This is a genomic window from Acutalibacter sp. JLR.KK004, assembly GCF_036941085.1.
Taxonomy (GTDB): Bacteria; Bacillota; Clostridia; order Oscillospirales; family Acutalibacteraceae; genus Acutalibacter.
The window spans coordinates 279,546-336,491 of record NZ_JAYMNQ010000001.1 but is presented as its reverse complement, the minus strand read 5'-3'; the positions used below and the strand labels follow the sequence as shown (position 1 = coordinate 336,491).

Here is a 56,946-nt window from a genome sequence, read left to right as displayed (position 1 = left end):
GCGCTTACTAATTTTTGCTCATCCTCGGACAATTCGAGTAAGCGCGGAGCGAAGCTTGTCCAACGTCTAAAAGTACATGCCCTTTCAGGCTTTCGATTTCACAAATTATCCATCTGCCGAAAGAAGGCGTTGCCCCAGGTGTAGCTTTGCAAAAAAACCGAGAAAGATTTTCAGATAATTTGAGAAAAAAAGAAGGGCGTTTAAGCGCCCTTGCTTTTTGGAAAATCAGCTTGACTTTTTCTTGCGGTTTCCATGCTCCTCCAGGATCAGGTTTTCCCCTGTTTTCGGCTGCGGGTTTGGTATGTATTCCAGCAGCTCCGGCAGGGTGCAGTCTAAAGCCTCTCAGATTCTGTCCAGCTGGTCAAAACTGATACGCTCGGCCATCTCGTTGTATAGATCGCTTATAGTGGATTTGCGTATCCCTGTCATGGCGGCCAGAGCCGAAACTCAGCTTTACCACATAGAAAAACCGGGCGGCCCGCTGGATATCTGTAAGGCCCCGCATATTGGCCTGGGCCACATAGTCAAAGAACTGCTCCCGCGAGGAAAGCAGCCAGTCAAATTCCCGCTGCAGCTCCCCACAGTGGTACTTTACACAACGGAACAGGTTCACCAAATCGCCGTTGATATCGTTATAGACCTCCAGCTGGCCCGCCTGTTTTTCCTTGGCGAAAAGCACCCAGGCCGCGCCACCGAATACCTCAATATACCGCTCCACTTTGTCCGTGGGGAAGCGCTCTAAAATGGCCTTGCGCAGGGTACGCTTGCCGCCAATCCAGCCCATAAAGCTGTCCATATCATAGTCCATCCCTTCATAAAAATTAAGGGGCAGAATCCTCGGACGGACTACCAAAGGGCAGCAGGTTATTTCAGCTTTTCCGCGATCCGCTTGGCAAGCACAGCGGCCTTGCAGTCGCTGTGAGTCAGGCCCAGCTTGCCGCCACCCACGCCGGAGATAATACCTTTCTCCACCAGCTCCCGGATATCGTCCCGCCAATAGCTGGGCACCTCATCAATGGTGTTGTAGGTGGGGTTGATCTCATCGTACATCTTCTTAAATTCCTTGCCGACCTGGACGAACAGGCAAAGGAACGCTGTCGGGTACTCATTCAGCAGATGGCTATCGCCGAAGGTATGACCGAGGAATTGAAGCACCAGTCACAGTGGGAATGGGTCAGGGCCATGAACAGCATTGTAAACCGCGCAGAGGAAAATATCAAGCGAGAACTGATTTATGCATGACTTTCATCCGGCATTTGTACCAGCGCAAAAGCGTACAGGCTTCCGCAAGGCTCCCCCTATGGGCGGGACCTTGCGGGAGTTTTTCCTTTGCGTTTGTACCATCGCTGACCGCCTGTCCGCCGCCCTCAAAAATTTTCTTCGGCATGGCTTGACAAGAACGGATGTTTGAATTATAATAATTTCATATTTGAACTGAACATCTAATGTCTATATAATACACATATTTCATTTGGCAGATACATAACCGACTGCGGAGAGCGTTCGCGGGCGGTTTTTTGTATCTGCTTTTCTTTTCTCATACATAACCAAAAATCCAGAAGCAGAAAGGTGGTGTGATTGACAACTGAACGACCGTCCAAGCAGCTATCACGCCGGTGAAGTATGCCATGACCGAAAGCGAGCGTACCGAGGGTGAGACACAACGGCACAGCACCAACAAAGGGATTTGCCTGTCAGGAACTGCTTCGGGAAAACGGCTTCCCATATCAGAAATTTCTGTTTTTGAGTTTCAATGATATGAGAAAGGACACCATGACGAAAAGCAACGACAATCAGAACTGCCGGTATATGACCCGGCGTATCGGCTCCACCACCTACAAGGTGAAGGTGGTCTTTTCCGACAACGGCGGCGAGACAATGGAAGAAAAAATTTTGCGGATGATCCGCAATGAGGGGCTGCAAAACGGTGAAGAACGTGGTATGATGGATGCACCACAAATGAGCCGTCAGTCTGAAAGGAGCGCGTCATGAGCGCAAGACAGGCTGAAGAAAAGATAACGGCTTTATACGAGAGGCTCTCTCGTGATGATGAGAAGTCAAAAGGACGTAAAGCCAAGTTATTTTTTTCGGCATCCATATGCTGGGAGAGGAAATAATCTGTATTTTGTCCCTCTGGGCTGTGTTTTCCAATGCGTTCCGGAGAGGGTCCCGTATCCCGACGGTCAGGATATGGCGGCGCATATTCTCACCCCATTCTGTAAGAAGTCCCTTTGCAAAATGCGATTATATAGCATCCTATAATGGGAGAGTCAAGAGGTTTTTTGTTTATGTTATATCACCATTTACGGTTCCATTGCTCAGAGCGAGTCCGAGAATATCAGTGCCAGCGTCATATGGGGCAAAAACCAGAGTGCAAAAGAAGGGAAGGCTCCCTTCCAGTACAAGCGGTTCCTTGGCTACCGGCGGGGGCCGGACGGTAAGCCTGAAATTGACCCGGAACAGGCCGAGATTGTGAAGCGAATTTATAGCAGCTTCCTCGCCGGGGACAGCATGACCACCATCGCAAACTCCCTGACCGCTGACGGCATACCAACACCTACCGGCTCTGGCAGATGGGTGCCGGGAACGATACAGTCGATTATTTCAAATACACCTCTTGCGAAAATAAAAATAGTGCGATAAAAATAGAAGCATGAAATACGAAAAGCTAGCGGAATATTCAAACACAAAATTTCGGAGAATTACCGGGGTAAAGCGGGCAGCATTTGACAAGATGGTAGAAATTCTGCAAAAAGGATATGCGGAAAAGCACCGGCGCCGTGGGAGGACGCCAAAGCTGAGCATAGAGGATCTGCTGTTGGCCACCCTGGAATATCTGCGGGAATACCGTACCTATGCCCATATAGCGGAAAGCGCCGCTGAAAAGTGATGCCGAGTATGAGGTGATTCTGGTTGACGCAACGGAATCGCCCATTGAACGACCTAAAAAAAGCAAAAGCGATACTATTCCGGAAAGAAAAAGCGGCACACACTGAAAACACAGATGCTTGTCAGCCTTCAAACCGGAGAAATCATTGCACTGGCATTTTCTAACGGAAAGAGGCATGATTTTCAACTATTCAAGGATTCTCGTGCCCATGTCAAGACAGAAACGGTGTTGGAGGCGGATACCGGATACCAGGGGCTTGCCCATATACACGCCAATTCTCTCCTGCCGAAAAAGCGTTCCAAGAATCATCCGTTGTCCAAACAAGAACGCAAAGATAACCGCAAGATTTCAAGGGAACGTATCCTGGTTGAACACGCTATCCGCTTTGTCAAAAGGTTTCGTATTCTCTCTGAACGCTATCGCAACCACAGGCATCGTTTCGCGCTTCGCTTTTCTTTGATTGCTGGTATCTGCAATTTTGACCGCTTTGCCTAATTTCGCAAGATATCTATTGTAGGAATCGATGTGGCAAAACGCAGCCACGAAGCCACAGTTATCACTTCCGAGGGCCAGGTCGTGCAGAAGGCCTTTTCCATCCGCAATAACTGCATGGGATATAACCTGATGATGGAAAAACTCAGAAAGCCCACCAACGTCAAAAGTCAGATCGTGTTTGCCATGGAATCCACCGCCCATTACTGGCTGGCGCTGTATACCCGGCTGAGAAAGGATGGCTATAAGGCCATCGTCCTCAATCCCATACAGACCAGCGCCATGCGGGAGATGTCCATCCGCAAAACCAAGACCGATTCCAAGGACTCCTTCCTCATTGCCGAGCTGAAAAAATATCCCACCCCGAAAAAGCTTGCCCGTGACAGTTTTGGCGTGGAAGATTGTGAGGGCATTTACTCCATGCTTCTGCTGACGATGCTGGATGAGATTCAGTCCCTGACAGAAAAGGCGGACGAGTTGGAAAAGAGGATTTCAAGCTTGCTCAAGGAATTTGACAGCACGATCACGTCTGTTCCGGGTATTGGTCCCATTCTTGGCGCTTGTGTCCTCAGTGAGATCGGGGATGTGACTCGTTTTCGTCCAGCAGATAAATTGGCCGCCTACATTGGCGTAGACCCTTCTGTAAACCAGTCCGGGGAATACATCAGCGGCCACGCACATATGTCCAAACGCGGCTCCCCTTACCTGCGAAGAGCCGTTTGGATGGCCTCCATTGTTGCTGTGCAGCGCGACCCCATGTTCCGCGCTTATTACGACAAGAAGGCAGCCCTGTACTCCTTCGGTGAGTACCCCATCTCTGCCTTAAAGCATTTTGTGAAGTAGCTGGGGCTGGAAAACCCGCAGTCCAGGGCGATGGCGGTGATGGGGTCGTCGGTAAAGCTGAGCCGCTGGGCTGCGGCGGAGATACGGCGGCGCTGGAGGTATTCAGTGGGGCTGCAATGCAGGTACCGCTGGAAAGCTTTCTGGCAGGTACGGGCACAGATATTTCCATAGCGGGCTATGTCGTACACGGTAATGGGTTCGCTTATGTGTTCTTCCATCCAGCGGAGCATGGCCTTTATCCGGGCTTCCTGCTCATCGGTAACTTTACGGGGCGGCAGCACGCCGCCCTTTTGCTTTGCCAGGAAAAGGATCCGGGACAAGGCCCAGCGCACCGCCAGCTCATAGCCCGGCGATTCCTCATGGCACAGGCGAAAAGTCTCCCGGAATGCATCAAAAAAGGCAGAGTCTCCAGCAGGAGTAAATGGGAGGAACGCAGGCCCCTCCTCTACAAAGGGGCGTACATAGTCCGTGTCGAACACGCTGCCGGGGGCCCCGGCCACGATACCTGGGTCGAAAAGAAAGGAGCGGTACTGGGTAGGCCCCTCCAGATAGGTAAAGGAGTGCAGTGCGCCAGAATTGATGAGGCACCCTTCGCCCGCCTTCAGTTGCCAGGTCTTATCTCCTACCCCCACTTGGACGATCCCCTTCGGCAGAAAGAACACCTCCAGCTGCCGGTGCCAGTGGGGCGCAATGACTGGGCTGCGGATCATGCCGCTTTCCCTGGTGGAATCCAGCATGGTCAAATCAAAATGCCGGGAGCTGTTTTCGAGCACTTCGCGCCTCTGGCCGTCAAGCTGCATATGCGGTCTGTAATTTATCATACGGTTTCCCCTCCTCCGTTCGCTACAGTACAAGTATATGCCGTCAAGGCGTATGCGTCAAGGGGTTCTTTCCTGTATACTGAAAGCGGCTTCGAAAACGCGTATACGAGGTAATGCACTTCTTTACCCTGGGCCGCGGTTCGCTGCGGCCCAACTTTTTCTACAGGAGGGATAGTTTCATGAGCAAAGAAAAAAGGCGCGGCTTCATCGGCAGCTACACAAGCTACGCCATGCTGTACTTCTTTTCCTATTTCACCCTTGCGTCCTTTAACGCCGTGCTGCCGGTGTACCTGACCGGCATCGGGAAGCAGACCAGCGAGATGTCCTTTATTTTATCAGCCTCCAGCTTTTTCTCCCTGGCCATAGGGCCCTTGGCGGGGTATCTGTGCGACCGCACCCGGCGGCCCCGGCTTATCAGCGGCCTGCTGATGGCGGGCATGGCGGGTATGTCCCTGCTCTTTGGGCTAAGCCGTGAGACCTTGTCCCTGTTTTTACTTAATGGCGTGCTGATGTCCTTCCTGGTGGCCACACAGCCTGTCTCTGAGCAGTTGGCCAGTACCGGCCCGTACCGGTACGGCGTACTGCGGGTATGGGGTACGGTAGGTTATTCCGCGGGTGCTCAAGCTGCCGGTATCGCGGTGCAGAGCTTCCCACCCATGGCGCTGTTTTCCATGGTAGCTACCTCGGCCCTGCTGACGGCTTTAGGGTTTGGGTGCATTGGCAAGGGGACGGCGCCCCAGCCGGTCAGGGAAGAAAAAGAGGGGAAGCCCCGCCCTTCTCTCTCCATCTTCCTGCGCCAGCCGCAGTTCCTTTTGTACATCGCCATCACCTTCCTGGTGATGGGCTGCTCCAATATCAATAACGCTTTCCTGCCCCTGCTGCTGAAGGATTTCGGCGTGCCCACAGGGGTGGTGGGGACAGCGCTGTCTATCGGCACATTGGTCGAGATACCCGTGATCTTGTTCTCCAACAAATTTATGGACCGTTTTTCCAGCAAAGCCCTGCTGATGGCCACCACCCTTATCTTTGCTGTCCAATACCTTTGCTATGGCCTGGCGGCGTCCGTGTGGGCCGTGGCGATCCCTCTCGTGCTGCTGAAGGCCGTGGCTACCACGCTGGTGATGATGCTCAATCTGAAGGTCGTACGCAACCTGATCCCCTCGGAGCTGGTGACCGTGGGCCTCTCCACCGTAAGCGCCTGCAACGCCCTGGGTTCCATCCTCATGCAAAACGCCGGGGGCGTCTTTGCCGACCATTTCCCCATTCAGACGCTTTATCTTGTGCTGGCTGGTATGGCAGGTATCACGTTGCTGATGTCTATGCTGCTGCGGGTCAAGGATAGGGAAAAAGTGTTTAGTTGAGAAATCTGTGGCGCCGATTGCTTGATAAAGAAAGAGAAAGTTTATGTTACCAATCACCGCTATGCTTGCCGTGGCCATTGTGGTGGTATTCTTGGCGGATGGGTTCAGACGCGGAAAGAAACAAGGGAACGCGTGGGGCTGCTCTTTGTTTAGCGGCGCAGATTTTGAGGAGCAGCAAGCGCTTGACATATCTCAAATGCTATGCTAAGGTTTCCATGCTGGCTACCAAGGCTGGGGAAGCAGAGTTTAATCCAGCTGCCGCCCTGAAACGGTTCTTCCTGTACAACCCGTTTTCTGCCGCGTAAATAAAAAATTGATTTATAAAACTCTCTCAAAGTGTCTAAATCCATTATGACATCCGCCGCCGCAAACACAGCGCAAAAAACCTCTTGCATTTTTCCCCTTTCCGTGGTATGATAATTGCTGTGCAAACGGGAAAGTAAGGAGGTGTGACTGATGCCAAATATTAAGTCGGCAAAGAAGCGTGTGAAAGTTATCAGCACAAAAACCATGCAGAACCGCGCTGTCAATTCCCAACTGAAGACTGAAATCAAGAAGGCCAACGCTGCCATTGAGGGCAATGCGGAGAACAAGGCCGATGCGGTGCGTGTTGCCGTGAAGAAGATCGACCAGGCTGTGGCCAAGGGGATCCTGCACAAAAACACGGCTGCCAGAAAGAAGTCAGCCCTCGACAAGAAGCTGCACGCCAGCGCCTAGGGCTTGTTTGAAAATAGAGGAAGTGCCGGAATTTTTGTTCCAAAGGGAGCGGTTTCAAGGCGGAAACCGCAAGAAATACTTTCGTATTTCGAGGGTTTCCAACACAGAGAAACGCCCGTTTGGGGCAAAAAGACGGTGTTTGCGATTTTTCGAACAAGCCCTAAAGGGCGGCTTTCCAAAACTATAAGGCTATAAGGCTTGGTACCTGTAACGGGTACAGGCCTTTTTGCTTTTTATGGGCCATTTTCCCCTTCCCGCTTTTGGGGGAACACCTCCTGCCACCCTACAAACAGCAGCAGCACCCCAAAGCAGCGGCGCAGCAGGGTGGTGTCCAGCCTTGCTGCCAGCAGGGCCGCGCAGATGCAGGCGGGTATGCCGAAAAGGGCGCACCAAAGGGCCGCTTTCTTTTCCACCAGCCGGTTTTTCACGTGGCCCAGCAGGGCGGGCAGGGCGCAGCAGGGGAAATAGGCCAGGTTCACGCCTCCGGCCCGAAGCTGGCTGAAGCCCTCCGCCAGGGTCAGCCACAGCACCAGCAGCGTGCCGCCTCCTATGCCAAAGCCGGAGAGGAGGCCTGTAAGGGTGCCTGTCAACAGCGGGAAAAACCAGTTCACAGCGCCAGCACCGCCCTTACGCCCCCATAGAGGATAAGAACCCCAAAGGCCCTGCGCAGAAAGGCCAGGGGCACCCTCTGGAAAATTTTCCCGGACAGCAGGCCCCCTAAAAATCCCCCTGCAAGATAGGGCCAGCAGCCCGCCAAATCCAGCGCGCCTTTACAATAATACACCCCGGCGGAAACCAGGGACAGGGGCAGGATAACCGCCACAGAGGTGGCAAAGGCCCTGCGCCTTTCCAGGCCAGCCCATTTTGTGAGCAGGGGCACCAGGAACAGCCCGCCCCCGGACCCGAAAAAGCCGTTGGCAAGGCCCGCCAGCCCCCCGATGGTTCCATATTTCCAGTTTTCTTTCATGCGCGTCCACCCTTTCCGGCTTTTTGCCGCCTGTACCAGCATTCCCCAGGAAAAGCCTGTTTATCCTATGCCCTTCCAGGGCGGCTGGGATGCGGCTTCAGAAATGAACAAACTGTGAATCATGGTAATTTGGTGCAAAAAACCGCTGTTTTGTAACCTTTTTGTCATTTTCGCTGTGTCTCCTGTCTTTTGCCGGGGAAAATATTTTCCAGTTTTTAAGACTGTATCCCTCAAAAAGGGGCAGGCTATAGCCATAGCAAAAAACGGAAATTCCCGGCACAGGGAATGGGCAGGAGGGGACTATGGCAAAACGAAGGGCATACGTGGTTTTCCTGCTGCTGCTGGCACTGCTGGCGGCGGCAGGCTATTCTATCACACAGGTTTCCGGCGGGGCGGAGTATGTGGACGCCGCGGGCCGCCAGAGCGTTTACAAGCTGGAGGTGGCAAAGGCCCGGGGCGCTATATACGACTGCAACCTTGCGCCCCTTACCGGCTCTTTCCAGCGGCAGGTGGCGGCTGTGGCCCCGGGCATCGAGGCCATTGGCGCCCTGGAAAAGGCCACTGGCGGGCGGTACCGGGAGCGGCTGGCCCTGGCCCTGGAGGACGGCAAGCCCTTTTCCATGGTGCTGCCCTACACCGTACAGCACGAGTGCGTGGATTTGTTTTCCGTCCCGGTGCGCTATGGGAAAAACCAATTGGCCCCCCATGTGGTGGGGTATTTGGACAGCATGGGCTTTGGGGCGGCCGGGGTGGAGCTGGCAATGGACGACGTGCTCTCCTCCTATGCCGGGGAAATCTCTGTCTATTACCATGTGGACGCTTTGGGCCGGGTAATAGCCGGGGCGGACAGGCTGGTGATAGACACCATGGAGGAGGCCCAGGGCGGCGTGGCCCTGACACTGGACAGCGCCCTCCAGGAGAGGGTGCAGGCGGCGGCCCAAGAGCTGGAGCAGGGGGCGGTGGTGGTAACCGAGGTGCCGGACTGTGAAATCCGGGCCTTGGCAAGCGTGCCTGACTATTCCCCTGAAAACATGGCCCAGGCCACAGAGGCGGAAGGCTCCCCCCTTCTCAACCGGGCCTTCTGCGCCTATGCCCCAGGCTCGGTGTTCAAGGTGGCGGCAGCGGCGGCCCTGCTGGAGGCGGGCGGCGCGCCCCAGGCCTTTACCTGTACCGGATCCATCAACGCCGGGGGGCTTTTGTTCCACTGCATTGACGGCACAGCCCATGGGCAGGTGGGCCTGCAGGGGGCCATTGAAAAATCCTGCAACTGCTATTTTATCAGCGCGGCCCGGGCGCTGGGAGGCCAGCAGGTGCTAAGCATGGCCTATAACCTGGGTTTTGGCTCGGAACAGGAATTTGGACGGGGCCTGCACACCCAGCCGGGAAGCCTGCCGGAGGGCAAGGCCCTGGAAAACGTGCGGGCGCTGGGGAATTTTGCTTTTGGGCAAGGGGAGCTGACCGCCACGCCCCTGCAGGTGTGCGCCATGATGAACTGCGTGGCAAGCGGCGGGGTTTACAGCACCCCCAAGCTGATAACCGGGCTGGTGGACGGGGAAAGAAACCTCACGCCCTTTTCCCCGGTGACAGACCGCCAGGTGGAGGTCATGCGGCCCTCCACAGCCCGCACCTTGCAGGCATACCTGAAAAGCGCCGCCCAAAACGGCACAGGGCGTCCCGGCGCGGCGGAGGGGCTGACAGTGGGCATTAAAACCGGCACGGCCCAGACAGGGGTGTACCGGGACGGCGAAGAGCTGCTCCACTTCTGGTACAGCGGCTTTATCTGCGACAGCACCGGGCCGCGCTACTGCGTCACTGTGTTCCGGGAATCCACCCCGGACGACGGAGGCGCTGCCGCCAGGGTGTTTAAGCAGGTGACAGAGGACATTGCGGCGCTGTATTGGGGGGAGAAGGAAGCCTCCCCTGAGGCGTGACCCAAACGGACAGCCATGAAAAGGAGCGCTCCCTGCTTTGGAAGCGCCCTTTTTATGCGCGAAAAAGCAGGCGGCCCAGGTTTTCCTGAACCGCCTGCTTTTGCCCTGCCGGCTGGATGCTCCTTCCCGGCTGCGGGCAGCTTTCAGAAGCTTTGGCGTTGGGCTTTTACTTCATGCCCTTCTCGTAGCTCTCGATCATCTTCTTCACCATCTGGCCGCCTACGGAACCAGCCTGGCGGGAAGTGAGGTCGCCGTTGTAGCCCTGCTTCAGGTTCACGCCCACCTCAGAGGCAGACTCCATCTTAAAACGCTCCATGGCTTCCTTGGCTTCAGGCACCATAACAGAATTGCTTTTCATGATAACTCTCTCCTTCAAAAGTTTTTTTTTCGCGTTTGCATTAGGTATTTTTGACCCAGCGCCCCGCATTATGAATGTCAATTTTTGTATCTTGCAGGGATATCCGCTTCCCAGCAGGATGCCGCCGGAAAACTTTTAGAAGCTGTACCAACAGGCTCCTGCACAAACCATTCCGGGAAATTCAGCGGGCTTCCGTGTTGGAAATCCTCGACGGCGCGAAAACGTTTTGAAAACGTTCGTATTTCTGAACGCATATATGCGTTTGCAGTTCTCCGCCTTGAACCCTACAAAATTTCCTCGAAAATCTCCGCGCCAATCCTATCGGTACAGCTTCTTAAAAGAGAAAGGCAGCAGCTTTACTCTTGGCCTCCAGCAAGGTCGTGCGACACCTTTGCAGCGTAATAATTCTGAATCGTAACGGGAGCATTGAACAGCACCGCCCGCAAATATTGCTTCATGTTACGGATGCCCGTCGTATTCGCCCGCAGGCAGTCGGCGGCATACTCGATGTGGCTGCTGTCCAGCTTGAGGAAGCGGCTGCGCACCAGTTCCGCCGGGTACTCGCTGGCAGCCACGCGGACGGTCTTGCCCTGGGTGCAGACCGTTTCCACTATGATGGACGCCATTTCGTCCAGCAAGGGCCTGTCTATGGCTGAATGGGCCGCAAGATGCTCATATTCGATATTATCCTTCACAATTTGCTCATAAGCTTTCCAATCGCATCCATCCCCCGATAAGATAGGAAAGGGAGCGTTCGCCTGGGCGCTCCCTTTCCTTTTATCTGTACTTGCTTTATCTTTATTTAATTGCAGGCCATTTCCCGCCGGCGGCTTCTCCACCGGTGCGTTTTGGCACAGTGGCTGCTCATATACGGTGTATTCTGTGTCTGTGATTTTCCCTGCCGCGCGCCGCTGGTGTCGTCGCAAATACCCTGCCTGTTCCAGTTCGTTGATTGCCGAACGGATCGCCTTAGCCCCCTCCTGGTTGATGTACGCCAACCCTGCGATGGAGTAATTCCAACTGTCCGGCAGGGCCAGCATCTGGGAGAGAAGCCCTTTGGCCTTGAGGGAGAGTGACGGGTCGCGCAGGTGGTGATTACTCATCACTGTGTAGTCCTTGTCGTGTTTTGTCCGGATAATTGCCATAGCATCACTCCTTCAAAGAATTTTTATGTGGTAAAAATAGGCAGAAAAAAGCGGCATTCAGCCCGTAGGCCAATACGCCGCTTTTCGGAAAAGAAAGAGTCACCAGAAACGGCACCTCTCTATAATCTCACCGATAGTATTATACACTTGACAAAATGAAAAGTCCAGTCAAAGTATCCTTGATTTATCCTTGTATTTGTACTAAATTCACGGAAAGCACGCGTGTAAGCTTACTGTTTATGTTAATGAAGACTAAGTTCGCAAAAATTTTACACTTGAGAGATTGACTATCGTCGCGGCGCTAAGCGCCATGACCTCCACATACAGATGTGCAAAATACACATCTACTTTTCTGTCTTGAGGTTGGCGGATTTTGCCGTGACCTCAAAGCTGGTCACCGAAAAACATTCGTCCACCAAAACGACAATTTGTCGGTTTTAGACGCAGGAAATCAAAATTGCAAAATGCAATTCTGATTTGAAAAAGGTGCCGGTCAAAATGTCCGCCACCTCTTTATAACGTGAAGTGCATTTTGCACTCCACGTTTCAAACTACAAAATGCCGCTCGAAAATCAGAACATAATAGTTACGTTCTGATGTTGTCCTCCCGTTCACAAACTTTTCACATTCGAACTACTGGAATAGTGTTGACAAAGGGAAACGATTGTGATAGTATGAGCGTGTAAACTATTGCAGTAGTTTCAAGGAAAGGATGGATCCAAATGTCAGTCAAGCTATTTGATTCCGAGCTCAAGGTAATGAACGTGCTCTGGCGCGGGGGCAGCCGCACCGCCAAGGAGATCTCTGACATTCTCAAGGCTGAGACTGGCTGGAACATGAACACCACCTACACCGTCATCAAAAAATGCATTGCCAAAGGGGCCATAGAGCGCAGTGAGCCGGGCTTCCTCTGCCGCGCCCTCATCCCTAAGGAGGCCGTGCAGCAGGCCGAGACCGACGAACTCATCGGCAAGCTGTTTGACGGGTCAGTGGACCAGCTTTTTGCGGCTTTGCTGGGACGGAAGAAACTCTCGGCAGAGCAGCTTGCCCGGCTGAAGGAGATGGTAGAGAGCGAGGCGGAGTCATGAGCCTTTTGCAGATGAGCCTTTCTGGCGGGGCCATGATTTTGGCGGCTGTGCTTATCCGTGCCCTGGCCCTGCACCGGCTGCCAAAGCGAATCTTCCTGGCCATCTGGGGCCTGGTGCTGATTCGGCTGCTGGTGCCCTTCTCCCTGCCCGCAGAATGCAGTATATACTCCCTGCTGGATAGGGCGGCTCCCAGGGCTTCCGCAGCCGCTTATTCCCCTCCTGTCCCCCATGCGCCCCTTGTCTGGGCCGGGGATGCCCCAGCCTCTCCCCCAGCCCCGGGCAGCGCCCCCTTCTCCATAGAGCCTTGGGGCGCCCTTTGGCTGGCTGGCCTGCTGGCCTGCGTCCTATACTTTTCGGCGGCTTACATAAAATGCCGCCGGGAATTCCGGGAGGCCCTGCCGGTTCACAACGCCTATGTGGAGCAGTGGATTGGGGCACACAGGCTCTGGCGGCCCATTGCTGTCCGGCAGTCGGACAAAATCACCGCGCCTCTCACCTACGGCATCCTGCATCCAGTTATCCTCCTGCCAAAGTCCACAGATTGGATGGACACGGAGACCCTGGACTATGTGCTGACCCATGAGTGGGTGCACATCCGGCGGTTTGACGGGCTGTTCAAGCTGCTTTTGACTGCCGCGCTGTGCGTGCACTGGTTCAACCCCCTGGTGTGGGCCATGGTGGCCCTGGCCAGCCGGGATATGGAGCTGGCCTGTGACGAGGCAGTGCTCCGCCTGTTTGGCAAAGACATCAAAGCCGGGTATGCCCTGGCCCTTATCCGCATGGAGGAGAGGAAAGCGGGTATGCCGGTGATGGACAATTATTTCAGCAAAAATTCCATTGAAGAAAGGATACAGGCTATTATGAAGCTCAATAAAAAATCCCTGGCCGCGCTGCTTGCGGCTGTGATACTGATGGGCGGGACTGGAGCGGTTTTCGCCACCTCCGCAAAGGCCGGGAACCAGGAAGCCCCCCTTCACCCGGGAGCCGCGGCGGAAACCACTTATTCAACGGAAAACAAAGACAGCCTTCTCTCCTACACGGACGGGGACGGCACCACCTACTACAGCTGGGACGAGGGCGAGACCTGGACACCCATGACAGACGAGGAGTTTGCCGAAGCCTACCCGGACCCGGATGTGGAGTGGTGGACTGCCGGGGAATACGCCGCCTGGCTGGAAAACGAGAAAAAGGAGCTGGAAAGCATGATTGGCTCTAAGGGCTGGACCAACAGCACCGGCTGGTTCACCTGGACCCAGGAGATGGTTGCGGAAACCATTGCCGGGTACGAGGAAACCCTTGCCATGATTGAGAACGGGTATCTGGTGTCCAAATCTGTGGACGGGGACGAGAACACCATGCTGGTGATGAACCCCCTTGACCGGGTGGTTGGCAGCGGGGATTGGGAAGGTGCGATAGAAGAAAAGCAGTATTCCCACGAGGAGGGGGTTGAGTATACCAGCCTCTTCGACGACTACAAGCGCTGCGGGCTGACGTTTCAGAACAACGATGGCATTTTGTACTGGAAGGACCAGCGGGTGCGCATCTTTGTGGACGGCGCGGAGTATGGGGATGGCTATGCCTCTCAGTATGAGCACTATGACCCGGAGGGGACGATAGATGTGCGCACGGTCCGGGAGCGGGTGGATAACGGGGACGGCAGCTACAGCCTGATGGGGCCCTTGGTGCGGCTGGAGGAGTTTGAGCCTGACCAGATGTTTTTGGACGCTTTGGAGGGGCAGCGGTATGTGGGCGCGGAAAGCCAGTATGAGGCGGAGCGCACAGTTCAGGAGCTGGAACCCTACGAGGCGTTTGGGCTGAGCTGTCGCTTTGACCCAAGCCAGAAGACCGGTGAGCTGGTCATGGAGTGGAACGGGCGGCCGGTGCGCAGTCTGTTTGACGACAAGCGGCAGATTTGGGTGTGCAATAGCTTGGGCACGAAGGGGCTGAACCTGGAGGCGGTGTATGAGGGCGGCAAGCTAACCGGCCTGCGGGAGAGCGACGAGAAAAGCAATGTGGAGGCCGCTATGGTGATGGCAGGAGAATCCACTGCCGAAGACGATGGGGACGACGGCTCCGGCCAGACCATCGCGGAGCGTATGGAGCACTTTGCCGCCTATGGCGTGAGCTATCAGGAGATAGGCGGGAAGAAGGTCATACGCTATAACGGCAAGCCGGTGAGCAGCTTTGCCGATGTGAGGCCGGACGGCAGCGTGTTCTCCGTGGGGTCTACCGATGGCGGGGAGATTGATTTGGTAACGGTTTATGATCAGGCTGGCAGGCTGAGCGGGGTTAAGGCTGTGGAAAGCTGCGAATCCTATTAGCGACAAGAGCGTGGGGAACATTTCCCACGCTCTTGTTCTTTTTGAATATTGCAGATATCGCATTGATATCCCAATACGATGTCTACATTTATTGTAATTTAGCCGTATAAATAATATGTTTATTTTAATTAACAAGCAATTTTAAGATTTATTGCAGATTTTTGAAAACGCTACTGACTTTTTTGCGCATAGATGATACTATATATGCAAGTCAAATGCAAGAAGGAGGCCCCACACTTATGGCTATTACCAGTTCTCAAATTCAAGAGGCGATCCTCAACTGCCTGCGCAGCGGAACATCCCGCACAACCCGTGAAATCAAACATCATCTGGAAACCGCTGGTATTAGGGACTACACCCCCGGACAGTTTTCAGGCTCCATCAACACTTTGTGTCGGCAAAAAAATATCAAATGTGTCAGTCGCGGCACCTACCGGATAAACGAGGTTATAGAAACCATCATGCAGACCAGCCTGAAAAATGAGCCAAGGGAGGAGGATCCCAATTTGGCCATGATGAAACTCCTGCTGCCAAAGCTGCTTGAAAGCCCGGAAATGCTTCAAAATCTTATGAAGCTCTCTGACGCGGTCAAAAAGGTAAATTGACCACACGATACTTTTGCTTGAGGTGTGAATATGAAAGATGAATTTCAGTTTTTGTTGTATAAAGCCGCCGACGAGAGCATTTCAGTGGATGCTGTTATTAAAGATGAAACTATTTGGCTGACACAAAAATCAATGGCAGAATTATATGGTGTTGATAAGTCCGGCATCAGCCGGCACTTAAAAAATATCTTTTCCGAAGGTGAGCTTGAGGAAAAAGTGGTTGTTGCAATTTTTGCAACAACCACTCAACACGGCGCTTTAGAGGGGAAAACCCAGACCAACCCGACCCGTTTCTACAACTTAGATGCCATCATATCCGTGGGCTACCGGGTTAACTCCAAGCGGGCCACACACTTCCGCATTTGGGCTACCAGTGTGCTGAAAGAATATATGATAAAGGGCTTTGCCATGGACGATGACCGGCTAAAGCAGGGGAAAACCGCCTTTGGCAAGGACTACTTTAAAGAATTGCTGGAACGCGTCCGCTCAATTCGAGCCAGTGAGCGGCGTATCTGGCAGCAGATCACCGACATCTTCGCTGAGTGCAGCATCGACTATGATCGGGACTCCCCCACAACCCACGACTTCTATGCCATGGTACAGAACAAATTCCACTATGCCATCAGCGGACAGACTGCGGCAGAGATCATCTATTCCGGCGCTGATCATCAGAAGGAACATATGGGGCTGACCACCTGGAAGAACGCTCCTGAGGGCCGTATCCTAAAATCAGACGTGACCGTTGCGAAGAACTATCTATCGGAGCAAAAAATACGCCAGTTGGAGCGGACTGTCACTGGATATTTTGATTATATTGAGGACTTGATCGAGCGTGAGAACACCTTCACTATGGAAGAGTTTGCAGCCAGCGTGAACGAGTTCCTGTCTTTTCGCCGGTATGATATTTTGCGGGACAAGGGAAAGGTTTCACGGAAGCAGGCCCAGGAGAAAGCGGAGCAGGAGTATGACCTTTTTAACAAGACTCAGAAGATCGAATCGGATTTTGATAAAGAAGTCAAGAAATTGCTGAAAACTCCACAATAGCAGGCGCTTCGCTCATCCCGGTTCATAGTTATACCGTAATCTCCGCCCCATACTCCACTCTCTCCTGATGCCCCACCGCCGTCCGATTCTCCCGTATGTAGCTCGCGGTTTGTATGGGTATCATCTTCTTCACCATCTGGCCGCCTACGGAACCAGCCTGGCGGGAAGTGAGGTCGCCGTTGTAGCCCTGCTTCAGGTTCACGCCCACCTCAGAGGCAGACTCCATCTTAAAACGCTCCATGGCTTCCTTGGCTTCAGGCACCATAACAGAATTGCTTTTCATGATAACTCTCTCCTTCAAAAGTTTTTTTTTCGCGTTTGCATTAGGTATTTTTGACCCAGCGCCCCGCATTATGAATGTCAATTTTTGTATCTTGCAGGGATATCCGCTTCCCAGCAGGATGCCGCCGGAAAACTTTTAGAAGCTGTACCAACAGGCTCCTGCACAAACCATTCCGGGAAATTCAGCGGGCTTCCGTGTTGGAAATCCTCGACGGCGCGAAAACGTTTTGAAAACGTTCGTATTTCTGAACGCATATATGCGTTTGCAGTTCTCCGCCTTGAACCCTACAAAATTTCCTCGAAAATCTCCGCGCCAATCCTATCGGTACAGCTTCTTAAAAGAGAAAGGCAGCAGCTTTACTCTTGGCCTCCAGCAAGGTCGTGCGACACCTTTGCAGCGTAATAATTCTGAATCGTAACGGGAGCATTGAACAGCACCGCCCGCAAATATTGCTTCATGTTACGGATGCCCGTCGTATTCGCCCGCAGGCAGTCGGCGGCATACTCGATGTGGCTGCTGTCCAGCTTGAGGAAGCGGCTGCGCACCAGTTCCGCCGGGTACTCGCTGGCAGCCACGCGGACGGTCTTGCCCTGGGTGCAGACCGTTTCCACTATGATGGACGCCATTTCGTCCAGCAAGGGCCTGTCTATGGCTGAATGGGCCGCAAGATGCTCATATTCGATATTATCCTTCACAATTTGCTCATAAGCTTTCCAATCGCATCCATCCCCCGATAAGATAGGAAAGGGAGCGTTCGCCTGGGCGCTCCCTTTCCTTTTATCTGTACTTGCTTTATCTTTATTTAATTGCAGGCCATTTCCCGCCGGCGGCTTCTCCACCGGTGCGTTTTGGCACAGTGGCTGCTCATATACGGTGTATTCTGTGTCTGTGATTTTCCCTGCCGCGCGCCGCTGGTGTCGTCGCAAATACCCTGCCTGTTCCAGTTCGTTGATTGCCGAACGGATCGCCTTAGCCCCCTCCTGGTTGATGTACGCCAACCCTGCGATGGAGTAATTCCAACTGTCCGGCAGGGCCAGCATCTGGGAGAGAAGCCCTTTGGCCTTGAGGGAGAGTGACGGGTCGCGCAGGTGGTGATTACTCATCACTGTGTAGTCCTTGTCGTGTTTTGTCCGGATAATTGCCATAGCATCACTCCTTCAAAGAATTTTTATGTGGTAAAAATAGGCAGAAAAAAGCGGCATTCAGCCCATCCTTGGGCAAAACGCCATTTATCAAACACAAAACCGAATTTTTATATACTTCTACATATATATTTTACAACTTTGAAACTCTCCTGTCAATTCCCTCTGTGCGGGTTTTATGTAGAAATATTGGTCAAATCTACCTAAAAACTTGTGCAATACAGCAGTTTGGCTATAATTTTCAGAATCGAGTATGCAATTTACACACTTGGTTCAATACTTGACCGGCCTTTTTCGCCCTTATCATAAAGCTGGTGGCAGAAAAAAGTTCGCCCGCCAAAACAATCTTTTTCGCTTTGATGTTTCCGAAACGTGATGGAAATTCTGACCGCCACGTTACATCGCCTACTGGTGGGCGACATTTTTTGACGCTGACCAGAACCGTGTTTTTCCAGGCAACTTTCTAGATTATCTTAAATATAGGTTGATTTTATCCTATAATTTGTGTATACTATAGGTGAGGTGATTGTTATGACTGTCAACACAGACGTGCTGGTGCCCATGACAGAGGCCAACCAGAACTTTTCCAAGGTCGCCCGGCTGGTAGACGAGTCGGGGCTGGCCGTTATTTTGAAGAACAACAAGCCCCGCTACGTGGTGCTTGATTTTGCCGCCTATGACCAGGCCCAGCGCCAGGAAATGGTCAGCGCCGCCGCTGACCAGCTCATTGAGGAAAATCTGGAAGCGTTCCGGGAGTTAGCAAAGTGATACGGCTGACAGTGGAAGAAGTGCTGCTGCTCCATGAAAAGCTGCTGCCTCCGGTCAGGCCGGGTATGAAGAAATTCTGGCGTGGGTTCGGATGCATCAAGTAGGAAAATAATCAAAAGGGAGGACGGGTTTTGGCCTGTCCTCCTTTTGATTATTCTCAGCAGCGTACTCATTTAGCCAAAACCCACCCGCCGGCCCAACCGGCTCAAAATCTCATTGGGAATCGTCCCCGCCCACTCAGCCACCTGGGCGGCGGCGATCTCCAAATCGCCGTTTTTTCCTATTACCATCGCCTTGTCCCCAGGCGACACATGAGGAATCTCTGTCACGTCCACCAGCGTTTGATCCATGCAGATCAGCCCGGCAACAGGCGCTCTTTTGCCGTGGAGCAGCACGCTGCCCGCGCCGCAGGACAGAGAGCGGGGCAGGCCGTCAGCATAGCCGATAGTGAGCACGGCAATCCGGCTGGGCCGCTGGGCCGTAAACTGCCAGTCATATCCCGCGCCCTCCCCAGCCGTAAGCTCCCGCACCTGGGACACCCTGGCCTTGAGGGTGAGCACGGGGCGCAGCTCTTTTTCGCCAACGCCACACAGCGCCAGCCCCACCCGGGCATAGTCCCCGCCCAGCTCCGGGTGGCGCAGCAGGCCGTCACTTGCCAGCAGGTGTACCTTTGGCAGGGCATATCCCCGCTCCTTCAGCCCATTGACAGCCTGATAGAACCTGCGCCCCTGCTCAGCCGCCAGGCTGTCTGCGCAGAGATGGGTGAAAGCCCCTGTGACGTGGAGGTTTTCGCAGTGAAAAATTCCTGCCAGCTCATCCAAGCTTTCCCAATGCAGGCCCAGCCGGTGCATCCCGGTATCTATCTTGATATGCACATCAATGGATTTTCCCCGCCGGTTCAGCTCTTGGGCATAGGCAAGGCTCACCGCTGTCTGGGTCAGCTTATGCTCATGCAGGCGCTTTCTCAGGGCTTCCACGTTGTGGCGCAGGGCGGCGCGGTCGAGCTCTATCCAGGGGTAGTTGCGGAAAGTGGCGCAGTAGTTGTCTTGGCAGTTTGACATTTTGTAGGACTCCCTTCGTTTTGTAAAATAGAAAAAGGCAGCGGTCAAATAGTTAACACAGAACAAAAGAATAAATTTCTTTTGTTCTGGCGGCTATGCCGCCTGTTATAAATCCTGTATTACAGGATTTATAACGCGTTTACTATTACAGACTGCTGCCTTTTTTGCCGTACCCGGCCCGGAAACATTTTACACAGAAACAAAAAAAGTGCCACTTGCGCCAAAAGGCACAACATGACACTTTGTAACTCGGAGACTGTGTTCATTTAGCGAACCGGATACTGTGGTTCTATTTTAGCAGGTTTTGAGGGGGCTGTCAATCTGAATACCTGGATAAATTGCCCCAATCGACATCTTCTTCGTCCACAAAACCGCTTGCTTCCGCTTCTTCCAGTTCCTTTGCTTCCTGCGGCGTGGCCTTTGTGAAGTCCGGGTCCCAGGCACGCACCAGTTTTTTAATAAACTCATAGGCAAAGTTCTGATCCGCCTCCGGGAGCATATCCATCAGCCTGGCTGCTTCCACTACTTTTTCGGACATACAATCACACCCTCTCACTTGTAGATATCGCCACGGTTTCCTATCTCCATAATCAGGAGGACTTCTACTCTTCCATCTTGCTCCAGCCGGTATACCACACGCCAGCCGCCTACCCTCAGCCGCATCCGGCCATCACTATATCCTTGCATGGGTTTGATATCACCCTTCGGAGGCTTTTCTGTCAGCCCGGCTAGGGTGTCCGACACCTACACGACCGACGAACAGCAGAAGCGGGTGAAAATCCGGGAAATTGAGATCGTCTATAACTTCATTGGTGCATTTGATTTTGAGGGAGCGCGGGAGCAATCCCAAACTGCCCAAGACAGAAATAATGCGAAAGTCGGCGCAGCTTGACGCTACGCCGACCCTCGCTTAAAATGTTTTCTTACGTTACCAGCCTATTCACGCCGCTGCTTTTTCCATCTTAATCGCCATGCGATAGAGAATACGCACAAAAAGAGATGGAATATCAGCCTTTTGTGCCCGGTATCATTCTTTTCTCTGTATTTTTCACGCTATAGCCACCAAAGCTGGCGGGAACCCTGCCAAGAGAAATCCGGGTTTTCCCTATTCAGCCTGGTTCTGCTCAGCTACATGGAAGAAGGAGGCCGTAGAGTCATCACGCCTCATAAACAGCAGTCCAAAGGATCCCGGGCCGCAGTTGCTTGCGATGGCAGAAGAAGCCTTTTGCATATAGACCCGCTCAAAGGGGCAATACTGCTGTACTAGTTTCCGGATATATTGAAGCTTTTTCTCATCCATGCCGGAATAGGTGATAAACAGAATGCGCCGGTCAATATTCCTGGTATCAAGAAGCGTGCGCTTGATGTAGCTTTTGGCCGCGCGGTAAAACCCGCCCATCTTCATGCCGCCCACAACCATCCTGCTCTTTTTCAGCACCAGCACAGGATGCAGCAGCAGGGAATCGCACAGCACCTGCACTTTCTTGGATATCCGCCCGGACTGGCGCAGCATGTGGGTGTTGTTGATAATGAAAGCCGAGGAGATAAAACGGTTCATCCGCTTTATGGCCTCCACAATCTCCTCCTTTGCGGCATGGTGCTCCGCCATATAGGCCGCGCACAGCACAATCAGCCCCATGCTGCTGGAAAGATGGCCGGAATCTATCACCGTTACGTTTTCAAAGGATTTCGCCGCCTCGCAGGCGTTTTGATACCCTTCGCTAACATGCTTTGCCATAGAGATATGGATTATGTTCTGGGCCTCTGTCAGCTTTTCCGCGAAAAACCTTTCGTAATCCTCCACCTCCGGCGCCTGGGAATAGCCCTTGCGCCCCTGGGCAATATGCAGCAGCAGTTCATCCGATTTTAATTCCTGCTCGTCCAAAAAGCGCCCGTCGTCTGTGCATACATAGTAAGGGCATACAGGAATGCCAAACTTCTTCCGGAGAGAGCCGGGAAGGTCGCACACACTGTCTGTGGTGACCATAATAGAGCGCCTTTTTACCTGCTCAAAGATTAAAATCCCCTTTTCAATGTCCGCCTGGCTGGCTTCCTCGCTGAGCACCACCAGCTCCTTGGGCAGAACGCTCAGCACAGCGGCCTCCAGCAGCGCTCCGCTTACCGGCTTGGCCAGATACCCGCTGAACCCTTCCTTCCGGTACAAAAGCTGGTTGTCGCTGCCTGCATTGGCTGTCAGCGCAATCACAGGAACATCCTGGCACAGCCCTACCGGCTGCGCGCGCAGGGCATGGAGGCACTGGATGCCATCCATTTCCGGCATCAAATGATCCATAAGGATGCAGTCATAATGGTGGTTCTGGGTCAGCTTCAGGCATTCCCCGCCGCTTCGGGCTGTATCTATTTGGATCTTGGTTTCTGAAAGCAGCTTGCTTACCACCATCAGGTTCATGTCGTTGTCATCCACCACCAGGATATGGGCGTCCGGCGCTTCAAAGCTCTGATGGTATAACTCCCCTTCGCGGCCCTTTATACGGGAAGCAAGGGTAAACGTGCCCAGCTCCTTTTCATCTACAATATCCTGATCCAGCATGACAATAAAGGTGGATCCTTTGGTGTAGACGCTGTTCACGCTGATCTGCCCGCCCATCATTTCCACAAGCTGCTGGACAATGCTCAGCCCCAGCCCCGTTCCCTCAATATAGCGGTTCTTTTCCTCGTCCACCCGCCGGAACGCGTTAAAAATATACGGGATGTTTTCCTTCTTCATCCCCATCCCGGTGTCCTCTACAGAATACCAGACGCGCACCTGGTTGAGGCTCCGGCGCTCGCACCGGACGGAAAGGGTGACAGAACCCTCGCTGGTGTATTTCACCGCGTTATTCAGCAAATTTATAAGGATTTGCTTAATGCGCACCTCGTCTCCGCAAAGCATGCTGGGAATAGAGGAATCCACGTTCAGCTTAAACTCCAGCCCCTTTTCCCTGGCTTTTATCCATATCATGTTGACGATTTCCGAGAAAAGCGCCCCTGTCTCATAGGAAACATTGACAATTTCCATTTTCCCGGATTTAATTTTGGACAAGTCCAGCGTGTCGTTAATCAGGGTCAGCAGCATTTTGCTGGCGCCCTGGATATTCCTGGCATTCTCCGCCACATCTTCCGGCACGTCCCCCCGCAGGATGATTTCATTAAGCCCGATGATGGTGTTGATGGGCGTGCGGATTTCATGGCTCATGCTGGAAAAGAAGTGGTTTTCCGCCCGGTTTAACTCCTCGATTTCCTTCTTCTGCTGCTGGGAAAGCTTGTTTTCCTCCTGATACATCTTGTTTAAAAACATAAGCAGCACGCTGGTCAGCATACCCACCATAACTACGGAAAACGCGGAATCAAAGAAAGAGGCCTGCTGGGTATTTTGCGCCACCAGCCCGGGGAAGTAAAAGGCAAAGCCATAGCAAAGCAGCGTTTCTACCATACAGAGAATGAAAAATACTGTCATCCGCCTCCCGTGCAGCGTGATGCAGACATAGATGAAGCAGAATATAAACCACTCCGGCACCCCGCTGTAAAAGCCGCCCGCCGTAAAAAAGCTGATGGGGAACATCAGAAGCAGCAGCACCGAAATGGCTGTGGCGCCTGCCTGTATACGCCCCCTCTGAATGCTGAACTTTACAATAAGCCCCATAGCCACAAGGCTGACTGCCAGCACCAGGATGTTCCAAATGCTTCTGCCCATAGGCAGGATCAGCACCAGCGCAAACATGCATATAACCGTCACAATGCGGAACATCCGGTCATACAGGCTGATTCTGTGATCATTGATGATTGCAAACCATTTTTTAATCACGCATTCTTTCACTCCTCAAAACGAGCGCGCCCAAGCCCAAGCCTTTAACCGGGCACGCCTCAAAATACCGCGTTCATATTGCGGCAATCTGTTCGCAAAGCTCTGTATAGCTGCGCAGCAGCGCGGGATGGTGCTCCCGGATATAATCCGCGTCCCCCTGTTTCCCCGCCAGCTCCAGGGCCTTTGCCTGTGCGGAAAGGGCTTCCGCGCCTATTGTCAGGGATGTGCTCTTAAGCGCGTGAACCTTCACGGCATACTCTCCCCAGTCCCCGCTTTCATACAAGGAAACAATCTCCGCCTGTTTGTCCGCGCACTGGTCGCAGAAAAGCTGGAGCATCTCCCCGTAAAAGGCCTCTTCCCCGGCACAATAATCCAGCCCCAGCTTCACGTTGATGCCGGCTTCCGACAGCCGGCCGTAAGGGGAGGCCCCAAAATCCGCTTTGGGCTGGGCAGCCTCCGGCGCTTCCGCCAGGCCGCGATCCTCTTCTTCTTTTTCCGGGGCGGCAGTTTCCTCCTCTTTGGAAACATCTTGTTTTGTGGGCTTTGCGCTGTACCGGATGCAGCTTTTCGGCAGGGCTTTCCGCAGGACACGCTCTAAAACAGAGCGCTCAATGGGTTTGGGGACAAACTCTGTAAACCCTTCGCTGCGGAACATCTCCCTTGCGCCGCTGACTGTGTTGGCGGTCAGCGCGATAATGGGCAGATCCTGGTATACGCCGCCGCGGATCTCGCGGATCCGTTTCAGGGTTTCCACGCCGTCAAAGCCTGGCATCATGTGATCCAGGAAAACAATGTCATAAGGGATTTTCTCGCACCGGGCCACAGCCTCCCGCCCGCTCAGGCAGGTGTCCACGTCTATCCCATAGCTGCCCAGCACGCCCTTGGCCACCACCAGGTTCATCTCCTCGTCATCCACCGCCAAGGCCCGCACCCCTATGCAGGTGAAGGGCCTGCGGCCCGCGGCCTGGTCTTCCATAAAGCCCCGTTCACCCATTTCCCCGTTAAGCAGGTTTGCAACGGAAAGGGCCGAGAAAGGCTTATGTATCACCAGCAGCCGGCTTCCGCTGTTCAGGACAAACTCCCTTTCCGCAATGACGATAACCGACTTGGTTTCCGCCAGCTCCTCATAATACGCCGGGTTTTCCTCATATTCCGGTTGCGCAATGAACACATGGGTCAGCTCATAGCTGCGCTGCAGCTTGAGCAGCCCCTCAAAATTATGGGCCTGATACCCCTGGATGTTAAGCCCTTTTATCAAGCTTAAAATCAGCCCGTCATAATAGCCGCGAACCTCGTCGGAGGCATATTTATCCGGCTTGAAGTAGCAGCCAATGCAAAGCTTATCCGCATGGGGCAAAACGATGCAGGGCCGCTGATCCACCACGCCTTGGGGTATGACGATGTGGGCATGCAGGCCCTGCTTTCTCTTGCTGTCAAAATGGATGAAGCCGCCCATGGCATCCAAAAGCCCTCTGGCAATGGGAAGCCCCAGCCCCAGCCCCCCTGCGAAACGGCTGCTTCCGGTGTCCGCCTGGTAAAAGTCATCGTACATCTTCACCAACTGGGCGTCCGTCATGCCAATTCCCGTGTCATGGATATCTATGATCAGGTTCATGCCATAGGCTTCCTGCCGGTATCCTATGCGGACGTTTACGCCCCCCTCTTCTGTGAACTTGACGGAGTTTTCCACCAGGATTTTCAGCACGTGGGAAATCTTCTCCGCGTCGCCCACAAGGGCTGCCGGCACCTTCGGGTCAATATCAAACACCAGCTCCAAATGCTGCCGGTTTGTTTGCAGGGCAGTGGTGGTAATCACATCGTTCAGCACAGAGGTGATCATGTATTCTTCCTTTGCCGGAATCAGCGTGCCTGCCACAATCTCCGTGTAGTCCATCATGTTGTTAATCTGGCTGGACAGGCGTTTGCCCGCCATTTCAATGGACATGAGATCCGACCGGATATCCTTGGGAGGGTCTTTCCCCAGGGCCACCTCGCTGATGCCGATAACCATGTTGATGGGGGTGCGCAGCTCGTGGGAAACGTTGGATAAAAACACGGCGTTCTGCTTTCCCACTGTCTCCAGCTCTGCCAGCACATTTTCATACCATTTCCACTGGGCATTGCGTTTGTTTATCCAGTACCGGGCCAGCGAAGTCCCTCCCAGCACCACCACCATGCCAAGCCCCAGGCGCAGCGCGTCGTGAAGCTCCATGGCAGGGGTGATGGTATGGAGCACCAGGGTATGGTACAGCAGGGCCAGCACATACAGGGCAAACATTGCGTGCAGAATCCATTTCCTGTTCAGTATAAACAGGGAAAACACCAGGATGCCCGCTATATTGGGGATATCAAAAAGGCTGGTTTCGTGTACGCTGTAAAAAAAGTATTCCAAAAGCAGCAGCCCGGCGCACAGGCTTTCATAAAGCGTCCCGGAGCCAATCCGCCCAATGTGCAGAACCCACACGCTGAGGCAGCCTGCCGCCATCAAAGGGATCACCCAAAGCTCCCACCCCATGAAAACCGTCATCAGGTTCATCGCCACGCTGAAAACTGTTGCGATGACAGCCAGCAGCAGGTGTTTGCTTGTCTGCTCCTCCGCCCTCATTGGTTCTCAAACTCCAGCGCGACCCGCCTGAGCAGCTCCTGGGGCAGGAAAGGCTTTTTCAGGTAATTCACCGCGCCCAGCTTGATTGCGCTGAGCACATCGTCTTCCAGCCCCGAGGCCGTTAAAAAGATGACAGGTATCTCGCCATACGTCTCCTTTATGCGCCTGAATGTAACAAATCCGTTCATTTTCGGCATTTCAATATCCAGCAGGACCAGGTCAGCCTTCTCCTTGCTCAGTATATGCAGTGCTTCCATCCCCGAATTTGCCAAAAGCACCTCATAATCCTTCTGTAAGATGATCCTGGCCCTTGTCAGGTTCATTTCGTCATCGTCTACCACCAAAACGCGCTTCTGCACTAGGCTCGCCTCCTTGTTTCGTTGCCGGGGAATCCCCCAGTCCATATATAGTAAATTATACAGAAAGGCAGGTGAAAAATCAAGCCTATATTCATAGATTTAACCGCCTGCGGCGAAACAGACGGCTATGTATGGGCACAAGAAAGCCGCCTTTCCCATGCGGAAAAGACGGCCTATCCAGTCGGGCGATATGTGATTTTAGAGGGTAGGCCAAAGGGAGGCGCAAAACTGTATGTCCGCATTTCCTGGTGTTTCGTCGTATCAAAGCTCATTCCCTAGTAGTAAATTCGTAGTAATTGGGGTGGTCTGCTGTCAGGAAATGCGGCATAAAGCGCTGTTTCACAAGGTTTTGCCGGTTCTCACAAAATATTTAGAATAAAAACGTGATGGCACAGACCAAAAGGTTCAGCAGACCCGCACCAACGCAGACAAGGGGAGCGGTACGCACTTCCTTTGCATCTCTTGTTTGCTTGGGTTCCTTTTCCCCGGCGAGGCTGGGATTGATAGAATTCTGGACAGCATTCTGATTGGGATGGCCAAAGGCAGGTACATATTTTGTGCCTTTCCCGCCCCGGGTAATCATCAGCAGGCCCAGAAGGAATAAAACCAGCCCAAGAAAGAAGCTGCTGTCCTGCAGGCTCAGTCCGATAATATGGGCAACGTCGCCTAACAGCCAGAAAATCAGTAAAAGTCCTGCGCCTCCTGCAGCGCCAATGCCTATGCGTTTTAGCCGGGGTTTCATGGCTGTGCCTCCTTGCGGGAAATCTGATTTATAATAAAATCATGATACCAAATTTTCAAAAAGATGTCAAGAACTGTGCCAGAAGGGGTACAGTCTCTGCCAGTACATATCCATTTTTATCCCTATCTGGTTAGGGCTTGTTTGAAAAATCGAAAACGCTGTCTTTTTGCCCATAAGCGGCCATATTCTGCGTCAAAAATCCTCGCCAACCGGCAGGTTGGCTTGCGGTTTTTTCCTGGAATCTGACCACTTCTGAATCAAAAATTCGTCATTTCCTCTATTTTCAAACAAGCCCTAACACATGACAGAATAAATCAGAAAAACGCTCCGCCTCTCTTATACAACACACATCAACCCATACATTATCGCACATATAAGCAAACTGATTATACTTACTTTATTTGTCCTATAGTTTCCATTTGCAGGATTCCACTTTTTTATTTTGCTATTTTCAAATAAGAATCCAGTGGCTGCACTCATTATCCCCAAAAGCAGCAATCCACATGTTTTCATCGCAGGCAGTGTATTGTTTTCAATTCCCTTTATTTCAAATACAATAACCGCCATTCCTATCCCTACACATAATAACAAAGCAAATATTGCAGTTACTGGAATACTGCGTTTGGCACGTTTCCTGTCGTCTTCTCTGCGATAGATTTTATCGATCATTTTGTAGTTGCTCATTTCTATGCTTGTGATAAAATTCAGTATATATGCAACGATCAGAACGCCATTAAACCATTGCATTTTCAAATTCACCCCATTTATCACACAAAGCAGAAAAATATATACAGTAGACATGATTCCAATATGCAAATCAATCTGTGCAAGCAGTTTCCTCCCTTCATAAATATTGTACTCTATCTTGTCGTCAAATCCTGCAATTCCATTAAAAGAATTATTTTTTATCGCCTTGGAAAAATAGATATGCAGGAACAGTTGTATTGGAATACATAGAATAAACATACAAATAAATGCCCCAACGCTAAAAATACCCGTTAATGCACTGTGCAGGATATATGCCAATATACCCAAGACAGATATTCCTATAAAGATCCATGACATTTTTCCTATTGACACTTCCCCTTGTGTTGATGGCTCTTCCCCACTCTCATTCCCTAACAATGTATCAACATCTACTTCAAATAATTGTGCTAATTTAATTAAATTGTCAGAGTTTGGTTTTGAAGCATTAGCTTCCCATTTGGTTACGGCTTGACGGCTGACCTCCAAATATTCCGCAATTTTTTCCTGTGACAGCCCTTTCTTTTTGCGATAGTACATTAGATTTTCCGCTAATCGCTTTTCGTTCATATTACGCACCTCCGTATAATCTTTGATAGCAATAATATACTGATTTATCCAGTTGCACTCTACCAACTATATAGAAAATATGGGCAACTATATGGCAACTATGTAGTTGCAACTGCTGTTTTTTCTGCTATTAGTCCAATTTATAGAATTGTTTAATGGCTCTATTCTACCACAAATATAAACATACTTCCATCCCGCTGGTTTTCTCATAAATGGCCTCTTGCGCCAGCGCCACGCCATTTTCTGTCACATATGCGCTGAGAATCTGCAGCGCGCTGCGGGGTTCCCCTGATTTTGCTGTACCGCGAATGGGCTTTCCATCCACGGCGATCACTTCCCCCGCAGTGCCGAACCGCATACGGAGGATATCCAAAACAGCACCGCGCACATTACGATAATAAATATGTCCGCCAGCGGATATTTTACATAACTTGGATGCCGCTTATCCTCTATTTCTGATATCCTGGCCCGGATTTCTCCCATTATTATACCGCTTTTTTATGAGACGGGCGTGGCCTTACGGGAGTGACGGCGGCTTCACCTGCCGCTGTTTGTGCATCCCTCCTGGCAGGGAGGAAAGGAACTACACCGGTAAGACGAGGCCTTCCGGCAAATTCTCCAGGCTTTTAAAAAGAAATCCTGTTTCGACATGTCAAAAGGTTTCCGGGTGCTTGACTTTTTCCAGTTTGCGCCGTATGATTAAGGAGTACCAAATTTTATGATGAGGAGCGTACATAACTATGAAATATGGCTTGCAGATGTTCAGCGTCCGGGACATTACCAAGGAGGATATGGAAGGCGCCCTGCGGGAAGTGGCGGCTATGGGCTATGCCGCAGTGGAGTTTGCCGGGTTTATGGGCCATCCGGCAGAACAGATTAAGGCCTGGCTTGACCAGTATGGCCTGCGTGTAAGCGGCACCCACACAGGCCTTGCCGGGCTTACGGATGACGTGCTGGAAGAAACCATTGCATACCACAAGGCAATCGGCTGCGAAAACATTATCATCCCCTTTGAGAAGCTGGAGAATAAGGCGGCGGTAGACGCCTTTATTGACCGGGTAAACGTTTTGCAGCCCCGGCTGGCAAAGGAAGGCATCACCCTCCATTACCACAACCACGACCATGAGTTCAAGCCCAACGAGGACGGCCTTATCCCTGAGGAGGAAATCCTCAGCCGCATAAGCATTAACCTGGAGGTGGATACATACTGGGTCTTTGCTGCTGATAAGGATCCCGTGGCCTTCCTCAAAGAGCACAAGGATCGCATCAGCGTCATCCATCTCAAGGACGGCATCGGCGGCCATGAAGGCAAGTCCCTGGGGCTGGGCAAAGCCCCTGTGCTCCAGGTGCGGGAAACCGCCATTGCCCTTGGCATGGAGATGGTGGTGGAAAGCGAAGGGCTGGAGCCTACCGGCCTGGAGGAGGTTAAGCGCTGCATTGACTTCCTGAAAGAGGTTGACGCGAAAATATAGTGAGCGCGGCAAAGCTGCCTGGCTTGGGAATTTTTCCCAAGCCAGACCGTCAAAAAACCGGGAGGCCCCCAGCAAAGGGCCTCCCGGTTCCTTTATTCTTCCTGGGCCTCCAGCACAGCCCGGACGGTCTGTTCCAATACGCCCATGTCAATAGGCTTTGCCACGTGGGCGTTCATGCCGGCTTCCAGGGCGTCCCGGATATCTTCGGCAAAGGCGTTTGCCGTCATGGCGATAATGGGGATGCGCACTGCCAGGGGATGGCTCATGCCCCGGATTTTCCGGGTGGCATCATAGCCGTTTAAAACCGGCATCTGTACGTCCATCAGGATTAGCTGGTACTGGCCCGGGGCAGAGGCGGCAAATGCCTCTGCCACCAATTGGCCGTTTTCGCAGATATGGCAGGAGGCCCCTGCCATATCCAGCAGCTCACTCAGTATCTCCGCGTTGATTTCATTGTCCTCCGCCACCAGGATGTGCATTCCCTCCAGGATTCCCTTCCCTTCAGGCTCTGCCGGGGCGGGTTCTGTGCCTCCTTTTCCCAGCACCCCTTCCACCTTTTGGCGGAAGCTGGTAAGGAAGAAAGGCTTGGGCAGGAAGGCGTCTATCCCGGCAGCCCGGCCTTCCTCCTCTATCTCAGGCCAGTCGGAGCTGGTAAGCAGCAGGATAGGGGGCTGCGCTGTCTCCTGGCAGATGCGCTGGGCTGTTTCCACGCCGTCCATGCCGGGCATCTTCCAGTCCAGCAGCACAATGTGGAAGGGTTCTCCCGCTTCCTCCGCCTGCTTTACCTGCTCCAGGGCGCTGCGCCCGTCCAGGGCATAGGACACCGCCACGCCGGTGCCCTCCATGGTCATCTGGATATTCTGGCAGATAACCTCCTCGTCGTCTGCTGCCAGCAGCCGGGTAATGTTGTGCTTCTGCCAGAAATCCCGGTCCATGGCCTGCTCGCTGATATGCAGTTCCAAATCTACCGTAAAGGTGGAGCCTTTCCCCTTCTGGCTTTCCACTGAAATTTTACCGCCCATCAGATCCAGCAGGTTCTTGGTGATAGCCATGCCCAGGCCTGTACCCTGGATTTTATTGGTAACGCTGTCCTCCTCCCGGGTGAAGGCGTGGAAAATTTTCTGCTGGTATTCCTCGCTCATGCCGTAGCCGTTGTCCGCCACAATAAACCTGTAATGGGCCAGGTGCTTGGCAAGCTGGGGCAGCTCCTGCACAGTAAGGGTGACGTGCCCGCCGTCCGGGGTGTATTTCACCGCGTTTGACAGAAGGTTCAGGAGAATCTGGTTCAGCCGCAGCTTATCCATAACCACCCGTTCATGCTTCAACTCCCGGCTGTACACCTCAAAGGTATGGCCCTTGGCCTTCATCTGGGGCCGGATAATGGAGTCAATATTCTCAATCAGATCCACCACGCTTTCATCTGAAAGGTTCAGGGTGGTCTTGCCGGCCTCTATCTTGCTGATGTCCAGGATATCGTTAATCAGCCCCAGCAAATGCTGGCTGGAGGCAGTGATTTTCTTGGTGTATTCCAGCACCTTTTCCGGGTTTCCCGCATCCCGGGCCAGGAGGGCGGCAAAGCCCACTATAGCGTTCATAGGCGTGCGGATATCATGGCTCATGTTGGACAGGAAAGAGCTTTTGGCCCGGTTTGCCTCCTCCGCAATCTGGAAGGCCTGCTCTGCCGACTCCTTGGCCCTTTGCAGCATGGTGTTGGATTCCTCCAGCCGCCTGTTCATTTCTTCCTGGCGGCGCAGGTTTTCCTGCTCTCGCTTAAACAGCCGGGCGCTGCTGTGCTGCCGGGCCATAGACACAGCCGCCAGCGCCAGCATAATGAACAGCACCACAATGAGGATAAGCAGCGTGCGCAGCACCATGCCCACCATTTCCACGGTCCCGGAGGCCACAAACTCTGCCGGGATTAAAAAGAGCAGCAGGGTGTCATATGCCGAAAGGGAGGTCAGGCAATAGTAATATTCCTTGCCGTCCATCATGAAATTGGTGCTGACGGCGTCCCGCCCCTGCAGGGCAGCCCGGATATCCGGGATCTTCTGGCCCTCCATCCCCTCCAGCACAGTCAGCACATTGTAGGCCTGGATGGTGTTGCCGTCTGATACCTTGTCGTGCATCCTGGTGCCGTTGCTTTTCAGGATATATGTCTCGTTCCGGCTGCCATAGGCAGCGCTGCTATAGTATTGGGCCAGGGTGTTGACATCCTTAAGCAGGACGGCATGGGTAAAGGCCGGGCCTCCTGCCCCTGTTTCCAGGGGCGCATCCAGCTTTTCCACAAAGGCCCAGTAGCTGCCCTCATAGATGAAGCTGTCAGAGATAAAGGTATACCGTTCCTCCCCGGTGGAAATGCGGTCCAGGTCTGACCACACCCCATGCTTGCCCTCCCGGTCATAGCAGTTGCCCTGGCTGTCCACCAGCATCAGGATGGCGCTGTAGCTCTCCGTTTCCAGCAGCTCCTCCAGCTTGCCCAGGGTTGCCACCGCCTCATCCCCCGCGGCATATTCCCCTTCTTCCAGAAGGTTTACCGCCGCAGTCAGATAAATCCAGTGGGCGTCCAGGGCGTTGTTCAGGTTTATGCGCACCTGATCCGTAATTTCATTGAGCTGGGTAGAGCGCTCCCTGAAAATCTGTTCCTGCAAATACCCGCTGAAATATCCGCCCCCTACCAGCAGGAACAGGATAAGGCCTGCCGCCAGCACAGCCGGCAATACTATATTCTGCTTTGTTTTCATCCATTTCATACCAGCCACGTTCCCTCTGTCATAGTTGTGATAAGCAGCGCAGTCCAAAGGAAACAGGGCGCCTCCTTCAAACGCGTTTGCCTGATATATAATGGGGCCGGGGCCGCACAAAAAAGCCTTTCCTGCACCCCGCGCCGCTCCTTATTTTCTGTTTTCATTCTAGAGCGTGTTCACATAAGTTGAATATGCAGATTTTCGAGGGGATTTAGTGGGGTTCAAGGCAGGAACCGCAAGAAAGGCTGTCGCCTTTCGAGGATTCCTAACACAAGAAGCCCATAAAATAACCCGAAAAGATGCGTGTGATTGCTTTGTGTGTACACGCTCTAGTAGTTGCCTTGGAAAAGCCTTATTCCAGGGTGATATAGTCTGTAGGGGCGCAAAGCTGCCTGCCTTCTGCCAGGAAGCCTGCAATGGCCAGCTTGAAGGTTGTCTCCACCTGGAGGTACTCCTCCACGCCTGCGGCCGCCAGGGCTTCCCGCTGCATCTCATTTTCATCCCCTACCAGGAAAAGCTCGTAAAGGCGCCCCTTATCGAAGGCCTGCCCTTCATCGTAATGCCCCTCCAGCTCCCTGCCCTGTATGGTAAGCTTCCGGAGGGCATAGCCTTTGCCCTCCCGCTTAACCTCCATTTCAAAGCCGCTGGAGACGTACAGGGTGGAGTCGTTGCACACAGAGCCGCGCTTGCCCGGGGTGGTAAGCAGATATTCCACATACCGGTATAGCTGCTCCCCTGTAAGCCGGCAGGAAAAAATGCCCAGGGAGGATTCCCCCATGGTCAGGTATCCCAGCTCTTCCAGGGTGTAGTCCCCAGCGGCTATGTCTCCCGCCACATTGGAAGCCTGCCCGATGAGCAGGTCGGCCCCCAGGATTTCCCGCAGGGAATTGAAAAGTGCCGAAGCCGCCGGGCTGCCCCCCTGGGGGTTAAAAGCATAGGGGTAGGCTGTTTCAATGCGGGCGGCAGGAGGTTCTTCCTCTTTTGGGGCGGACATGGCCTGGTTAAAGGCGTCAAAGGCTGACCGGGCGTCGGGATAATCCCCCTTTATCATGCCCTGCACCACCTGTTGGGAAATGGAAAACATATCGGAAGAGGCAAGGCGGATATACAGCCGGTTCTTGTCGGCGTAGGGCTGTAAATGGGAAAGCCCTTCTGAAAGCGGCAGCTCCACCGATTTGCTGTAGGGGATCATGTTGTGCCCGCCGGCAATGTGCTTTTGCCCCTCCCCGTTCAGCATGGTTTCCAGGATTTCCAGAATCAGCGCCCTGCGCTCCGGGCTTTCCTCTGCCCGGGCGCTGGCGGCAACCTGAAAGGCCGGATATGTCAGATACCAGTTATCCTCCTGGGTATCCCCGAAATAAGGCATCAAAAGAACGTCTCCGGCCTGGCTGTCCCGGATAGCCTCCTCGTTGCCTGTTCCCCGTATCATGGCCGCTTCCCCGTTCCTGAAGGCCTCCAGCACCTGCTGGTGCTCCAGCCCCACATCCGACGGGACAGCCCCGGTGTAGTCCAGGAACTCCTCCATGCGCTGGAAAACAGGAAGCCAGACCTCCTCGCTGAGCCTGCTTGTCTGCCCGCTTTCATAAAGCTGCCGCCATTCCCGCCCCTCCTGGGAGGTAAGCTGGGAAGCGGAAAGCCCCTGCAGCAGCTCCATGCAGGTAAAGTCCGCGCTGTAATTGGACAGGAAAGGCCGCACCCCTTTTTTCCCCAGCGCCCTGCACACCGCCACAAACTCCTCATAGTTTTCCGGAACGGAAAGGCCGTGCTTTTCCAGCAGGGGCCGGTTTATCACAATGCTGTCTACCTCCGCGCAGGTGGGAAGCCAGTTTACCGCCCCGTCGCTGTAAGTATAGCTGCGCAGGTAGGACTGGTGGATGGAGGCGGCAATTTCCGTCCCGCTGAGATCCATCAGGGAATCCCGCCAGCCCTCCACGTCGCTGAGGGAAAAGCGGCGGACAGTCAGGATATCCGGCAGGCTGCCGTTTTCCTCCTTGAAGCGGTAGAAGTCTGTGGAATTTGTAGCCACGTAAAACTCGAAGTCCACTTCCGGAAAGGACTCCTGCAGATACGGCCCATAGCGCTCTGTAAGCTGATCGCTCCAGAAGGCCACCGTCACTTTCTCCTTTTCCCTGCTGCCGCAGCCCGCCAGGGCCGCCAGCAGCAGGCACGCTGCCAGCATAAAAGACAGCCATCTTTTCCCGCACATCTTCCCCACGGCTGCACACTCCTCCCGCAAAGGCGTTTATTTATAGTATAGCACCTTGCGCAAAAAATGGCAACTGGAAAGACGTTTGGGGAGTGTCCAGACAGCGCGTTTTATATCTATAGCGCAAAACTGCGGGACTCCGTCCCATAGGCGTGCACCGTAGATATAAACTGCGTGTTCGGACACTCCCCTGTGGCAGCCATTAGATATTGTAAAATCTTTATGATTGCCAATATATCCCGCTAAGCGCTCTGCGCCTGCCTCCGAGACCAGCCCGCCCAGACCAAATCCCCACAGTGAAGTATACTCACGAAGGATGCCGCTAACGATAAACTCCACCTGGGCCACAGATGGCACGCCAGTGGCACCTCAGGCTCCAGAGCGATTTCATCCGCTCCCTCCGGCATATGGCCCATATCTAAGTGGATGCGCCCCAGGGCCAGCGCCTTCTCGTCTCCCGTGCCGATGTCCACTTCTGCCGATCCCAACTGTACCAAGGTGCCGAAATCTTGTATCAATTCGTTTTGCCCCAATTCCCCTGCCAGATTCCCACCCACTCCCGCGGACAGATAGTATATGAATTCTCCGTAGGCAGCAAAAACGCGCACAACACCAGCACCGAGAATGTCATGGCGAATCGCTTTTTGTTTTCTAAGATGCCCTTGCGGGCAAAAGTGCGTTCCAAAAGCTTTTTCCACACTCTCACTGCATGAAATCGAAAAAACACAGGCAGCCACATTATCATCACGCAATTGCCTGTGCTTCTACTTCGAACCTTAGGGCTTGTTTGAAAAATCGCAAACACCGTCTTTTTGTCCAAAACAGGCGTTTCCTGTGTTGGAAATCCTCGACAGGCGACAGCCTGTCTTGCGGTTTCCGCCTTGAAAACCACCTCGTTTTGTCTTAAAAATCCGGCACTTTCTCTATTTTCAAACAAGCCCTAGTTGTTAAAAATGATACGGAAAAGCGTTAAGAAAGGTAACTGCCTTCAATGAAATCGCCGCACTTATCGCAGCGGTACCAGCCTATTACCTTCCGGTAAAACCCAGCACATCCGCACGGAACTGCGCGCTGTGGCTCAACCGCCGTCTCACAAGACGAACAAAACCCATGGGTATGTTCTTCAGGCTGTGCAGCAGATGCAGCCATTGCCATAAAGCTACCTGCGATAATCACAGAAGCCAAAAACATGGAAACCCTTCTTGATTTCCTGGGCAAAAATATCCGCAAATATAACGATAAATTGCTCATAAATCCGTCAAAGACTGCAATTAAGGCTTTTCTCGGCAAGGTGAGGGACATCATTAAAAGCAATAAATCCACCAAGCAGGAAACGCTTATCCGCAAGCTGAACCCCGTCATTCGCGGCTGGGTATCCTCATCAATGATCTGGTAGGAAAACTGTACCAATATGATTTCCTGCCTGCATTTCGGGCAGTAAAGAGGGTAGTTTTTCAAAATGCTATCCTCTCTAATCCTGTTACGGGTTTTACTGCCGCAGAGAGGACAGCGTATCCATTCTAATTTCATCTTTCCAATACCTCGCTGTTGTTTTGGGACAATAGACTGTTTCTCCTATGTAATTGCTTCACATATATTTACAAAGATTTTTCAATCCTCAATCATTCACGCTCTTGTGAAAACGGTGGTAACGGTGATGATGTCACCGTCAATCTCTGCATAAATCTCGCCATTCATCTTGCGCATGAGCTGCCTGCAAATGTAAAGCCCCAGCCCGTTGCCACCAATGTTTCCTGCATTTGCTCCGCGCCAAAAGCTCTCGAAAATATGCGTCAAATCGTCCTTCTCAAGCGTACAACCGCCGTTCATGATTGCAATTTGGACGCATTCGTCGTCCTTGGGGAAAATCAATTCCACACGTCTGCCACCGCCGTATTTGAGAGCATTTTCAATAATGTTTTGCATCACTTCAACGCTCCTGCTCAAATCTCCCGATAGAAGGCAGTTTTTATATTTCCCGATAATAAAATCTGTTTTGATAAGCGCCAGTTTTTCCTTGTAATATCCCGCAACTTTTTCAACGAGTTCCGAAAGATAAAACTCGCCCATATTCACTTCAAGGCTGAAGAAATCTTCTCTTGAAGCCGATTCCAAAAGCCAGTTATTCAATGCGCGCTCCCGTTCTCTCATCTGAGTAGAACAGTCGCTTAAATCGTACTCTCCCTTTATGTTCCCGTCAACAATGTACATGACCCTTGTGCATTTTGCCGCAACCTTAACATCGTGGGTAACGAGCATAATCGTTGTTCCCTCGGAATTTAATTTTACAAGTTCCTCCATTACCTCGTCGGATGAAGTGCGGTTCAAAGCCCCTGTCGGCTCGTCGGCAAAAATCATTTTCGGATTGTTTATCATACTGCGGCAAATGCACGCCCGCTGAAGCTGGCCGCCCGAAACCTCGTTGATGTCATTGTCGGCAATGTCGATAATGCCGAGCCTGCGCATGAAGTCCTGGCCGCGCCGCGCCGTTTCCCTGCGGGGTTCACGCTGCTTTTTGGATTGCGTTGCGGGAAGTATGATATTATCCAGTATGGTGAGGTTTTTCAGCATATACATTTGCTGAAAGATAAAACCCATTTCGTCAAGGCGCAGGTCTGCAAGTTCTCTTTCACCTATCCCTGCGATATTTTTCCCACAGAAACTCACTTCTCCTGCGGTAAAATTATCCATGCCCGAAACTGCGTACAGCAGCGTGGATTTTCCAGAGCCTGACGGACCCATAACGGCAACCATTTCTCCCTCGCCAATTTTGAAATTTACATTTTTCAGTACATTATTCTGCCGCTTGTTTACGATATACGTTTTGCAAAGGTCTTTTACTTCGAGAATATTCATAATTGCTTCTTCCTTTCATTATTCAATGTTTGCCGTATCAGAGGATTTGATTTTTCTTGTGTACAGAGCGGTCAAAAACGCGCTTACGGCTGTGGCGGTAAGGACGATAACGGGGAATACTGCGTATATCTCCACAGGGTTTTGCATATATTCTACGCCCATTTCAAGACCCATTGTTCCGAAAATTGGGTCGAAGCAAAGCTTTGTAAAGGGCATACCAAAAAGTTCCGCAAGAAGTACAGCCGCCGCTGCCGAAATGAAAAATCTTAACGTGTGCTGTCCGTATATTTTGGCATTCCTCACGCCTATGGCTTTCATGAGGGCAATCTCCGCCTGCTCCTTTGCGATAAAGGAACGCTCCATAAGCACGGTTATAAGCGCAGCTAAAATTACCGTAAGGACGGCGGACATTTTTTTCACAGCGTCTATGGCGCCGCCGACCCCGGTGGTGTCCTTTACGGTTTCGCCCGCTGTTTTAACGCTTGAAAACTTAGGATAAAGTTCCTTAATCTTTTCAATTCTCCTTAATACTTCCTTATCGTCGGGGCCGTCGGTAAATTTTATCTGTGTACCGGGGGAGCCGCTTGCTGCGATATAGTTTATATCGCAGTCGGTATGAACCCTTACGGATATGCCCTGATTGACCATTGACTGATACAGAGCGGTTATGATGAACTCCGCCGTTTCACCTGTTGGGTAGGACAAGGTAACGGTATCGCCTATTTCCGCACCCAGCTTTTTTGCCAAAAGAGTTGTCACTGCAATTTCGTTGCTGTTTTGGGGAGGAGTACCCTCTATATATTCGTACATATCCATTGCTGTGCCCGTACCTTGAAGTATAGCTGTCTTGCTTTCATATTCGCCGTGTCCTATCATCGAATAAATGTAATATTCCGTCATACATTCCGCGGGCATACCGTTTTCCGCAAGGGTCTGCTCCATGTCCTCAAGATATTTTTCAACCTTTTCATGTCCGTCCTCGGTCATAAACTTCATAGCTTCATCGCCGATGTCCGTAACGGCGTGGCAGTCCGCCTCCCCAAAATATTTCAGCAGCTTTCCGCTTTTAAGAGACGCCGTGGCATTGGAGAGTATTATCAGCAGAGACATACACAGAAAAAATGTAAGGATGATGACAGCGTAGCGTTTAGGACTGCTTACAATATCGTTTGCGGCAAGGAAAACCGTCGTGCCAAGCCGCGATTTTCCAAGGCTCATAACGCTCTTTTTGCGGAAGCGTTCTCCCGTCTGCCCGTTTCTAACAGCATCGATAGGGGACATTTTGCTTACCCTGCCCGTGCAGCCGAGACAGAACAGGAGAATGATAGCCGTTACCAAAACTGCGCAGATAACGTTGACAAAAACGGTATTTCCTTCATTGATAATAATCGAATTTGTTGACAAGCTCATAAGCATTTTGCCAAACGGATAGCTGAACGCTAAACCAATTGCCGCGCCAATAGCGGAAATGGCGAAGTATTTTGTAAGGTACAGCCCTCGGATTTTTATGTTCCGTATACCTATTGCTTTCATAACACCTATCTCGCGAAATTCCTCGGAGAGAGTAAAAGATATGGTGAATCGCAGCACCGCAAAGGATATGATTATAAGAATAAGGCTCACCACAAGGACAAAACCCGTGATTATCATATCAAAAATATAGGATTGATTCAGTGTATCTGCGTCACATTCAAATGTAAAACTGTCCGATATATCCGCTATCTGAGACAGGGTCTTGTCAAGGTCGGCGGTGTGTATGTATAAGAATTTTCCGCCATACACATTTTTTATCGTCTCGTCGGACATATATTCGTCAAATTCCTCGCCGTTAATGATAAACCTTTTAATGCCTATCAATTCCGTGCCGCAGACAGCGTCCCTGAAACTGCCCGCAAAGGTAAACTCACGACTTACGCCCTCTATTTCGACAGTAATTTTGTCGCCTGCCTTAAGTCCCATGTTTTCCTCTATGTAACGGGCAACGTAAATTTCTCCTTTTGGTACGCTTTTAAGAATACTTTCATCGTCCAAAAAATAATTCATCCCCATATCTCTGTCGCTCTGTAATACTAATATTTGATTGACGTTGGAATCGTCAAGCGGCTCGCCGAACCGCGTAATATTGGACTGGGACATACGGATAAACTCCTCAATACGGAACTCGTCTATCGCGGAGGCGTTTTCAAGTGTCCCGCAAATGTCCTTGTCCGAGGATTTGTTTTCGCTCAATACCCAGTAATCTGGCACGTCCGCCATTTCAAAATAGCTGTCCAGCGCGGTTGTCACCGTGATGATATTGCTCACGCCTGAGGACATGAACATCGATGCGAGTATAATAAATACCAGCAGTATCACGTTCATCGCCTTTTTGCGTTTAAGGTCTTTTTTCAGTATTTGTAAATACATTTCTGCTGCTCCTTTCGCTTTGTGATTCGATTGTAGCATAGAAGTTATTAAATAATCCTTAAATCGGTTTGCGGAAATCAAATTTTTAGCGTGATGACGAAAGTCAAGATTCCCTCTGTCAGCTGAACATATAATCTGCTGACTTTATAGAAATTGCTTTCTTGACTATAAAGAGAGCCGACAAACTGTGGTTTCGCACAAGTCTGTCGGCTCTGCGTCTGTGCTTCTGGCTCTTTAGATAATATATTGGAAGTTATCCCTGCCTTTTTATCAGCCGATGCTTGAATGCTCTAATCCTTGCGCCATAACGGCTTGAATATAGCAAACCCACGAAAAGCATCCCAACTGCAAACCCCTGTACAATATCCAGCCCTGTCATAACTGTTGGATTATCATAAAGGCTTGTGTCTTTAATAATAATATATACTAATATTAAAAATAATGCGATTCCATTACATATGCGTACACGCTTATTGTAGCGTTCCGCTTCTGTATTTGTATAATCCGCTGCCTGCAATAAAGTTTCTTTCATTTCTTTATCCATATCCCCACTTTTCCTTTCTCCATTTAGGATTTCCCGCAGGTCAACTTCATAATAATCTGATAGTTCAATCAAGATATCTAAGTCCGGCATATTGTGGCCATTCTCCCAACGGGATATTGTTCTGTTTGATACATTAAATTTTTCTGCAATCTGTTCTTGGGTAAGTCCTTTTTGCTTACGGAGTTCTTTTAAGAATTTTCCGATTTTTTCTTGGTTTATGCTTTTCCTCCTTTCAGAAAAATCCTATCAAAACTGCCTGATAAAAAACAGGACACAAAGCGGGAAATGCCTTATTTTATTACCCGACAAGGTATGTCTACCAATTCCGATTTTTCAGTTCTACAAACTGGAATTCTGATAAGACACTTTTTATAGCATTTATTAACTGTTATATCTTATCTTCAAAAAGTCCGCAAACCCTTGAAAACACTAAATTTATAGCAAGTGAGTTTGCCCTTAGACTTTCCCTTGTGTTATATCCTTTTCCCTCATGTTACGAACTCTCATAAGGGCAAAAATAAGGGAAAGAAAAACCTGTAACAAATTATAACATGAAATGAACAGGACAGGAAGAACTGATTGGAATGCTTTCACAAATTTCTCCAAAACACAGGCAAGAAAGGGCTGATAAGATATGAGATTTATTTATGCAACGTATAATGTGCTCCATAACTGTATTGATGTAACAACTTTTGACGGATATGTTTTACGGATAGACTGCGGAAAAGCGGAAGAAGGATTGAAAACAACGCCATGTTCCGAATGTGCCTTAAATGCTTTGGCAATAGATAATCCTCTTGAATATGCAACACTATACCTTGATGGTTGTATGCAGGCACGGGTATATGCGGAAGATTCATTAGAATTGTGGTAACATATTTTTCTTTGTATAGAGAACTGGTCAAAATATAAACCAGTTCTCTCTTTATTTGTAAAAAAGAATGTTATAATTTCATTAATCCAAATACAATCAAAGGAATGCTTATGAAAAATCACATCCTAGAACTATACCATTCTTGGTTCATTATTTGTATATTTCTTCATGTCATAAGCACATAATAATTTCCGATAATCTGTACTTCGTTTATTGGGAAAGGCACGCAAATAATCTTCTACACTTGCCATTTCCATATTTCCGTTTACTATCGAACAAATTATTTCGATAATTTTATATGTTTGAGAAATAGCTTTATCTCCAATCACTTCCTGTGGTGTAGCATGTGTACCGCAGCATATTTCTGGCGCATTTTTTATTATATTCTCAATTTTGTCGTTTTGCCGTTCCTTCAAGGCATCCACCTCAGTAATTTCCCCACATATTTCTGAAAAAGCAAATATAGGAAAATACTGAGTGCTTTGAATCTTCTGTTTATTGATTAATTTTAATAATTGAGCATTTGATTCTTCTATAATTTGAAAATAATTAACCATCATTTCTGATATAGTTTGAAATTCATATTTAATAGTATTTTTTGAACCAACGACTAATACCTTATCTGAATTTTTTAAATTATCCAAATCCTCTGTAATGGAAACTTTTATATTACCACCCGAATAGATTTCACGAACAACACTTTGCACTTTTCTGATATCCATTGCCGAAACAGGCAGAACCAAATTCGCTACCGCTTGATAAAGCGCCACGAAATTATCTGTTTTTAATTTATTGATTCGTATTGTCGGAAACCCCTCTATATCTATATCATGCTCTACAACTTCTGTATTATCCAACCCTTCTTCATACTCTATCAAAAGAAAATTATCTCTTATCTTTTTTGATTCTTCTGAGTTATAATCGACATACGAAAATATAGTCCTTAATATATCTTTTATATTTTTATCCCCAATGTTGTAGCCGACAAAAATAATAGGGTTATGTATAAATAAAGATAATAATTGCGCCCGTATCAATTCATATCTTTCATCAAATTTATTGTAATCATCTTCTGTAATTATAATTTTATCAGGAGAAGATACGCAACCATGAATTTTATATACCGAGCCGTAGGGATTGCTAAGTAAAATATCATTTCAAATTAAGGGATTAAACGAAAATATATCTTCTATCATTTTATCATAATTTGTTGTTATAATAGAACCTATATTTTTCCTTGCTTTTTTCAACTCAGCTATTTCAGCAAGTACGCAATCCTTAATTTCTGTGTTACTAAGCAAATCAGAAATATACAATTTGAATCGACTTATATTAATACCTTTCTTCATGTTTTTATAAAATAAATCATTAATACGTTCAAATTTCCCATTCCTGTTTTTTTGCAAATAGTCATTGAAATCTTTTTCTAAATCAGTAGCTACCTTTTCATAAGCACAATACTGACCTTTCATATATTTAGCCTTTATATCTAAATAATATTCCTCATTCGGATTAAACTCCAAAGCTATGTTCTTTAGCAAATTCTCCCAACTATAAGAATTTGTCAAATACCGCAAACTTAATCCAGTACCAATAAACATAACTGGATGATTTTTATAATTAGCAATAAATTCTTCTATATCCATCTTATACATCTCCAAGTTCAGTTTTTAATCGTGATATGAGATTCTCCCTATTCTTTTTCTTCAGCTCGCACTCCCAAATCCGTATAACAGTCCACCCGCGTTGTTCAAACAACACCGTAATTTCCTTATCATGTTTCATATTGCGTTCTCGCTTTTTTGTCCAATAATCAGCATTATCAGAAGGGCGGGTATTCCTGCAATCATGCCCATGCCAAAAGCAACCATCGACAAATATTGCAATCTTTTTATCAAGGAAAACAAAATCAGGGTGCCCCTTTACTGGATAATTGCGTTTCCAACCCACTATATTGTTTTCCTTAAAAAGCTGTATCAGCTTTAATTCCGTAGATTTATTATTTTTTGAGCGTACCTTACTCATAATTTCAGAGCGTTTTCTTTCGTCAAAAACATCCGCCATACTTATCACCTATGCTCTTATCCCATTTTGAACAATATAAATGTAATAAAGCGTTAATGCCCTTTTAATTTGAGACCGAACAGACGTAGATAATTCAATATATTCATCTGTTTGTTGTAAAGTGCAATAATAAAAATCATTAGGCGCGCCTTCCAATGGACAAATTCTATCCGCCCGCCGAATTCTTGACAATGTATCGCTTGCCGTTCTCGGCGTGAAATTTTGAACGTCTATAAGCCAATCAACAAAAGGTTCTTTATTTACCTCAATTTTTTGTTCCGATTTTATATAATCTTTTAGTTTTAAAGCGACATATTCCGCCAACTTTACGGGAACGGCATTCCCTATCATCTGCTCCATTTCAGTTTTATTCCCACACCATTTGAACGTAGCGGGAAAAGTTTGAATCAAAGAGCGTTCAAGCGTTGTCAACGCTCTAATTTTATCTGAAACAGGACAGGCGTCGTTCGGATGACCGGGATAACCTTTCGGCACAGGACGATTAACTCCTCTCATTGTTGGAGCGGGTTCGTCAATAGAAAAAACCGCCCGACGATTATAATTTCTTGGATGCCGATAATAGTATTCAAAATCAAGAGTATCGCCAAAATAATCTCTCAGAGTAGTTGATTTTTTACTAACTCCACTTTTAAGAATATCCTGCATAAAATTATCTGCTTGCCCCAATGCTCCTATACAAAAAAATCTCTTTCTCTTTTGAGGAACTCCACATTTACTAGCGTCTAATACCATTTGCGTTAGTCCATATCCTGCTTTTTTTAAATTTTTTTTTGCATTTTCAAATGCGGTGCTTTTTTCTGCCCTGTCTACATTCTCCATAACAAAGTATTTCGGGCGTACCTTATCAATAATTTGCGCATACGATTCTGTCAAACTTGCCCGTGAAGCCTCAATACGTTTTCCTGCATGTGAAAAATCTTGACAAGGCGGCCCCCCTATAATCACCTCTGGAGCAAACGTCTTTATTTGTTCAACCGCATTATTCACATCCGACAAATCAACGCAAAAAACAGGGTGATTAAAATTCTTTCTATAACATTCTACAGCTACATCCCAAAACTCAAACGCTGCAACAATATTAAATCCCGCATTTTGGAATCCTAGAGACATTCCCCCGCATCCCGCAAATAAATCTACTATTTTCATCCTAATCCTCCACTTGAAATCCATCGCAAAAAACATTATAATAAGAATGGATTTTATTTGCTTTTTAGTATATCGTAAAATTTCTTTGACGTCAAGCATTTGACGTCAACGTTCAAAATATATTTTTAAGGAGTACATAACTATGTCAAATGGATTGTATGGAATATTCAATTCCAATAGAACAGTGAACGACCATTGGGGCAAAAACTGTTTTAATTCGAGTTTTCCCACCTCAACCGCTTGCTATATGTTAGACAAAAATATTAAAGCTATATATATCACACTTGATGTTAGCGACAATAAACTCATTATCCAGCCAAGTGAAATTTCTCTTAATGAAGTATTTAACTGTGGAAATAAGACATCCCGTGATTTATATTTCTGCTTTGAATCCGTATATGCGCCTTATCAACAATTTTCTTTTGATGCGATTGACGGTATTGATTTGGTTGTAAAAGATATGGATGGTAATTATCTTTCTCCTTTAGAAGTCAAATTAACGGTAATTCCCACTTCGCAAACAAGCGTATTGCCAGAAGAAAAATGGGGTTCGGAAATTGTTGTACGTTCTGCCACTACCTCTTATTGCGCTTTAGGTATGTTCGATTCAGTAAGAAGTTTTTCAAAAGACATTCGCGAAATATTTGAAACCGCTTGTTCTTCTATCCAAATGTGGGATAATGATTACGAGATGACGCATAAAATGCCTTCTTTATGCAAAGCCATTGACGACTTCCAATTAGCTTACTATACATATCAAAAACCGTTGCTAATGCAAACATTATGGAAAACACAGGGACAATCCCCCATTTTAACCGACCAAGCTTTCGATATAGTAATATGGAGCGATTATGCGTTTTCCCGATTATTTCTTGATAATTCCGCCCTTCCCGCTGAAACTATGAGACGTGGAATGAGGGCTTCCGCAAGATTGGCAAGATGCTTATGGGAGCTAAGCAAATCTGGAAAAATAAGAGTGGTTGACATTTATCGTCAAATGGCATTTGGCAATCAAACAGACAAAGAATTTGCCATTGGCGGCTCCCTTTGGCGAAAATATGTGACTACCGACCGAATACAAAATCTTGCCTTAAATAAAAATATCGTACATGAAATCATTGAACCGGGATATATTGACCGTCTCATGCCCGAACGCAGATTTGACCAAACGTTATACTTTACTATGAGGGAGAAAAATTAGAAATCAGAGCCGACACAATGCTATTTATAGGCTTGTGTATCTGCAAAGTGCAGAAACAAATTTCTCTGTCTTCTGTAATTTGTCATCAGTTGTTCTAGTTACAGGACAAAATAAGACTTGCATTCAAAGCAAACGAATTTAAATAATGATATACACAAAAGGACATTTTCACAGAATGAAAGCGTCCTTTTGCGTAATGCAAGATTTTAGGTTTTTATCTGCAGCGTTATAACTGTCCAGTTTAATACATCTGATTCCGGCTCGTTTTTACACCCATGAGCTGTACCTGCTTTTCGACAGCCTCCACATTCTGCGCCAACTGCTCTATTGTGCCTGTGCGGTTTTCAGGCTTGATTTCCGGCTGTATCAGTTCCTTTGGGTATTCCTGCCTTGTGTGGATATCCATATAGGATTTCAAACGATAACAGTACCCCTCATTCCTATAATCTTCAAACACAGGGGAAACTTCACCCTTTGAAGTCTGCCACCGCATAAGGCGTGGAAACCAGCACAGTCCGTCCACGATGATTTCCTTGAAAGAATTGAGCAGCTCCCCAAGTGCGGTAAACAATCCCCGAAAGCTGTTTCCTGCCTCAATATCCGAACCACGCTCCACATGGTTCGCAAATTCCTCAATCAGCGGCGCAAAGGGAAGATATGACTGTATAAACTGCTTTATCTTTTGAAGTGCTTTCAGAAAGATATTGGAACTTTCAATCTCCCCGTCCAATTCGTCCAATACCCTCTGCGTAGTGGACTTTTTATGGTTCAGAACGAGAATGTCAGCCTCCAGTCCTATTTTATCCGTTGATAGTTTTTCAATCTTTTCTTCCTCTTTTGCAACTTTGTATTCCGCAACCGTCAGGTCATGGTTTTTTCCCTTTTTCTTTTCCTTTACTTCCTGTTGGAAGATAGCTTTCATATAGTGGTTGGCGTCTGCCCGCATTTTATCCTGCAAAACTTCCGACAGGACTTGGGGCGTGAATACGGACCGCTTTGACACTTTTGTTGGCAAGCCACGCTTAAACCCTCTCCCTACTGGAACACCTACAACGTGCATATGCGGGCTTGCCTCATCAAAATGGACTACCGCATTTGCAATCTTAAAATCCGGCAGATACTCCTGCAGTTTCAAAAGGAGCTGCTTATAGACCTGTTTCATAAATATTTTGTCCCCGCTGTTCTGCTCCCAGAATTTTTTATCCCCGCATTGTATGATGACTTCCACCGCCATATCCTGTTCCGTTTCGGACACATGTTCAAAATAATCGCCAATCCGTCTTTCCGGTCTTGTCTGCTTTGCATTGTATTCATGCAGGGCAGCGTCAAACTCTCTACGGTAAACATTTTTCACGTCCTGCATGAGATTGGTTGTCCCATAAAGAAGCGTGATGTTATCCCTACTGTAATCCTGCGAATGATACTTCCTCAGATTGTGTTTTGCAACTCCGGCGAGTTTTGCTTTGCTGTTGATTGCACTTTTCTTGTTGCTGATATGGTTGCTGAAAGAGATTTCTCCCATGTCCTTCCTCCCTGATTTCGTGTTAAAGCAGTGCGGTTATCATCTTGGCTCCGCCATAGATGATAACCCCCTAGCAGTATTGTCAAAGTCAATGTTCCATTGCCTTCGCCAATACTGCGGGGGCTCTCCGAGGGTATCCAGTGAAATGTGCTTTCAGCATATTGGAAACAGTTTTCCGGCTGTTCAATGCTTATTTTATTGGCAATCCTTTTATTTCTGCCCGTCCCTGTTATCCTTATTTGTACCCAATATACGGGTTATGCTGAATTGCATTTCTGCTGTTGCCGGCGGTCAACTGATTTTCTTCAAAATGATTGCACTTTTTAAGTTCATTTTTTATGGAACCTATATCACAGTTTTTTCAGTGAACTTACTTTTTAAGTTCATTCTTCAAAAGTGACTGCATTTTTTGAGTTCATTTTCCAAAAATGATTGCATTTTTTAAGTTCACTGCCACCATGCGCCTGCCTTTTATACAGCCGATTTTCTTGTTACTGCTTTGACATTGCCCTTGTCCCTCAAATCCCTTCCCTCATTGACAGTCATAAACATTTCCAGAATGTCCTTTTTGATAAGTACCTTTCTCCCCACTTTCAATACAGGGAGCTTATTCCACTCTACCAGTTTCCTTAGTGTGTTCCGACCAACACCCGTGTAGTCTGCCGCCTCCTCAATCGAAAGGGCAATCTTCATTTCTGTCATTCATTCTCCTCCTCTTAAATTGCAATATGCAATTTTTATAGTATGCTTACTATACATCATTTATATTTCCTTGTCAAGCGTTATGTTATTTTAAAAATTATTTTTAACTTGCATATTGCAATAATGGTTTTGATATGGTATACTCTAACCATACCGATAAAGGAGGAAAACCAACATGAAAGACAAAGAGCTGCGCAAGGTAATCGGCATCAGGGCAAAACAGCGTAGATTGGAATTAGGCGTCAACCAGCCTTATGTTGCTGAAAAAATGGGCGTTACCGCATCCACCATTCAGAGGTACGAGGCAGGAACGATTGACAACACTAAGAAACTTGTCCTTGATGGTCTGGCAGACGCACTCCATGTTTCCGTAGAATGGCTGAAAGGCGAAACGGAGGAATATGAATCTGACATTACGGATAAAAAGGAAATGTTAATCCGTGACGCCATGTCCTCCATTCTTTCAAAGCTGCCCTATGACATGGAAACTTCCGAATCAGACTTTTCAAAAGACCTGTTGCTGCTGATGTTGCAGGAATATGAGCTGTTTGTGGAATCGTTCCGCCTTGCGTGCAGGAAGTTTAAGGGCAACAAGGAAAGCGCACAGCTTGCAAAAACAATGGGATTTGAATCGGACAGGGAATATAATGAAATCATGTTCCTGCGGGAGATTACCCACACTGTAAATGCCCTTAATGATATGGGCGATATAGTGAGGCTCTACTCCAAAAACCCTGACGCCGCCGCTGCAAGGCTTTCCGGTCTTTTATCAGGGGAAGATTCCGATTCGGTATAGCGGGACAGCAGATTTTATGCTATCCTTATTTTCAGAAAGCATTCCATCAGTTCCGACTGCCATATCTGTTCAATGACTACATACGCTTAAAATGCGTTCATTGAAAGGAGAAAGGATTATGGCAAAAGGATCAGTGCGGAAGAAAGGTAAAAAATGGTACTACCGCTTTTATGTGGAGGACGCAAGCGGTAACATGGTACAGAAAGAGTGTGCAGGAACAGAAAGCAAAAGCGAAATGGAAAAGCTGTTAAGGCAGGCAATGGAGGACTATGAAAGCAAGAAATTCATTGCAAAGGCGGACAATATCACTCTCGGACAGTTGCTTGACACATGGGCGGAGGAAGAATTAAAGACAGGAACATTGAGCAATGGCACTGTCGGTACTTATTTACAGGCAATTAACCGCATTAAACAACACCCTGTAAGCAGACGGAAACTCAAAACGGTCACTTCGGGGCATTTACAGCAGTTTATGGATTTGCTCTCATTCGGCGGAACGGTTGAGGACTTTGTTTCAAAGGGATATTCCATTGACTATATACGGTCTTATTCCGCAGTATTGCAGCAGTCCTTCCGTTTTGCAGTGTTTCCCAAACAGTACATCACATTCAATCCCATGCAGTATGTGGTAATGAGGCACAAAAAGGACGATATGGATTTGTTTGCGGAGGAAACGGACACTGACACAGGCAAGGTCAAGCCTATTTCGTATGAGCAGTATCAAAAACTGACTGCACAGCTTGGAAAACGCAGCAAAGACGCAATCCTGCCCATACAGATAGCCTATTTCACAGGACTCAGGCTTGGGGAAGTGGCAGGTCTGACTTGGCAGGACATCAACCTTGAGGAACAATATCTGACAGTCCGCAGGAGCGTCCGTTACAACGGCGCTACCCATAAGCACGAAATCGGCTCGACCAAGAGGAAAAAAGTGCGTACAGTTGATTTTGGAAACGCCCTTGCTGACATCTTAAAGAAAGCAAGAAAACAGCAGCTTAAAAACCGTATGCAGTATGGCGAACTCTATCACAGGAATTTCTACAGGGAAGTCACAGAGAAAAACAGGGTGCATTATGAGTATTACAACCTGTCAATGACAGAAGATACACCGGAGGATTATACGGAAATCTCTTTTGTATGTCTGAGGGAAGATGGCTGTCTTGAACTTCCCGCCACCGTAGAAACAGCCTGCCGGACAGCGGCAAGAAAAGTACCGGAGTTAGAGGGTTTCCACTTCCACACACTAAGACACCCGTATGTCAAGCACAAGACAAAAAGTTTTTTAAGAAATTCCAGAGTTTTTAAGGCCGATTTTTGCGCCCCATCACATTCCCTCTGTACAGAAGTCTTTCATTTTCCAGACAATATCAACCTGATTTCCGGGGTGAATATCCACACGTTCAATCAGTGCGTCAGTCAGGGCGGTATTTAATCCGCTGGCGGCTGAAATTTCCTGCGCCAGTTCCAGTCTGGCGTTTTTTGTTTTTGCGTCCATTTTCGCTTGGGCGATTTCAGCGGAGAGTGCGCCCTGGACTTGCCGCAGCCGTTCCAGTTCCGCATCCACATCGGCTTTCTGTGCCTTGTAGTCCTCCAGGGTAATCTCTTTCAGTAAAACCTGCTCATATAGCACCCGTTTCCGGTCAAGACAGCTTTCTACGCGCTGGCTGTATTCCGTATGCGTTGCAATCTTAGTATCCAGCAGGCTGGCATTTGAAAGGTTCTCCACGTTCAAAATCACCTGCGCCTGCCTGGAAATAATCTCATAGAGGATTGCTTCCAAGTCCTTTTCAGCAATCCGCAGGCCGTGGCAGGCAGCAGACTGATCCACCTCTGTATGCTTGCAGACAAAGAAATGGCTTTTACTTGGATTGCGCGGCATTGCGTGTCCGCAGCAGCCGCAAAAGACCTTGCCGCGCAGGGGGTACAGATGTACGTTTTTCTTTATGCAGCTTTTTTTCGGCTTTAATTCCTGCACCCGCTGGAACAGCTCTTTGCTGATAATAGCCGGATGGTGGTCGGGAATCCTGAACCATTCGCTTTCATCACGGTTCCGTACCCGGCTGCTCCCCACCTCGACCACCTGTTTCCTGCCCATGACATAAGTGCCAATGTAGCGTTCATCCAGCAAGATGTTCCGAATGGTCGATCTCTGCCAAATCTGATGGGTTCTGGAAATATCGTGAATCTTTCTTCCCTTGGATGCTTTGTATTCGCCTGGTGTGGGGATTTTGCGCTCGTACAGTTCCTGAATGATTTCGCTGGAAGTACAGCCGCGCCCTGCCAGTTCAAAGATAAGCCGGACATTGGGGGCTGTTTCCTCATCCGGCTCCATGCGCCCGTCCGTGCCTTTCTGGTAACCGTAGGGACATAACATGCTCTGGTATTCTCCCCGCCGGAATTTCACATACTTGGCGGTTTTGTACTTGATGGAGAGGTCACGGCTGTAAAATTCGCTGATCAGGTACTGAAACGCCACATTGATACCGCCCGTGTCGCCATGCAGCGTATCGCTGTCAAAGCCGTCATTCAGGGAAATAAACCGTACCCCATACAGCGGAAAGACGCGCTCCATAAAATATCCGACCTCAATGCTGTTGCGCCCAAAACGGGTAAAGTCCTTGACGATGATGCAGTTGACCGCGCCCTCGCGTACCTTGTCCAGAAGTTCCTGCACGGCGGGCCGTTCAAAGTTTGTCCCGCTGTAACCGTTGTCTACAAATTCCAATACCTCCGCATGGGCGGCATCCTCCATCGCATCGGCGTACTGGTGAAGCGCCCGCTTCTGGTTCTCAATGCTGAAACTCCCCACCTTGCTGTCCTCGGAGGAAAGCCGGATATAAAGGCCAATCACATAGGGTTTATACATCTTCCAGCACCTCCATCAGCCGCTCAAAGCCGCTCTCAAATTTGAATTTCACATGAATGTCCTCTGCGCTGTTGACGGTAACGCAGTCAATCAACTGGTTTACCAGCAGGGCGGATAAGGCGGTATCTTCGCTGACTGCCGCCAGCCGTTTGGCTATATCCGTATAGCGTTCCATTTGATTTTCCAGCGCTTTCTGCTTACTTTGAAGCTGCTGCACACGCAGGACTGCCGTTTCGATTTTCTGTGTATAGTCGGCTTTCATTTCGTGATACTCTGTGCCGGTCAGGATGCCGGTAACGAAGTTCTCATACAGGCTGGTTAAGAATACCCGGTTGCGTTCCGTTTCCTGCTGTAACTTAGAGATTTCGGCGGTCATTTCCGCCTTTTTCGCAGTGATTTTGTAATCCTGATGTTTCAGCTTTGCGTGGGTTCCCACCACAACCTCGGCGTGTTTGCGGATAATGGCTAAAAGCGCGTCAAACAGCCTTTTTTCCGGCAGATGGGTAACACCACCCGGACAATACTGAACGCCCATCCGGTCATTGGCAATACAGCGGTAGGAGTATATCCCCCGTGACCTCTGCCGGTGCAGGTTCTTCCCGCAGCAGCCACAGAAAATACGTCCCCGGAGAATGTTCTCCGTGTAGGGGATTTTTTCCGTCCCCTGCTTTGCAGCCGCATGTTCCCGGACAGCCTGCACCCTTTCGTACAGTTCGCGGGCAATCAGCGGTTCATGGGTTCCCCGCACGACAATCCATTCAGAGCGGTCAGTGGGAACCTGCTTGTGGCCGACCGTTTTCGATTTCCCCTGCACCATATCGCCCATGTAGACTTCATCCGCTAAAATCTTGGAAACTGTCCATGTCTGCCATTTTCCGCTGCCCATGAGCCGCTTATTGGTAATCAGGCCGGTTTGAGCCAGATAGTGACCGGGCGTATCTATAAACAAAAAAGCCGCACAGTAGCTGAACATCCGTCAGTTACTGTGCGGCTGATATGAATTAAAATCGGTATTACCGGGTTGCTGCCCGTTTGTCCTTTATGTGAAATGGTTCCTTATCACCTCCCAGTCTGCCCCCACCAAAGGGCGTATTGTAATGGAAAAAGAATGGTGGCAAATCCGAAAATCCTCTCTGATTAAGATTGCTCATGGATTTCTTTGCTTTCAGAAAACAACAACATATAGTATTGTATACATTATTTGTTTCTGTATTTAGTGTCATATGCGCGCTTTACAACACCTGAGCAACCTTGGTAATAATGGGTTTTCCGATTTGTCCTTATTATACCGTAAGGGCACACATACACAACAAACCTGTTATCAAACGGGGCGCAGCCAAAAGATGTGCAGGAACTTTTAGGACATTCAGACGTAAGCACCACCATGAATGTCTATGCACATGCTACAAGGGAGGCAAAACGGGATTCAGCTAAACTCTTGGATAAGGTTGTGGGAATGAATTAATCAATGAAAACTGAATAACAAAAACTTTCCCTTGTAATCTGCTCATAAGGGCAAAAACAAGGGAAAAGGATACATATTTTGAGGTCAGGCATACCGCAAAGCCTTGAAAATTAAGGAAAGTTAAGGCAGTTAGTAGATAAACGGGAATTTATCTGTTTTCGATAATCAATTCTTCGCACTTCCATTCTTCACCCAGAACACAATATGTTTCTGTCGTATCAAGAACTGTATCACTAAAACCGACTGCTTTATAACAATAATGAGCCGGGAGATTATTCTCAAAAACGCCCAATGATGCTTTTTTTGCTCCATATATTTCAAATACAAATTTTAGACCCAGCCGGAGCATAGCTTTTCCATAGCCTTTTCCTCTCTTGTGAGGATTTACAATAACAAATCCAAAACGTAGTTCATCCAATGATTCATCAGGGTTTCTTAGTGTAAAAAAGCCAACGATTCCTGTATCATCAAATGCAGTAAACGGCATTAGAGATTCAACAAAACAAAATTCCTTTTGCGTTATCGGATAATTACCGAGTATACCTGCTGTCCATTGATAAAATACTTTTTCATCCTGACACCATGATAAAATTGTATCTACATCTGAAGCTTTATATGGTCTTATTCTAATCATGCATTTTCCCTCGCAAATTCCGATTTTTCACTCTGTTTATCTTCCTGACATATTAAATTGTAAATCAAATCCAAAACTTTTTCAAAAATCATAGCATAGAAGTTATTAAATAATCCTTAAATCAGTTTGCGGCAATTAAATTTCATTTTCTATCTTTTTATACTTTCCCCTTAGTGTCCTACCGTCCATAGGTTTTTGGGCATTTTTCGGTATAAGCCACACACGGTTGATATTCATCGCACCGTTAATACGGTTTTCTTTACAAAGTCGTTATACCCATCTTAGCGATACATTCCATTTCTCTGCGGCTTCCTGTGCCGTCATATATTCAAACATAACCGACCTCCCACTGTGTACTGCATATAGTATAGCCGCTTGAACGAACTGTATCAAGTGTGCAAATATGAATTTCTATCTCTTATGACAGGAGATTATATTTCCTATTGTAAGAGATTTCACCTCGTTTTTCTGTGCCAGCAGTTCCTCCACACGGTCTACTTTGTCGGCGGGGAGCAGTTCGGTGTAGGCTCGATCCAGACCCAGGCGGCGGGCCACGTCCTGCCCAACTGCATCCGCATCGCCGGTGAGCATGACCGTCTGGCGAATACCGGCGGCTTTCAGCGTCTTAATGGCAGCGGGCGCGTCTGCCTTGATTTCATCCGCAATCACAATACACCCTGCGTATCTTCCATCAAAGGCCACATAGACCACAGTACCAATAGCGTTGGAGGCCGTATAGGGAATATGCTCCCGCTCCATCAGCTTGGCATTTCCGGCCAGCACCGTCATACCATCAATCACCGCCTGGACACCATGCCCCGCGATTTCCTGCACATCGGTAATACGGCTGTTGTCAATTTTCTTGCCATAGGCTTTTTGGATGGACAGCGAGATCGGATGATTGGAGTAGTCCTCCGCATACGCCGCCAGTTCCAGAAGTTCCTCGTCCGTTATGCCATTTGCTTGAATTTCTGTGACAGCAAAGGAGCCTTTTGTCAAAGTGCCGGTCTTATCGAACACAACGGTTTCCGTGTAGGCCAGTGCCTCCAGATAATTGCTGCCCTTGACGAGTACGCCGATTTTGGACGCGCCGCCGATGCCACCGAAGAAACTGAGCGGAATGGAGATCACCAGCACACAGGGGCAGGAAATCACCAGGAAGGTCAGCGCCCGGTAAATCCAAATACTGAACGCCTGTCCCGTTACCAGCGGCGGCAGGACTGCCAGAGCGAGGGCGGCGAATACCACCACCGGCGTATAGTACCGGGCAAAGCGGGTGATGAAGTTTTCCATGCGGCCCTTTTTGTCGCTGGCGTTCTCAACAAGGTCAAGAATTTTGGCTACGGTGGATTCTCCAAATTCCTTGGTGGTCTGGATGGTTAAAATGCCGGTCTGATTGATGCACCCGCTGATAACCTCCATGCCTGCCTCCACCTCACGGGGCATGGATTCTCCCGTCAGAGCAGAAGTGTCCAGCGTGGAACTGCCCTTAATGATCTTGCCGTCTTTCTCAATGTTGGCGTAGTCCGGGCGAATATCCATCAGGCTGGTGATGGAGCGGCGGGACTTGGAAACAGCATAGGACTGGAACCACTCGCCTACCTGATAGAACAGCATAACGGCCACGCCCTCGGAGTGTTCGCCTAAAATCAGCGCCCCAACGGTGGCAATCGTCATGAGGAAATTCTCGTCAAACACTTGACCATGCAGGATGTTGGTGATGGCTTTCCAGACAATATCCCAGCCGATCACCGCATAGCAGACCAGGTAGACCCCCAGCTCCACCCAGCCCTCCAGATGGAGCAGGCCACCGGCGGCGAACAACACCGCCGCCACGATGATGCGGGTCAGCAAATGCTTTTGTTTTTTTGTCATGTTGATACTCTCCTTCCTGCAAAAGCACCGGCTACCAAACGGCAGCCGGTGCTTTTGCATAGTTACGCCTTGACCGTCACATCCGGCTCGATCTTCTTGATGAGCGCCGTGGCCTCGGCCAGCACAGCGTCAAACTTCTCGTCCGGGGCCTCCAGCACCATCTTCTGGCCCAGGAAGTTGACGGCCACGCTGGTCACACCGTCGATCTTCTGGACGGCGTTCTGGATTTTGTCGGCACAGTGGCCGCAGTCCAGGTCAATGAGCTTAATAGTCTTTTTCATAGCGTTGAGTTCCTTTCTTTGTTAAAATATGTGGTTTGTGGTTGGTTAGACATGGCTGAACGATTAAAAATCTGTTTAATCGTTCAGCTTTGCAGTATAGCCATCAGCCCCCATAAAGTCAATGCTTTTGGACCCGATATTCCTCTTTGGAGCGCAAAACCTCCTGATTGGATTTCTCCCGAAAAACAAAAACCATTTGGATAAAAAATGCTCCACAATGGAGCGGACAGCGGAGGTGAAAACCGTTTATAATAGCCCTCGGTCAATGCCATTCCCCTACCGGGGATGCCGCTGTCCCCGGTTGAGGACTTCCAGCAGATTCCCGGTCAAGGCATCGTAGGCCGGGTAGACGGTGAAATGTGTCTGGCAGGCAACCGCCGCATGATGGACGCCCACAATATCACGGGCGGGGAACTGCTGCGTTCCGGGGAAACACTGGCGGCAGAGGGCAAAACGCCCCTGTTCTTTGCCCGCGCCGGGAAGCTCATGGGCGTGATCGCTGTGGCCGATGTAGTCAAGCCTACCAGCGCCCAGGCTATCCAGGAATTGTCCGGCCTCGGTATTGAGGTGGTCATGTTCACCGGGGACAATGCAAAGACCGCCCAGGCC

At 49.5% G+C, this 56,946-nt stretch carries 55 protein-coding genes and 5 pseudogenes (1 of these 60 cut by a window edge); 22 read left to right on the top strand and 38 right to left on the bottom strand.

Features of this window, described 5'->3' with window-relative positions; all coding sequences use genetic code 11:
- Window positions 1–342 precede the first annotated feature (342 nt).
- From VSQ30_RS01985 to VSQ30_RS01975, 3 genes and pseudogenes are all read right to left on the bottom strand, one after another.
- Window positions 343–429, bottom strand: a complete 87-nt coding sequence (locus VSQ30_RS01985; RefSeq protein WP_334464773.1) for a helix-turn-helix domain-containing protein — start codon at window positions 427–429, stop codon at window positions 343–345.
- A 1-nt stretch (window position 430) separates the two neighbouring features.
- Window positions 431–796 (bottom strand): annotated as a pseudogene (locus VSQ30_RS01980) (DNA adenine methylase); the annotation flags it as partial.
- Between the two features lie 68 nt (window positions 797–864).
- A complete protein-coding gene (locus VSQ30_RS01975) occupies window positions 865–1,050 on the bottom strand; it encodes a hypothetical protein (RefSeq protein ID WP_334464901.1) in 186 nt (61 codons plus the stop codon).
- On the opposite strand from VSQ30_RS01975, the gene VSQ30_RS01970 reads away from it, so the two are divergent.
- The 5 genes and pseudogenes from VSQ30_RS01970 to VSQ30_RS01950 all read left to right on the top strand — a co-directional run bounded on the left by VSQ30_RS01970 (window position 985) and on the right by VSQ30_RS01950 (window position 4,225).
- Window positions 985–1,242: a TnpV protein gene (locus tag VSQ30_RS01970; protein WP_334464771.1), complete on the top strand. Its 258-nt coding sequence runs from the start codon at window positions 985–987 to the stop codon at window positions 1,240–1,242. The genes VSQ30_RS01975 and VSQ30_RS01970 overlap by 66 nt on opposite strands.
- A 531-nt stretch (window positions 1,243–1,773) precedes the next feature.
- Window positions 1,774–1,992, top strand: a complete 219-nt coding sequence (locus VSQ30_RS01965) for a transposon-encoded TnpW family protein (protein WP_334461617.1) — start codon at window positions 1,774–1,776, stop codon at window positions 1,990–1,992.
- A 303-nt stretch (window positions 1,993–2,295) separates the two neighbouring features.
- Complete coding sequence (locus VSQ30_RS01960; RefSeq protein WP_334464770.1) at window positions 2,296–2,643, top strand: recombinase family protein; 348 nt, start codon at window positions 2,296–2,298, stop codon at window positions 2,641–2,643.
- Window positions 2,644–2,653: 10 nt separating this feature from the next.
- Window positions 2,654–3,385, top strand: a pseudogene (locus VSQ30_RS01955) (transposase).
- Between the two features lie 30 nt (window positions 3,386–3,415).
- A complete protein-coding gene (locus VSQ30_RS01950) occupies window positions 3,416–4,225 on the top strand; it encodes a transposase (RefSeq protein ID WP_334461614.1) in 810 nt (269 codons plus the stop codon).
- On the opposite strand, the gene VSQ30_RS01945 is transcribed toward VSQ30_RS01950, so the two are convergent.
- Entirely contained in the window at window positions 4,153–5,046 is an 894-nt protein-coding gene (locus VSQ30_RS01945) for a helix-turn-helix domain-containing protein (RefSeq protein WP_334461613.1), read from the bottom strand. The genes VSQ30_RS01950 and VSQ30_RS01945 overlap by 73 nt on opposite strands.
- Before the next feature lie 179 nt (window positions 5,047–5,225).
- Here VSQ30_RS01945 and VSQ30_RS01940 point away from each other — a divergent pair, with 179 nt between their 5' ends.
- The 3 genes from VSQ30_RS01940 to rpsT all read left to right on the top strand — a co-directional run bounded on the left by VSQ30_RS01940 (window position 5,226) and on the right by rpsT (window position 7,124).
- On the top strand, window positions 5,226–6,407 hold the full coding sequence (locus tag VSQ30_RS01940) for an MFS transporter (protein WP_334461612.1): 1,182 nt from the start codon (window positions 5,226–5,228) through the stop codon (window positions 6,405–6,407).
- A gap of 182 nt (window positions 6,408–6,589) precedes the next feature.
- Complete coding sequence (locus VSQ30_RS01935) at window positions 6,590–6,712, top strand: hypothetical protein (RefSeq protein ID WP_334461611.1); 123 nt, start codon at window positions 6,590–6,592, stop codon at window positions 6,710–6,712.
- Between the two features lie 151 nt (window positions 6,713–6,863).
- Window positions 6,864–7,124: a 30S ribosomal protein S20 gene (rpsT, locus tag VSQ30_RS01930; protein WP_160643292.1), complete on the top strand. Its 261-nt coding sequence runs from the start codon at window positions 6,864–6,866 to the stop codon at window positions 7,122–7,124.
- 233 nt (window positions 7,125–7,357) lie between these two features.
- Here rpsT and VSQ30_RS01925 read toward each other — a convergent pair whose 3' ends face one another.
- Both VSQ30_RS01925 and VSQ30_RS01920 read right to left on the bottom strand, forming a co-directional pair.
- Window positions 7,358–7,735 carry a TSUP family transporter gene (locus VSQ30_RS01925; RefSeq protein ID WP_334461610.1) on the bottom strand — a complete coding sequence of 126 codons (378 nt, stop codon included), beginning with the start codon at window positions 7,733–7,735 and terminating at the stop codon, window positions 7,358–7,360.
- Entirely contained in the window at window positions 7,732–8,133 is a 402-nt protein-coding gene (locus tag VSQ30_RS01920; protein ID WP_160643288.1) for a TSUP family transporter, read from the bottom strand. The genes VSQ30_RS01925 and VSQ30_RS01920 overlap by 4 nt, the downstream gene beginning before the upstream one ends.
- 260 nt (window positions 8,134–8,393) lie before the next feature.
- On the opposite strand from VSQ30_RS01920, the gene VSQ30_RS01915 reads away from it, so the two are divergent.
- On the top strand, window positions 8,394–10,022 hold the full coding sequence (locus VSQ30_RS01915; protein ID WP_334461609.1) for a penicillin-binding transpeptidase domain-containing protein: 1,629 nt from the start codon (window positions 8,394–8,396) through the stop codon (window positions 10,020–10,022).
- 166 nt (window positions 10,023–10,188) lie between these two features.
- On the opposite strand, the gene VSQ30_RS01910 is transcribed toward VSQ30_RS01915, so the two are convergent.
- Together VSQ30_RS01910 and VSQ30_RS01905 are read right to left on the bottom strand one after the other, a co-directional pair.
- On the bottom strand, window positions 10,189–10,380 hold the full coding sequence (locus tag VSQ30_RS01910) for an alpha/beta-type small acid-soluble spore protein (protein WP_160643284.1): 192 nt from the start codon (window positions 10,378–10,380) through the stop codon (window positions 10,189–10,191).
- 356 nt (window positions 10,381–10,736) lie between these two features.
- Window positions 10,737–11,525, bottom strand: a complete 789-nt coding sequence (locus VSQ30_RS01905) for a DUF6017 domain-containing protein (RefSeq protein WP_334461597.1) — start codon at window positions 11,523–11,525, stop codon at window positions 10,737–10,739.
- A gap of 722 nt (window positions 11,526–12,247) precedes the next feature.
- Between VSQ30_RS01905 and VSQ30_RS01900 the strand changes: the two genes are divergently transcribed.
- The 4 genes from VSQ30_RS01900 to VSQ30_RS01885 all read left to right on the top strand — a co-directional run bounded on the left by VSQ30_RS01900 (window position 12,248) and on the right by VSQ30_RS01885 (window position 16,583).
- The gene (locus VSQ30_RS01900) at window positions 12,248–12,613 is read left to right on the top strand and encodes a BlaI/MecI/CopY family transcriptional regulator (RefSeq protein ID WP_334461607.1); all 366 of its coding nucleotides are present in this window, start codon (window positions 12,248–12,250) and stop codon (window positions 12,611–12,613) included.
- A complete protein-coding gene (locus VSQ30_RS01895; RefSeq protein ID WP_334461605.1) occupies window positions 12,610–14,934 on the top strand; it encodes a M56 family metallopeptidase in 2,325 nt (774 codons plus the stop codon). Before VSQ30_RS01900 ends, VSQ30_RS01895 begins: the two co-directional genes overlap by 4 nt.
- Window positions 14,935–15,173: 239 nt before the next feature.
- Window positions 15,174–15,539: a hypothetical protein gene (locus tag VSQ30_RS01890; RefSeq protein ID WP_334461604.1), complete on the top strand. Its 366-nt coding sequence runs from the start codon at window positions 15,174–15,176 to the stop codon at window positions 15,537–15,539.
- 30 nt (window positions 15,540–15,569) lie between these two features.
- Window positions 15,570–16,583, top strand: a complete 1,014-nt coding sequence (locus VSQ30_RS01885) for a virulence RhuM family protein (protein WP_334461602.1) — start codon at window positions 15,570–15,572, stop codon at window positions 16,581–16,583.
- Window positions 16,584–16,611: 28 nt separating this feature from the next.
- On the opposite strand, the gene VSQ30_RS01880 is transcribed toward VSQ30_RS01885, so the two are convergent.
- Together VSQ30_RS01880 and VSQ30_RS01875 are read right to left on the bottom strand one after the other, a co-directional pair.
- Entirely contained in the window at window positions 16,612–16,866 is a 255-nt protein-coding gene (locus VSQ30_RS01880; RefSeq protein ID WP_334461599.1) for an alpha/beta-type small acid-soluble spore protein, read from the bottom strand.
- A gap of 356 nt (window positions 16,867–17,222) precedes the next feature.
- The gene (locus tag VSQ30_RS01875; RefSeq protein ID WP_334461597.1) at window positions 17,223–18,011 is read right to left on the bottom strand and encodes a DUF6017 domain-containing protein; all 789 of its coding nucleotides are present in this window, start codon (window positions 18,009–18,011) and stop codon (window positions 17,223–17,225) included.
- Window positions 18,012–18,539: 528 nt separating this feature from the next.
- On the opposite strand from VSQ30_RS01875, the gene VSQ30_RS01870 reads away from it, so the two are divergent.
- Window positions 18,540–18,776 (top strand): type II toxin-antitoxin system Phd/YefM family antitoxin, encoded by a 237-nt coding sequence (locus tag VSQ30_RS01870; protein ID WP_334461595.1) that lies wholly within the window; start codon window positions 18,540–18,542, stop codon window positions 18,774–18,776.
- Between the two features lie 173 nt (window positions 18,777–18,949).
- On the opposite strand, the gene alr is transcribed toward VSQ30_RS01870, so the two are convergent.
- From alr to VSQ30_RS01825, 9 genes are all read right to left on the bottom strand, one after another.
- The gene (gene alr, locus VSQ30_RS01865) at window positions 18,950–19,837 is read right to left on the bottom strand and encodes an alanine racemase (RefSeq protein WP_334461593.1); all 888 of its coding nucleotides are present in this window, start codon (window positions 19,835–19,837) and stop codon (window positions 18,950–18,952) included.
- A gap of 316 nt (window positions 19,838–20,153) precedes the next feature.
- The gene (locus tag VSQ30_RS01860; RefSeq protein WP_334461591.1) at window positions 20,154–20,375 is read right to left on the bottom strand and encodes a hypothetical protein; all 222 of its coding nucleotides are present in this window, start codon (window positions 20,373–20,375) and stop codon (window positions 20,154–20,156) included.
- A 14-nt stretch (window positions 20,376–20,389) separates the two neighbouring features.
- Window positions 20,390–20,581: a type II toxin-antitoxin system RelE family toxin gene (locus tag VSQ30_RS01855; protein WP_334461589.1), complete on the bottom strand. Its 192-nt coding sequence runs from the start codon at window positions 20,579–20,581 to the stop codon at window positions 20,390–20,392.
- Between the two features lie 361 nt (window positions 20,582–20,942).
- Window positions 20,943–23,642 (bottom strand): DegV family protein, encoded by a 2,700-nt coding sequence (locus tag VSQ30_RS01850; protein WP_334461586.1) that lies wholly within the window; start codon window positions 23,640–23,642, stop codon window positions 20,943–20,945.
- 73 nt (window positions 23,643–23,715) lie between these two features.
- Window positions 23,716–26,247: a hybrid sensor histidine kinase/response regulator gene (locus VSQ30_RS01845; RefSeq protein ID WP_334461584.1), complete on the bottom strand. Its 2,532-nt coding sequence runs from the start codon at window positions 26,245–26,247 to the stop codon at window positions 23,716–23,718.
- Window positions 26,244–26,606, bottom strand: coding sequence for a response regulator (locus tag VSQ30_RS01840; RefSeq protein ID WP_160643964.1), 363 nt, complete (start codon window positions 26,604–26,606; stop codon window positions 26,244–26,246). The genes VSQ30_RS01845 and VSQ30_RS01840 overlap by 4 nt, the downstream gene beginning before the upstream one ends.
- Window positions 26,607–26,976: 370 nt before the next feature.
- Window positions 26,977–27,348: a hypothetical protein gene (locus tag VSQ30_RS01835; RefSeq protein ID WP_160642919.1), complete on the bottom strand. Its 372-nt coding sequence runs from the start codon at window positions 27,346–27,348 to the stop codon at window positions 26,977–26,979.
- A 336-nt stretch (window positions 27,349–27,684) separates the two neighbouring features.
- Window positions 27,685–28,662 (bottom strand): helix-turn-helix domain-containing protein, encoded by a 978-nt coding sequence (locus tag VSQ30_RS01830; RefSeq protein WP_334461580.1) that lies wholly within the window; start codon window positions 28,660–28,662, stop codon window positions 27,685–27,687.
- A gap of 166 nt (window positions 28,663–28,828) precedes the next feature.
- A complete protein-coding gene (locus VSQ30_RS01825; protein WP_334461578.1) occupies window positions 28,829–28,987 on the bottom strand; it encodes a hypothetical protein in 159 nt (52 codons plus the stop codon).
- Between the two features lie 415 nt (window positions 28,988–29,402).
- On the opposite strand from VSQ30_RS01825, the gene VSQ30_RS01820 reads away from it, so the two are divergent.
- The gene (locus VSQ30_RS01820) at window positions 29,403–30,134 is read left to right on the top strand and encodes a sugar phosphate isomerase/epimerase family protein (RefSeq protein ID WP_334461576.1); all 732 of its coding nucleotides are present in this window, start codon (window positions 29,403–29,405) and stop codon (window positions 30,132–30,134) included.
- 92 nt (window positions 30,135–30,226) lie between these two features.
- Here the strand turns inward: VSQ30_RS01820 and VSQ30_RS01815 are convergent, their stop codons facing one another.
- The 8 genes and pseudogenes from VSQ30_RS01815 to VSQ30_RS01775 all read right to left on the bottom strand — a co-directional run bounded on the left by VSQ30_RS01815 (window position 30,227) and on the right by VSQ30_RS01775 (window position 41,094).
- On the bottom strand, window positions 30,227–32,932 hold the full coding sequence (locus VSQ30_RS01815; RefSeq protein WP_334461574.1) for a hybrid sensor histidine kinase/response regulator: 2,706 nt from the start codon (window positions 32,930–32,932) through the stop codon (window positions 30,227–30,229).
- 298 nt (window positions 32,933–33,230) lie between these two features.
- Window positions 33,231–35,084, bottom strand: coding sequence for an ABC transporter substrate-binding protein (locus VSQ30_RS01810; protein WP_334464768.1), 1,854 nt, complete (start codon window positions 35,082–35,084; stop codon window positions 33,231–33,233).
- 242 nt (window positions 35,085–35,326) lie between these two features.
- Complete coding sequence (locus VSQ30_RS01805) at window positions 35,327–35,836, bottom strand: hypothetical protein (protein WP_334461572.1); 510 nt, start codon at window positions 35,834–35,836, stop codon at window positions 35,327–35,329.
- Between the two features lie 217 nt (window positions 35,837–36,053).
- Window positions 36,054–36,614: a cysteine-rich KTR domain-containing protein gene (locus VSQ30_RS20730; protein ID WP_502876166.1), complete on the bottom strand. Its 561-nt coding sequence runs from the start codon at window positions 36,612–36,614 to the stop codon at window positions 36,054–36,056.
- 96 nt (window positions 36,615–36,710) lie between these two features.
- On the bottom strand, window positions 36,711–37,154 hold the full coding sequence (locus tag VSQ30_RS01790) for an ATP-binding protein (protein WP_334464766.1): 444 nt from the start codon (window positions 37,152–37,154) through the stop codon (window positions 36,711–36,713).
- Between the two features lie 39 nt (window positions 37,155–37,193).
- Window positions 37,194–37,940, bottom strand: a pseudogene (locus tag VSQ30_RS01785) (ABC transporter ATP-binding protein); the annotation flags it as partial.
- A gap of 18 nt (window positions 37,941–37,958) precedes the next feature.
- The gene (locus VSQ30_RS01780) at window positions 37,959–40,346 is read right to left on the bottom strand and encodes an ABC transporter permease (RefSeq protein WP_334461570.1); all 2,388 of its coding nucleotides are present in this window, start codon (window positions 40,344–40,346) and stop codon (window positions 37,959–37,961) included.
- Between the two features lie 253 nt (window positions 40,347–40,599).
- Complete coding sequence (locus VSQ30_RS01775; protein ID WP_334464764.1) at window positions 40,600–41,094, bottom strand: helix-turn-helix domain-containing protein; 495 nt, start codon at window positions 41,092–41,094, stop codon at window positions 40,600–40,602.
- 430 nt (window positions 41,095–41,524) lie between these two features.
- Here VSQ30_RS01775 and VSQ30_RS01770 point away from each other — a divergent pair, with 430 nt between their 5' ends.
- On the top strand, window positions 41,525–41,764 hold the full coding sequence (locus tag VSQ30_RS01770; RefSeq protein WP_334461567.1) for a DUF6061 family protein: 240 nt from the start codon (window positions 41,525–41,527) through the stop codon (window positions 41,762–41,764).
- A gap of 131 nt (window positions 41,765–41,895) precedes the next feature.
- Here VSQ30_RS01770 and VSQ30_RS01765 read toward each other — a convergent pair whose 3' ends face one another.
- From VSQ30_RS01765 to VSQ30_RS01750, 4 genes are read right to left on the bottom strand one after another with little or no spacing between them, the layout of a single operon-like run.
- Complete coding sequence (locus VSQ30_RS01765) at window positions 41,896–42,879, bottom strand: SIR2 family protein (protein ID WP_334464763.1); 984 nt, start codon at window positions 42,877–42,879, stop codon at window positions 41,896–41,898.
- 42 nt (window positions 42,880–42,921) lie between these two features.
- Window positions 42,922–43,410, bottom strand: a complete 489-nt coding sequence (locus VSQ30_RS01760) for an SIR2 family protein (protein ID WP_334461565.1) — start codon at window positions 43,408–43,410, stop codon at window positions 42,922–42,924.
- A gap of 1 nt (window position 43,411) precedes the next feature.
- Window positions 43,412–43,828 (bottom strand): very short patch repair endonuclease, encoded by a 417-nt coding sequence (locus VSQ30_RS01755; RefSeq protein ID WP_334461563.1) that lies wholly within the window; start codon window positions 43,826–43,828, stop codon window positions 43,412–43,414.
- Between the two features lie 9 nt (window positions 43,829–43,837).
- A complete protein-coding gene (locus tag VSQ30_RS01750) occupies window positions 43,838–44,995 on the bottom strand; it encodes a DNA cytosine methyltransferase (protein ID WP_334461562.1) in 1,158 nt (385 codons plus the stop codon).
- Window positions 44,996–45,137: 142 nt separating this feature from the next.
- On the opposite strand from VSQ30_RS01750, the gene VSQ30_RS01745 reads away from it, so the two are divergent.
- A complete protein-coding gene (locus VSQ30_RS01745) occupies window positions 45,138–46,196 on the top strand; it encodes a HindVP family restriction endonuclease (RefSeq protein ID WP_334461561.1) in 1,059 nt (352 codons plus the stop codon).
- A 241-nt stretch (window positions 46,197–46,437) separates the two neighbouring features.
- Here VSQ30_RS01745 and VSQ30_RS01740 read toward each other — a convergent pair whose 3' ends face one another.
- Entirely contained in the window at window positions 46,438–47,718 is a 1,281-nt protein-coding gene (locus VSQ30_RS01740) for a plasmid recombination protein (protein WP_334461559.1), read from the bottom strand.
- 471 nt (window positions 47,719–48,189) lie between these two features.
- The gene (locus VSQ30_RS01735; protein WP_120424497.1) at window positions 48,190–48,420 is read right to left on the bottom strand and encodes an excisionase family DNA-binding protein; all 231 of its coding nucleotides are present in this window, start codon (window positions 48,418–48,420) and stop codon (window positions 48,190–48,192) included.
- A gap of 175 nt (window positions 48,421–48,595) precedes the next feature.
- Between VSQ30_RS01735 and VSQ30_RS01730 the strand changes: the two genes are divergently transcribed.
- Both VSQ30_RS01730 and VSQ30_RS01725 read left to right on the top strand, forming a co-directional pair.
- Window positions 48,596–49,216 carry a helix-turn-helix domain-containing protein gene (locus VSQ30_RS01730; protein ID WP_334461557.1) on the top strand — a complete coding sequence of 207 codons (621 nt, stop codon included), beginning with the start codon at window positions 48,596–48,598 and terminating at the stop codon, window positions 49,214–49,216.
- Between the two features lie 118 nt (window positions 49,217–49,334).
- Complete coding sequence (locus tag VSQ30_RS01725; protein ID WP_334461554.1) at window positions 49,335–50,648, top strand: tyrosine-type recombinase/integrase; 1,314 nt, start codon at window positions 49,335–49,337, stop codon at window positions 50,646–50,648.
- On the opposite strand, the gene VSQ30_RS01720 is transcribed toward VSQ30_RS01725, so the two are convergent.
- Window positions 50,541–52,082, bottom strand: coding sequence for a recombinase family protein (locus tag VSQ30_RS01720; protein WP_334461552.1), 1,542 nt, complete (start codon window positions 52,080–52,082; stop codon window positions 50,541–50,543). The two genes, VSQ30_RS01725 and VSQ30_RS01720, sit on opposite strands and share 108 nt — an antisense overlap.
- Window positions 52,075–53,031, bottom strand: a complete 957-nt coding sequence (locus VSQ30_RS01715) for a recombinase family protein (RefSeq protein WP_334461550.1) — start codon at window positions 53,029–53,031, stop codon at window positions 52,075–52,077. The genes VSQ30_RS01720 and VSQ30_RS01715 overlap by 8 nt, the downstream gene beginning before the upstream one ends.
- A 348-nt stretch (window positions 53,032–53,379) precedes the next feature.
- Here VSQ30_RS01715 and VSQ30_RS01710 point away from each other — a divergent pair.
- Window positions 53,380–53,547 (top strand): annotated as a pseudogene (locus tag VSQ30_RS01710) (tyrosine-type recombinase/integrase); the annotation flags it as partial.
- Window positions 53,548–53,695: 148 nt separating this feature from the next.
- Here the strand turns inward: VSQ30_RS01710 and VSQ30_RS01705 are convergent.
- The 3 genes and pseudogenes from VSQ30_RS01705 to VSQ30_RS01690 form a co-directional block, all read right to left on the bottom strand.
- Complete coding sequence (locus VSQ30_RS01705; RefSeq protein WP_334461548.1) at window positions 53,696–54,181, bottom strand: GNAT family N-acetyltransferase; 486 nt, start codon at window positions 54,179–54,181, stop codon at window positions 53,696–53,698.
- Between the two features lie 447 nt (window positions 54,182–54,628).
- Window positions 54,629–56,056, bottom strand: a pseudogene (locus tag VSQ30_RS01695) (heavy metal translocating P-type ATPase); the annotation flags it as partial.
- Window positions 56,057–56,118: 62 nt separating this feature from the next.
- Entirely contained in the window at window positions 56,119–56,337 is a 219-nt protein-coding gene (locus tag VSQ30_RS01690; RefSeq protein WP_160641472.1) for a heavy-metal-associated domain-containing protein, read from the bottom strand.
- 51 nt (window positions 56,338–56,388) lie between these two features.
- Between VSQ30_RS01690 and VSQ30_RS01685 the strand changes: the two genes are divergently transcribed.
- Complete coding sequence (locus VSQ30_RS01685; protein WP_334461546.1) at window positions 56,389–56,541, top strand: hypothetical protein; 153 nt, start codon at window positions 56,389–56,391, stop codon at window positions 56,539–56,541.
- 81 nt (window positions 56,542–56,622) lie between these two features.
- Window positions 56,623–56,946: the 5' portion of an HAD-IC family P-type ATPase gene (locus VSQ30_RS01680; RefSeq protein WP_502876164.1), read on the top strand. 468 nt of this gene lie beyond the right edge of the window; 324 of the gene's 792 nt are visible here — the first part of the coding sequence; its start codon is at window positions 56,623–56,625; its stop codon lies off the right edge, out of view.

Bases quoted from the DNA above. Each gene is read 5' to 3' on its own strand.
- VSQ30_RS01830 (WP_334461580.1), bottom strand. From the start codon at position 28,662: ATGAACGAAAAGCGATTAGCGGAAAATCTAATGTACTATCGCAAAAAG.
- VSQ30_RS01915 (WP_334461609.1), top strand. From the start codon at position 8,394: ATGGCAAAACGAAGGGCATACGTGGTTTTCCTGCTGCTGCTGGCACTG.
- VSQ30_RS01845 (WP_334461584.1), bottom strand. From the start codon at position 26,247: ATGAGGGCGGAGGAGCAGACAAGCAAACACCTGCTGCTGGCTGTCATC.
- VSQ30_RS01730 (WP_334461557.1), top strand. From the start codon at position 48,596: ATGAAAGACAAAGAGCTGCGCAAGGTAATCGGCATCAGGGCAAAACAG.
- VSQ30_RS01965 (WP_334461617.1), top strand. From the start codon at position 1,774: ATGACGAAAAGCAACGACAATCAGAACTGCCGGTATATGACCCGGCGT.
- VSQ30_RS01790 (WP_334464766.1), bottom strand. From the start codon at position 37,154: ATGGGCGAGTTTTATCTTTCGGAACTCGTTGAAAAAGTTGCGGGATAT.
- VSQ30_RS01895 (WP_334461605.1), top strand. From the start codon at position 12,610: ATGAGCCTTTTGCAGATGAGCCTTTCTGGCGGGGCCATGATTTTGGCG.
- VSQ30_RS01875 (WP_334461597.1), bottom strand. From the start codon at position 18,011: ATGGCAATTATCCGGACAAAACACGACAAGGACTACACAGTGATGAGT.
- VSQ30_RS01945 (WP_334461613.1), bottom strand. From the start codon at position 5,046: ATGATAAATTACAGACCGCATATGCAGCTTGACGGCCAGAGGCGCGAA.
- VSQ30_RS01940 (WP_334461612.1), top strand. From the start codon at position 5,226: ATGAGCAAAGAAAAAAGGCGCGGCTTCATCGGCAGCTACACAAGCTAC.
- VSQ30_RS01760 (WP_334461565.1), bottom strand. From the start codon at position 43,410: ATGGATATAGAAGAATTTATTGCTAATTATAAAAATCATCCAGTTATG.
- VSQ30_RS01810 (WP_334464768.1), bottom strand. From the start codon at position 35,084: ATGTGCGGGAAAAGATGGCTGTCTTTTATGCTGGCAGCGTGCCTGCTG.
- VSQ30_RS01835 (WP_160642919.1), bottom strand. From the start codon at position 27,348: ATGAAACCCCGGCTAAAACGCATAGGCATTGGCGCTGCAGGAGGCGCA.
- VSQ30_RS01755 (WP_334461563.1), bottom strand. From the start codon at position 43,828: ATGGCGGATGTTTTTGACGAAAGAAAACGCTCTGAAATTATGAGTAAG.
- VSQ30_RS01920 (WP_160643288.1), bottom strand. From the start codon at position 8,133: ATGCTGGTACAGGCGGCAAAAAGCCGGAAAGGGTGGACGCGCATGAAA.
- VSQ30_RS20730 (WP_502876166.1), bottom strand. From the start codon at position 36,614: ATGAAATTAGAATGGATACGCTGTCCTCTCTGCGGCAGTAAAACCCGT.
- VSQ30_RS01870 (WP_334461595.1), top strand. From the start codon at position 18,540: ATGACTGTCAACACAGACGTGCTGGTGCCCATGACAGAGGCCAACCAG.
- VSQ30_RS01860 (WP_334461591.1), bottom strand. From the start codon at position 20,375: ATGTCCGAAAAAGTAGTGGAAGCAGCCAGGCTGATGGATATGCTCCCG.
- VSQ30_RS01750 (WP_334461562.1), bottom strand. From the start codon at position 44,995: ATGAAAATAGTAGATTTATTTGCGGGATGCGGGGGAATGTCTCTAGGA.
- VSQ30_RS01685 (WP_334461546.1), top strand. From the start codon at position 56,389: ATGGCTGAACGATTAAAAATCTGTTTAATCGTTCAGCTTTGCAGTATA.
- VSQ30_RS01880 (WP_334461599.1), bottom strand. From the start codon at position 16,866: ATGAAAAGCAATTCTGTTATGGTGCCTGAAGCCAAGGAAGCCATGGAG.
- VSQ30_RS01900 (WP_334461607.1), top strand. From the start codon at position 12,248: ATGTCAGTCAAGCTATTTGATTCCGAGCTCAAGGTAATGAACGTGCTC.
- VSQ30_RS01725 (WP_334461554.1), top strand. From the start codon at position 49,335: ATGGCAAAAGGATCAGTGCGGAAGAAAGGTAAAAAATGGTACTACCGC.
- VSQ30_RS01770 (WP_334461567.1), top strand. From the start codon at position 41,525: ATGAGATTTATTTATGCAACGTATAATGTGCTCCATAACTGTATTGAT.
- rpsT (WP_160643292.1), top strand. From the start codon at position 6,864: ATGCCAAATATTAAGTCGGCAAAGAAGCGTGTGAAAGTTATCAGCACA.
- VSQ30_RS01885 (WP_334461602.1), top strand. From the start codon at position 15,570: ATGAAAGATGAATTTCAGTTTTTGTTGTATAAAGCCGCCGACGAGAGC.
- VSQ30_RS01820 (WP_334461576.1), top strand. From the start codon at position 29,403: ATGAAATATGGCTTGCAGATGTTCAGCGTCCGGGACATTACCAAGGAG.
- VSQ30_RS01985 (WP_334464773.1), bottom strand. From the start codon at position 429: ATGACAGGGATACGCAAATCCACTATAAGCGATCTATACAACGAGATG.
- VSQ30_RS01780 (WP_334461570.1), bottom strand. From the start codon at position 40,346: ATGTATTTACAAATACTGAAAAAAGACCTTAAACGCAAAAAGGCGATG.
- VSQ30_RS01745 (WP_334461561.1), top strand. From the start codon at position 45,138: ATGTCAAATGGATTGTATGGAATATTCAATTCCAATAGAACAGTGAAC.
- alr (WP_334461593.1), bottom strand. From the start codon at position 19,837: ATGTCAAACTGCCAAGACAACTACTGCGCCACTTTCCGCAACTACCCC.
- VSQ30_RS01720 (WP_334461552.1), bottom strand. From the start codon at position 52,082: ATGTATAAACCCTATGTGATTGGCCTTTATATCCGGCTTTCCTCCGAG.
- VSQ30_RS01690 (WP_160641472.1), bottom strand. From the start codon at position 56,337: ATGAAAAAGACTATTAAGCTCATTGACCTGGACTGCGGCCACTGTGCC.
- VSQ30_RS01735 (WP_120424497.1), bottom strand. From the start codon at position 48,420: ATGACAGAAATGAAGATTGCCCTTTCGATTGAGGAGGCGGCAGACTAC.
- VSQ30_RS01890 (WP_334461604.1), top strand. From the start codon at position 15,174: ATGGCTATTACCAGTTCTCAAATTCAAGAGGCGATCCTCAACTGCCTG.
- VSQ30_RS01910 (WP_160643284.1), bottom strand. From the start codon at position 10,380: ATGAAAAGCAATTCTGTTATGGTGCCTGAAGCCAAGGAAGCCATGGAG.
- VSQ30_RS01975 (WP_334464901.1), bottom strand. From the start codon at position 1,050: ATGTACGATGAGATCAACCCCACCTACAACACCATTGATGAGGTGCCC.
- VSQ30_RS01905 (WP_334461597.1), bottom strand. From the start codon at position 11,525: ATGGCAATTATCCGGACAAAACACGACAAGGACTACACAGTGATGAGT.
- VSQ30_RS01740 (WP_334461559.1), bottom strand. From the start codon at position 47,718: ATGGGAGAAATCTCTTTCAGCAACCATATCAGCAACAAGAAAAGTGCA.
- VSQ30_RS01705 (WP_334461548.1), bottom strand. From the start codon at position 54,181: ATGATTAGAATAAGACCATATAAAGCTTCAGATGTAGATACAATTTTA.